At 71.0% G+C, this 55,498-nt stretch carries 51 protein-coding genes and 1 pseudogene (2 of these 52 running past the window's edge); 23 read left to right on the forward strand and 29 right to left on the reverse strand.

Annotated features, from left to right (window positions below; genetic code table 11):
* The 3 genes in view from ACZ5VQ_RS29760 to ACZ5VQ_RS29770 are tightly spaced (at most 13 nt apart) and all read right to left on the reverse strand, a layout consistent with a single transcriptional unit that may run on beyond the window.
* Positions 1-858: the 5' portion of an alpha/beta hydrolase gene (locus tag ACZ5VQ_RS29760; RefSeq protein ID WP_469107573.1), read on the reverse strand. 156 nt of this gene lie to the left of the window's left edge; only the first 858 of its 1,014 coding nucleotides appear in the window; the start codon lies at positions 856-858; its stop codon lies off the left edge, out of view.
* A gap of 13 nt (positions 859-871) precedes the next feature.
* Positions 872-5,038 carry an alpha/beta fold hydrolase gene (locus ACZ5VQ_RS29765; RefSeq protein ID WP_469107574.1) on the reverse strand — a complete coding sequence of 1,389 codons (4,167 nt, stop codon included), beginning with the start codon at positions 5,036-5,038 and terminating at the stop codon, positions 872-874.
* A complete protein-coding gene (locus ACZ5VQ_RS29770; RefSeq protein ID WP_469107575.1) occupies positions 5,035-6,768 on the reverse strand; it encodes a fatty acyl-AMP ligase in 1,734 nt (577 codons plus the stop codon). The genes ACZ5VQ_RS29765 and ACZ5VQ_RS29770 overlap by 4 nt, the downstream gene beginning before the upstream one ends.
* Before the next feature lie 277 nt (positions 6,769-7,045).
* On the opposite strand from ACZ5VQ_RS29770, the gene ACZ5VQ_RS29775 reads away from it, so the two are divergent.
* Both ACZ5VQ_RS29775 and ACZ5VQ_RS29780 read left to right on the forward strand, forming a co-directional pair.
* The gene (locus ACZ5VQ_RS29775; protein ID WP_469107576.1) at positions 7,046-8,482 is read left to right on the forward strand and encodes an MFS transporter; all 1,437 of its coding nucleotides are present in this window, start codon (positions 7,046-7,048) and stop codon (positions 8,480-8,482) included.
* A gap of 102 nt (positions 8,483-8,584) precedes the next feature.
* Positions 8,585-9,838, forward strand: a complete 1,254-nt coding sequence (locus tag ACZ5VQ_RS29780) for a PucR family transcriptional regulator (RefSeq protein ID WP_469107577.1) — start codon at positions 8,585-8,587, stop codon at positions 9,836-9,838.
* A gap of 29 nt (positions 9,839-9,867) precedes the next feature.
* Here ACZ5VQ_RS29780 and ACZ5VQ_RS29785 read toward each other — a convergent pair whose 3' ends face one another.
* Positions 9,868-10,350 (reverse strand): GNAT family N-acetyltransferase, encoded by a 483-nt coding sequence (locus ACZ5VQ_RS29785; protein WP_469107578.1) that lies wholly within the window; start codon positions 10,348-10,350, stop codon positions 9,868-9,870.
* Between the two features lie 144 nt (positions 10,351-10,494).
* Between ACZ5VQ_RS29785 and ACZ5VQ_RS29790 the strand changes: the two genes are divergently transcribed.
* Positions 10,495-10,857: a DUF1304 domain-containing protein gene (locus ACZ5VQ_RS29790; protein ID WP_469107579.1), complete on the forward strand. Its 363-nt coding sequence runs from the start codon at positions 10,495-10,497 to the stop codon at positions 10,855-10,857.
* Positions 10,854-11,417, forward strand: a complete 564-nt coding sequence (locus ACZ5VQ_RS29795; RefSeq protein ID WP_469107580.1) for a TetR/AcrR family transcriptional regulator — start codon at positions 10,854-10,856, stop codon at positions 11,415-11,417. The genes ACZ5VQ_RS29790 and ACZ5VQ_RS29795 overlap by 4 nt, the downstream gene beginning before the upstream one ends.
* A gap of 19 nt (positions 11,418-11,436) precedes the next feature.
* Here the strand turns inward: ACZ5VQ_RS29795 and ACZ5VQ_RS29800 are convergent, their stop codons facing one another.
* Complete coding sequence (locus tag ACZ5VQ_RS29800; RefSeq protein ID WP_469107581.1) at positions 11,437-12,315, reverse strand: hypothetical protein; 879 nt, start codon at positions 12,313-12,315, stop codon at positions 11,437-11,439.
* 80 nt (positions 12,316-12,395) lie between these two features.
* Positions 12,396-13,412: a GlxA family transcriptional regulator gene (locus tag ACZ5VQ_RS29805; protein ID WP_469107582.1), complete on the reverse strand. Its 1,017-nt coding sequence runs from the start codon at positions 13,410-13,412 to the stop codon at positions 12,396-12,398.
* Positions 13,413-13,482: 70 nt separating this feature from the next.
* Between ACZ5VQ_RS29805 and ACZ5VQ_RS29810 the strand changes: the two genes are divergently transcribed.
* Positions 13,483-14,433, forward strand: a complete 951-nt coding sequence (locus ACZ5VQ_RS29810) for an NADP-dependent oxidoreductase (protein ID WP_469107583.1) — start codon at positions 13,483-13,485, stop codon at positions 14,431-14,433.
* Positions 14,434-14,563: 130 nt separating this feature from the next.
* On the opposite strand, the gene ACZ5VQ_RS29815 is transcribed toward ACZ5VQ_RS29810, so the two are convergent.
* Together ACZ5VQ_RS29815 and ACZ5VQ_RS29820 are read right to left on the reverse strand one after the other, a co-directional pair.
* Complete coding sequence (locus ACZ5VQ_RS29815) at positions 14,564-15,673, reverse strand: NAD(P)-dependent alcohol dehydrogenase (protein ID WP_469107584.1); 1,110 nt, start codon at positions 15,671-15,673, stop codon at positions 14,564-14,566.
* A gap of 45 nt (positions 15,674-15,718) precedes the next feature.
* Positions 15,719-17,176, reverse strand: a complete 1,458-nt coding sequence (locus ACZ5VQ_RS29820) for an aldehyde dehydrogenase family protein (RefSeq protein WP_469107585.1) — start codon at positions 17,174-17,176, stop codon at positions 15,719-15,721.
* A gap of 105 nt (positions 17,177-17,281) precedes the next feature.
* Here ACZ5VQ_RS29820 and ACZ5VQ_RS29825 point away from each other — a divergent pair, with 105 nt between their 5' ends.
* On the forward strand, positions 17,282-17,710 hold the full coding sequence (locus ACZ5VQ_RS29825) for a MarR family winged helix-turn-helix transcriptional regulator (protein ID WP_469107586.1): 429 nt from the start codon (positions 17,282-17,284) through the stop codon (positions 17,708-17,710).
* Positions 17,711-17,897: 187 nt separating this feature from the next.
* The gene (locus ACZ5VQ_RS29830; RefSeq protein ID WP_469107587.1) at positions 17,898-18,278 is read left to right on the forward strand and encodes an anti-sigma factor antagonist; all 381 of its coding nucleotides are present in this window, start codon (positions 17,898-17,900) and stop codon (positions 18,276-18,278) included.
* A 33-nt stretch (positions 18,279-18,311) separates the two neighbouring features.
* On the opposite strand, the gene ACZ5VQ_RS29835 is transcribed toward ACZ5VQ_RS29830, so the two are convergent.
* Positions 18,312-18,560: a DALR anticodon-binding domain-containing protein gene (locus ACZ5VQ_RS29835; protein ID WP_469107588.1), complete on the reverse strand. Its 249-nt coding sequence runs from the start codon at positions 18,558-18,560 to the stop codon at positions 18,312-18,314.
* 484 nt (positions 18,561-19,044) lie between these two features.
* Between ACZ5VQ_RS29835 and ACZ5VQ_RS29840 the strand changes: the two genes are divergently transcribed.
* The 3 genes from ACZ5VQ_RS29840 to ACZ5VQ_RS29850 all read left to right on the forward strand — a co-directional run bounded on the left by ACZ5VQ_RS29840 (position 19,045) and on the right by ACZ5VQ_RS29850 (position 21,977).
* A complete protein-coding gene (locus ACZ5VQ_RS29840) occupies positions 19,045-19,695 on the forward strand; it encodes a DUF4230 domain-containing protein (protein WP_266758159.1) in 651 nt (216 codons plus the stop codon).
* Between the two features lie 215 nt (positions 19,696-19,910).
* Complete coding sequence (locus tag ACZ5VQ_RS29845) at positions 19,911-20,534, forward strand: VanZ family protein (protein ID WP_469107589.1); 624 nt, start codon at positions 19,911-19,913, stop codon at positions 20,532-20,534.
* Positions 20,535-20,705: 171 nt separating this feature from the next.
* Entirely contained in the window at positions 20,706-21,977 is a 1,272-nt protein-coding gene (locus tag ACZ5VQ_RS29850; protein WP_469107590.1) for a ricin-type beta-trefoil lectin domain protein, read from the forward strand.
* 775 nt (positions 21,978-22,752) lie between these two features.
* Here the strand turns inward: ACZ5VQ_RS29850 and ACZ5VQ_RS29855 are convergent.
* From ACZ5VQ_RS29855 to ACZ5VQ_RS29870, 4 genes are all read right to left on the reverse strand, one after another.
* Positions 22,753-23,124 carry a peptidase inhibitor family I36 protein gene (locus ACZ5VQ_RS29855; protein WP_469107738.1) on the reverse strand — a complete coding sequence of 124 codons (372 nt, stop codon included), beginning with the start codon at positions 23,122-23,124 and terminating at the stop codon, positions 22,753-22,755.
* Between the two features lie 2 nt (positions 23,125-23,126).
* Entirely contained in the window at positions 23,127-23,870 is a 744-nt protein-coding gene (locus tag ACZ5VQ_RS29860; RefSeq protein ID WP_469107591.1) for a hypothetical protein, read from the reverse strand.
* A 3-nt stretch (positions 23,871-23,873) separates the two neighbouring features.
* Positions 23,874-24,239 (reverse strand): hypothetical protein, encoded by a 366-nt coding sequence (locus ACZ5VQ_RS29865; protein ID WP_469107592.1) that lies wholly within the window; start codon positions 24,237-24,239, stop codon positions 23,874-23,876.
* Positions 24,240-24,581: 342 nt separating this feature from the next.
* A complete protein-coding gene (locus ACZ5VQ_RS29870; protein ID WP_269648370.1) occupies positions 24,582-24,818 on the reverse strand; it encodes a hypothetical protein in 237 nt (78 codons plus the stop codon).
* Positions 24,819-24,997: 179 nt separating this feature from the next.
* Here ACZ5VQ_RS29870 and ACZ5VQ_RS29875 point away from each other — a divergent pair, with 179 nt between their 5' ends.
* Positions 24,998-26,041 carry a PHP domain-containing protein gene (locus ACZ5VQ_RS29875; protein WP_469107739.1) on the forward strand — a complete coding sequence of 348 codons (1,044 nt, stop codon included), beginning with the start codon at positions 24,998-25,000 and terminating at the stop codon, positions 26,039-26,041.
* Positions 26,042-26,490: 449 nt separating this feature from the next.
* Positions 26,491-27,450 carry an SDR family NAD(P)-dependent oxidoreductase gene (locus ACZ5VQ_RS29880; protein WP_469107593.1) on the forward strand — a complete coding sequence of 320 codons (960 nt, stop codon included), beginning with the start codon at positions 26,491-26,493 and terminating at the stop codon, positions 27,448-27,450.
* 24 nt (positions 27,451-27,474) lie between these two features.
* Here ACZ5VQ_RS29880 and ACZ5VQ_RS29885 read toward each other — a convergent pair whose 3' ends face one another.
* Entirely contained in the window at positions 27,475-27,741 is a 267-nt protein-coding gene (locus ACZ5VQ_RS29885; protein WP_469107594.1) for a hypothetical protein, read from the reverse strand.
* 150 nt (positions 27,742-27,891) lie between these two features.
* Positions 27,892-29,184 (reverse strand): ROK family transcriptional regulator, encoded by a 1,293-nt coding sequence (locus ACZ5VQ_RS29890; protein WP_469107595.1) that lies wholly within the window; start codon positions 29,182-29,184, stop codon positions 27,892-27,894.
* A gap of 166 nt (positions 29,185-29,350) precedes the next feature.
* On the opposite strand from ACZ5VQ_RS29890, the gene ACZ5VQ_RS29895 reads away from it, so the two are divergent.
* The 4 genes from ACZ5VQ_RS29895 (at position 29,351) to ACZ5VQ_RS29910 (ending at position 33,998) form a co-directional block, all read left to right on the forward strand.
* On the forward strand, positions 29,351-30,667 hold the full coding sequence (locus ACZ5VQ_RS29895; protein WP_362075993.1) for an ABC transporter substrate-binding protein: 1,317 nt from the start codon (positions 29,351-29,353) through the stop codon (positions 30,665-30,667).
* Between the two features lie 7 nt (positions 30,668-30,674).
* Positions 30,675-31,664 carry a carbohydrate ABC transporter permease gene (locus tag ACZ5VQ_RS29900; RefSeq protein ID WP_469107596.1) on the forward strand — a complete coding sequence of 330 codons (990 nt, stop codon included), beginning with the start codon at positions 30,675-30,677 and terminating at the stop codon, positions 31,662-31,664.
* 88 nt (positions 31,665-31,752) lie between these two features.
* Positions 31,753-32,592 carry a carbohydrate ABC transporter permease gene (locus tag ACZ5VQ_RS29905; RefSeq protein ID WP_469107740.1) on the forward strand — a complete coding sequence of 280 codons (840 nt, stop codon included), beginning with the start codon at positions 31,753-31,755 and terminating at the stop codon, positions 32,590-32,592.
* A gap of 47 nt (positions 32,593-32,639) precedes the next feature.
* Positions 32,640-33,998, forward strand: coding sequence for a GH1 family beta-glucosidase (locus ACZ5VQ_RS29910; protein ID WP_469107597.1), 1,359 nt, complete (start codon positions 32,640-32,642; stop codon positions 33,996-33,998).
* A gap of 71 nt (positions 33,999-34,069) precedes the next feature.
* Here ACZ5VQ_RS29910 and ACZ5VQ_RS29915 read toward each other — a convergent pair whose 3' ends face one another.
* On the reverse strand, positions 34,070-35,038 hold the full coding sequence (locus tag ACZ5VQ_RS29915; protein ID WP_469107598.1) for a phosphotransferase family protein: 969 nt from the start codon (positions 35,036-35,038) through the stop codon (positions 34,070-34,072).
* 60 nt (positions 35,039-35,098) lie between these two features.
* Positions 35,099-38,272 (reverse strand): bifunctional cytochrome P450/NADPH--P450 reductase, encoded by a 3,174-nt coding sequence (locus tag ACZ5VQ_RS29920; protein ID WP_469107599.1) that lies wholly within the window; start codon positions 38,270-38,272, stop codon positions 35,099-35,101.
* Positions 38,273-38,555: 283 nt separating this feature from the next.
* Here ACZ5VQ_RS29920 and ACZ5VQ_RS29925 point away from each other — a divergent pair, with 283 nt between their 5' ends.
* Together ACZ5VQ_RS29925 and ACZ5VQ_RS29930 are read left to right on the forward strand one after the other, a co-directional pair.
* Entirely contained in the window at positions 38,556-38,939 is a 384-nt protein-coding gene (locus ACZ5VQ_RS29925) for a hypothetical protein (RefSeq protein ID WP_469107600.1), read from the forward strand.
* 2 nt (positions 38,940-38,941) lie between these two features.
* Entirely contained in the window at positions 38,942-39,592 is a 651-nt protein-coding gene (locus ACZ5VQ_RS29930; RefSeq protein WP_469107601.1) for a PAS domain S-box protein, read from the forward strand.
* Here the strand turns inward: ACZ5VQ_RS29930 and ACZ5VQ_RS29935 are convergent.
* On the reverse strand, positions 39,589-40,473 hold the full coding sequence (locus tag ACZ5VQ_RS29935) for a DUF3626 domain-containing protein (protein WP_469107602.1): 885 nt from the start codon (positions 40,471-40,473) through the stop codon (positions 39,589-39,591). The two genes, ACZ5VQ_RS29930 and ACZ5VQ_RS29935, sit on opposite strands and share 4 nt — an antisense overlap.
* 97 nt (positions 40,474-40,570) lie before the next feature.
* Here ACZ5VQ_RS29935 and ACZ5VQ_RS29940 point away from each other — a divergent pair.
* From ACZ5VQ_RS29940 to ACZ5VQ_RS29950, 3 genes and pseudogenes are all read left to right on the forward strand, one after another.
* Positions 40,571-41,064 (forward strand): annotated as a pseudogene (locus ACZ5VQ_RS29940) (FBP domain-containing protein).
* 197 nt (positions 41,065-41,261) lie between these two features.
* On the forward strand, positions 41,262-42,509 hold the full coding sequence (locus tag ACZ5VQ_RS29945; protein WP_469107603.1) for an FUSC family protein: 1,248 nt from the start codon (positions 41,262-41,264) through the stop codon (positions 42,507-42,509).
* Positions 42,510-42,605: 96 nt separating this feature from the next.
* A complete protein-coding gene (locus ACZ5VQ_RS29950) occupies positions 42,606-43,670 on the forward strand; it encodes a hypothetical protein (protein ID WP_469107604.1) in 1,065 nt (354 codons plus the stop codon).
* A 33-nt stretch (positions 43,671-43,703) separates the two neighbouring features.
* Here the strand turns inward: ACZ5VQ_RS29950 and ACZ5VQ_RS29955 are convergent, their stop codons facing one another.
* The gene (locus ACZ5VQ_RS29955) at positions 43,704-44,429 is read right to left on the reverse strand and encodes a DUF2470 domain-containing protein (protein ID WP_469107605.1); all 726 of its coding nucleotides are present in this window, start codon (positions 44,427-44,429) and stop codon (positions 43,704-43,706) included.
* A 97-nt stretch (positions 44,430-44,526) separates the two neighbouring features.
* On the reverse strand, positions 44,527-45,135 hold the full coding sequence (locus ACZ5VQ_RS29960; protein ID WP_362075957.1) for a TetR/AcrR family transcriptional regulator: 609 nt from the start codon (positions 45,133-45,135) through the stop codon (positions 44,527-44,529).
* Between the two features lie 108 nt (positions 45,136-45,243).
* Between ACZ5VQ_RS29960 and ACZ5VQ_RS29965 the strand changes: the two genes are divergently transcribed.
* Positions 45,244-46,767 carry a cytochrome P450 gene (locus tag ACZ5VQ_RS29965; RefSeq protein WP_469107606.1) on the forward strand — a complete coding sequence of 508 codons (1,524 nt, stop codon included), beginning with the start codon at positions 45,244-45,246 and terminating at the stop codon, positions 46,765-46,767.
* Here ACZ5VQ_RS29965 and ACZ5VQ_RS29970 read toward each other — a convergent pair.
* Entirely contained in the window at positions 46,735-47,574 is an 840-nt protein-coding gene (locus tag ACZ5VQ_RS29970; RefSeq protein WP_469107607.1) for a pentapeptide repeat-containing protein, read from the reverse strand. The genes ACZ5VQ_RS29965 and ACZ5VQ_RS29970 overlap by 33 nt on opposite strands.
* A gap of 217 nt (positions 47,575-47,791) precedes the next feature.
* Between ACZ5VQ_RS29970 and ACZ5VQ_RS29975 the strand changes: the two genes are divergently transcribed.
* Entirely contained in the window at positions 47,792-47,989 is a 198-nt protein-coding gene (locus ACZ5VQ_RS29975) for a DUF5999 family protein (RefSeq protein ID WP_143634823.1), read from the forward strand.
* Positions 47,990-48,062: 73 nt separating this feature from the next.
* Here ACZ5VQ_RS29975 and ACZ5VQ_RS29980 read toward each other — a convergent pair whose 3' ends face one another.
* The 8 genes from ACZ5VQ_RS29980 to ACZ5VQ_RS30015 form a co-directional block, all read right to left on the reverse strand.
* A complete protein-coding gene (locus tag ACZ5VQ_RS29980) occupies positions 48,063-48,797 on the reverse strand; it encodes a PIG-L deacetylase family protein (RefSeq protein WP_469107608.1) in 735 nt (244 codons plus the stop codon).
* Positions 48,798-48,928: 131 nt separating this feature from the next.
* Positions 48,929-50,230, reverse strand: coding sequence for an alpha/beta fold hydrolase (locus tag ACZ5VQ_RS29985; protein WP_469107609.1), 1,302 nt, complete (start codon positions 50,228-50,230; stop codon positions 48,929-48,931).
* 138 nt (positions 50,231-50,368) lie between these two features.
* Positions 50,369-51,394, reverse strand: a complete 1,026-nt coding sequence (locus ACZ5VQ_RS29990) for a LacI family DNA-binding transcriptional regulator (protein ID WP_362075938.1) — start codon at positions 51,392-51,394, stop codon at positions 50,369-50,371.
* A 78-nt stretch (positions 51,395-51,472) separates the two neighbouring features.
* On the reverse strand, positions 51,473-52,894 hold the full coding sequence (locus tag ACZ5VQ_RS29995; protein ID WP_469107610.1) for a BNR repeat-containing protein: 1,422 nt from the start codon (positions 52,892-52,894) through the stop codon (positions 51,473-51,475).
* Between the two features lie 79 nt (positions 52,895-52,973).
* Positions 52,974-53,294 (reverse strand): L-rhamnose mutarotase, encoded by a 321-nt coding sequence (locus ACZ5VQ_RS30000; protein ID WP_189844217.1) that lies wholly within the window; start codon positions 53,292-53,294, stop codon positions 52,974-52,976.
* A 27-nt stretch (positions 53,295-53,321) separates the two neighbouring features.
* The gene (gene rhaS / locus ACZ5VQ_RS30005) at positions 53,322-54,407 is read right to left on the reverse strand and encodes a rhamnose ABC transporter substrate-binding protein (protein ID WP_469107611.1); all 1,086 of its coding nucleotides are present in this window, start codon (positions 54,405-54,407) and stop codon (positions 53,322-53,324) included.
* 25 nt (positions 54,408-54,432) lie between these two features.
* Positions 54,433-55,458, reverse strand: a complete 1,026-nt coding sequence (locus ACZ5VQ_RS30010) for an ABC transporter permease (RefSeq protein WP_469107612.1) — start codon at positions 55,456-55,458, stop codon at positions 54,433-54,435.
* Positions 55,451-55,498: the end of an ABC transporter permease gene (locus tag ACZ5VQ_RS30015; protein ID WP_055616551.1), read on the reverse strand. 993 nt of this gene lie beyond the right edge of the window; the window shows 48 of its 1,041 coding nt (coding positions 994-1,041); its start codon lies off the right edge, out of view; its stop codon occupies positions 55,451-55,453. Before ACZ5VQ_RS30015 ends, ACZ5VQ_RS30010 begins: the two co-directional genes overlap by 8 nt.

Here is a 55,498-nt window from a genome sequence, read left to right on the forward strand (position 1 = left end):
GAGGGCGCCTTCGAGCACCGCGCCTTCGAGGTTGTCGAAGTCGCCGCTCGCCAGGCCGCTGCCCTGGGAGATGTACAGGCTGGTGCCCTTGAGGCCCGCGGCCTGCGCGGAGGGGTTGTGCCGGTTCCAGTTGTCCCGGTTGAGCAGCGGGCTGCCCCAGAGCGTCAGCGGCAGCAGTTGTTCCCGGGCGACGATCGCGTTGAGCACGGTCGGCATGCCGAAGGCCGTGGTGTCGAGGATCCCGCTGTACGAGGCGGCCGCGGCGAAGGTTCCGGGGTGCCGGGCGGCGAAGGCCAGGGCGCCGTAGCCGCCCGTGGAGACACCGGCGACGGCACGTTTCGTCCCCGCCCGGTACTTCTGCTGCAGCAGCCCCATCAACTCGTCGACCTGGAACGTCTCGTAGTCCGGCGCGCCGGCGCTGCCGTAGTTCCACCAGTCGGTGGGGATGCCGGTGGGGCCGGACGACGGCATCACGGTGATGACGTCCTGGCCGGCGAGGAAGTCGACGACGTCCGTCTCCCTCGTCCAGGACGTGTAGTCGTCGTGCGCGCCCTGGAGGAGATAGAGCACGGGCCAGGTGCGGTCGGGCTGTGCGGCGTAGCCGGTCGGCAGGACCACCCGTACCGGCAGGGACGCACCCACCGCCGGGGAGGCGACCGTGAGGTCGACGGTTCTGGCGTCGAGCCACTTCTCGGCGACGACCGTGGCACCCGCGGCCACCGCGGCCGCGGGAGAGGCCGTGGCGGGTGAGGCCGTAGCGGGTGGGGCCGTGAGCACCGCTCCCGTGCCGAGCAGCGCCGTCGTCACCGCGAGCGCGGCACATCTCCGCCTGCGAGCCATACGAGTCGTACGAGTCATGGGGCAAGTCCCTTCAGGAGTCCCGCAGATCGCGTGTCAGCAGTGCGGCCAGCGTGTCGACGACCGGTGGGTCGAGCAGCGACAGATGGTGGCCGGGCAGCGGGACGACGGTCAGGTCGGCGCAGTGCGCCTCCCAGCCGAGCGTCGCGTCGCCGCGTTCGTAACGTGGGTCGTGGACGGTGTGCGGGGCGGGCTCGCTCGCCCGGTAGAGCAGGGTGCGGCCCGCGTAGCCGCCGGGCCGGTGGCGCTCGCCGCTGCGCAGGTCCACATAGGAGGTCCGCTGGTGTTCGAGGACCGCCTCCGGCAGTTCGACGGCGTCCTGCAGCACCTTGATGACGAGGTCGATCCGTCCCGCGTCGTCGAGCCCGGCGAGTTCGTCGTACGGCAGGTCGAGCGCGGTGCCGTAGGTGCGTGCCACGTACGCGGCGAAGTCCCGGAAGTGACGCAGGGCCAGGTCGGTCGTGGTGAGGCGGGTGGGCAGGGGCAGTACCGAGTCGAGCAGGACGAGGGCGGGGACTCTGCCGTGCGGGGCGAGAAGCCGGACCGCCTCCTGGGCGACCAGACCGCCGTACGACCAACCACCAAGGACCCAGGGGCCTTTGGGCAGCCGCTCTCGTATCCTCCGGACGAACTCCGCGGCCCGGCCCGGCACATCGTCGGGGTCGGGCTGACGGTCGAAGCCGTACACCGGGCGGTCGCCGTCCAGGCACTGGGCCAGCCGGGCGTACACATCGGCGGAGCCGCCTGCGGCGTGGGCCAGGAAGAGGGGGATACCGGGACCGGTTCCCGGGAACGCGCGGAGAGGGGTCGGGGCGTCGGGCCGCGTCGCGGTCCCTTCTCGTACGAGCATGTCGGCTCCTCCTCGTACAAGCGGGTCGGCGGCCGAACTCACCGCCGTCCCCCGCTCTTTCGGATCTCCGGGCGTCGTCTGCCGTCCCGGGTAACCGGCCCTCTCCGCTTCTCCTCCGGTCTCCAGCAGCCCGGCCACGGCCCTCAGCGTCCCGCGTCTGAGCAGCACCCCCGGCTCCACCTCGATGCCGAACTCCCGCTCCACCGCGGCCCGTATGCGCACGGCCGTGAGGGAGTCCAGCCCGAGGTCGGTCAACGGGGTGTCGGGGTCGAGGCGTTCGGGGCTGTAGCCCATGACTGCGGCCACGCACAGCCGGAGCCGTTCGAGAGGACCGGCGGCCGGGTCGAGAGGCGCCGCCCAGGGCGGTTCCTCGGACGGCTCCTCCCCCGCCCAGAAGCGGCGACGGCGCCAGCGGGGCGGCGGGACGTCCACGATGCGGCCCTCGGGATGCAGTCCCTCCCTCGGCCGGGCCACCCGTACGCCGTGGACGAGCAGCGTGGCCAGCGAGGTACGGAAGGTGAGCGCGTCGTCGGTGTCGCGGCGCAGCGTGGGCACGATCAGCGCGTCGTCGGCGCCGGCATCGCGCAGGGTGTCGGTCAGCGGGTGCAACTGGGTTGCGTGCGGGGCGACTTCGACGAAGACGCGGTGGCCGTCCTCGGCGGCGGCGCGCACCGCCTGCGCGAAGCGGACGGGGTTGCGCAGATTGGCCGCCCAGTACTCCGTGTCACAGGGCACGGTCTCGCGGGGATCACCGAGCGCGGTGGAGTACCGGCGACAGCGGGGCGCGGACTGCCGGACCTCGCCCAGCTCCCACGCGAACTCCGGTAGCAGCGGCTCGACTTCGGGTGAGTGGCCCGCTCCCGACACGCCCAGCGAACGGGCGAAGCCGCCGCTCTCGGTCACCCGGGCGACCAGTCCGGCCACGTCCTCGGCCGAGCCCGTGACCACGCTCTGCGCGGGTGAGGAGTGCACGGCCACTTCCAGGGTTGTGAACTCCTTCGCCAGCAGCGGGATTTCGGCCGCCGGTAGCTCCACGACCGCCATGGCTCCGCCGGTCATCCGGGCCAGCAGCCGGGAGCGTACGGCGACGATCCGGGCGCCGGTGGCCTCGTCCAGCGCGCCCGACACGACCGCCGCCGCGATCTCGCCCAGCGAGTGGCCGATGACGGCGTCGGGTTCCAGGCCGTACGAGCGCCACAGTTCGGCGAGGGCGACCTGGACGCCGTAGAGCACGGGCATGACGGTTGCGGGGGTCGAAAGGTCTGCGTCGGGTTGGAGGCCGGCGCGCAGGGAGAGCCCCGCGTGGTAGCGCACGATGGCTTCCAGCCGGTCGACGGAGGCCGCGAACGCCGGTTCCGTCGCGAGGAGTTGACGGCCCATGCCGGGCCACTGCGAGCCGTAGCCGGAGAAGACCCACACCATGGGTCCGGGTCCGCCCGGCCGCCCTTCCCCCGTGACCAGCCGCGGGGAGGGGTGGCCCGCCACGAGGCGGCCGAGTGCGGTGCGGGTCTCGGTGCGGTCGCGGGTGACGAGAGCGGCGCGATGGCGGCCACGGCCGGTGCGCCCCGCGAGCGTGCGGGCCAGGTCGGCGTCGCGTACGCGCCGGCTGTCGGGGGTGTCCAGCCAGGCGGCCAGCTCACCGGCGTAGGCACGTACGCGCTCCTTGGTCGGCCCGTCGAGCAGGAGCAGCGCGGGGCGTTCGGCGGGCCCTTTCGCCCGGGCGGCCGGGCGGTGTTCGGCGAGGACGACGTGGGCGTTCGTACCGCCGAAGCCGAAGGCCGAGACGCCCGCGGTGGCCGTGCCCGAGTAGCGGGGCCAGGGTTCGGGCGAGCCGACCACGCGCAGGCCGAGCGCGTCGAGGTCGGCATGCGGACCCGGGCGGGTGAAGTGCAGGTGGGCGGGGATCTCGCCGTGGTGCAGGGCGAGCACGGTCTTGATCAGGCCCGCGATACCGGCGGCCGCTTCCAGGTGGCCGAGGTTCGTCTTGGCGGAGCCGATCAGAAGGGGCTGGTCCAGGGCGCGGTCGCGGCCGAGCACGGCGCCGAGGGCGCTCGCCTCGATGGGGTCGCCGAGTGCGGTGCCCGTGCCGTGCGCCTCCACGTAGTCCACGGTCCTCGGGGCGGTGTGCGCCTCGGCGAGGAGGGCGCACTGGGCCTCGGAGTTGGGGGCGGTCAGGCCGTTGGAGCGGCCGTCGGAGTTGACGGCCGTCGCATGGACCACCGCCAGGACCCGGTCACCGTCTCGTTCGGCGTCCGCGAGCCGTTTCAGTACGACGACTCCGCAGCCCTCGCCGCGTACGATCCCGTCGGCCGCGGCGTCGAAGGCCTTGCAGCGGCCGTCCGGGGCGAGGGCGCCCGCGCGCTGGAAACCGAGGGTGACGGCGGGGGTCAGAAGCAGGTTCACCCCGGCGGCGAGCGCCGTGTCGCTCTCGCCCGTCACCAGGCTGCGTACGGCGTGGTGCACCGCGACCAGCGACGACGAACACGCCGTGTCCACGGACAGGCTGGGGCCGCGCAGGTCGAGGGCGTACGACAGGCGGCCCGCGGCGATGCTCATGGACGCGCCGGTGGCCGTCCAGGCGTCCACGGCGTGGAGGTCGGCGGTCGTGAGGTGCGCGTACTCGTTGCCACCGATACCCACGAAGACACCGGTGCGGGTGCCCGCGAGCGCGGGCGCGCGGACGGCCGCGTGGTCGAGGGCCTCCCGGGTGACTTCGAGGAGCATGCGGTGCTGGGGGTCCATGGCGGTCGCCTCGTGGGCGGGGATGCCGAAGAACTCGGCGTCGAAGCCGGCGATGTCGTCGAGGCCCCCGAGGAACGCGCCGTGCCGGTTCACGTCGTCCGGCAGCCGTTCCGGGTCTCGGAGGAAGGGGTCCCAGCGGCCGGGCGGAAGTGTGCCGACGGCGTCGCGGCCCTCGGTGAGGAGCCGCCAGTAGGCGTCGGGGGACGTGACACCGCCGGGGAGGCGGCAGCCGACGCCGATGACGGCGACGGGGGTCGGTTCGGTTCGGAAGGTGCCGGTCGACTGTGGCTGGTCGCGCCCACCCGGCGGAGCCACGTATGTCACAGCCCCGAGCCCCTTCGAGGGCGGCGCGGTCGCCCCCAGTCGTCTCACCAGTGCGTCGATCGTCGGTGCCTCCCACAGCAGCGTGTCCGGCAGCAGCCTCCCGGCCAGTGCGCTCAGGTCGGCCGTCAGCGCCACCGCGTCCCGGGAGGTGAGTCCGGCCTCCGCCAGGGGCCTGTCGTCGGGGAGTTGGCCCGAGCTGACGCCGTACCAGTCCTGGAGCCGCCCCGCGACCAGCTCGCGGATCTCCCTGCGCGACACGCTCATCGCGGCCCGAACTCGCCGTCGAGGAAGCGCGCCCGGGCAGCATCGCGGGACACCTTGCCGCTGCTCGTGCGGGGAACGGAGCCCGGTGGCACGAGCCGCAGTGAGCCGAGGCGCAGTCCGTGACGGGCGGAGATCGCGGCGCGCACGACGCGTTCGGCGTTCCGGGTGTCCTTCGGCGTCGGATCGGTGTCGCGCCGGTGCTCCGCGACCACGACGAGATCCTCGCCCACGTCGTCCGCCCGGATCACTCCGAACGCGGCGAGGTGGTCCCGGCGGATCAGGGCCACGGCTGTCTGTACCGTCTCCTCGATGTCCTGGGGGTAGTGGTTGCGCCCGTCCACGATGAGTACGTCCTTGAGGCGGCCGGTGACGAGCAGCCGCCCGTCGTGCAGGGCGCCGAGGTCGCCGGTGCGCAGCCAGTCCCCGGCCGCGCCGAAGCCGAAGGTCTCGGCCGTGAGTCCGGCGCGCTTCCAGTAGCCGCGCCCGATGTTGGGGCCGCGCAACTGGATCTCGCCGACCAGCCCCTGCGGCAGCTCGGCACCGTCCCGGCCGACGATCCGCAGCTCCTGCCCGACGGGCGCCCCGCACGGGACGAGCACGGCCGCCGTCTCGTCCGACGTCTCCTCGATCCGCCCCTCCGTGAGCGCGTCGGGGTCACAGGCGACGGATGAGGACGGCTCGTCCCGGGAGCTCGCGGTCACGAACACGGTGGCCTCCGCCAGGCCGTACGCCGGACAGTGCGCGGCCGGGTCGAGCCCGGCGGGCGCGAACGTCGTGTGGAAGCGGTCCACCGTCGCGGCGCGCACCGGTTCGCTGCCGTTGATGAGCACCCGTACGCGGTCCAGGCGGAGTTCGTCGACGAGCGCGGGGTCGGTGCGGGCCACGCAGTAGTCGTACGCGAAGTTCGGGGCGGCGCTGACGGTGCCCTCGTACGAGCCGAGGAGGCGCAGCCAGCGGGCGGGGTCCCGGAGGAACGCCGAGGGGTCCATGAGGACGGACGGGAAGCCGCCCACGACGGGCGCGGCGATGCTGAGGACGAGGCCCATGTCGTGGAAGAGGGGCAGCCAGCCGACCGTGGTGGCGGCGTCCGGATCGGCGATGAACGCGTCAATGGCCTGGCGGGCGTTGGCGACGACGTTGGCGTGGCTGATCATCACGCCGGCCGGGCTGCGGGTGGAGCCGGAGGTGTACTGGAGGTACGCGACGTCGTCCGGCTCGGGGGCGCCCGACGGTTCGCCCGAATCGATGAACCCGCCGCGCTGGAGCGGGAGTTGGTCCACGGGTACGACGGGGACCTCCGGCAGGCCCCGTTCGCGGATGAACTCGCCCGTCGCGCGGGCCGTTTCGGAGTCGCTGAGCAGACAGGCCGGTTCGCAGTCGGCCAGGACTGCCGCCAGTCTCCCTTCGTGGCCGGGGAGTTGGGGGCCGAAGAGAGGTACGGCGATGACGCGGGCGTACAGGCAGCCGAGGAAGCCGGCCGCGTAGTCGAGCCCCTGGGGCAGCACGAGGGCGGCGCGTTCGCCGGGCGAGGCGACCTGGACGAGCCGGTCGGCGACGGCCCTGGCCCGGGCGTCGAGGGCACGCCACCCGAGGGCGCGGTGCACTCCGGTGGGTGCGCTGTCGGGGAAGTCGACGTGGCTGAAGGCGCGTTGCTGCGGCCGATGTCTGGCCCAGTGCCTCAGGTGGTCCGTGAGTGAGGCGGATGCGGCGGCGGGCCGGACGGAGGTCATGGGGGCTCCAACTGGGTCGGCGGCGGCGCGAGTTGAGCGAGAGCGAGGGAAGCGAGTTGAGCGAGAGCGAGGGAAGCGAGGGGGACGTGCGTCCGCTTGGGGCGGTGCCCCAGGTTCCGCCTCCGGGCGAGGGGCGGGTTAGACGACGTGCTGACAGTTCGTCTTCCGCCTTCTGTCAGTTCGCTGACAAAGGCGTGCCGTCGATTCCATGCCGTGGGCCAGAGCCCGGGCGGCGCTCGCGCGCCGACAATCCGTGCGACGGCGGAAGGAGCGTCTTGTGGGACGTGCACGGCTGTTCGCGCTGTTCTCCCTGCTCACACTGACCGGGTTCATCACGACGCTCGACAACACGGTCATCAATGTGGCCCTGCCGACCGTGCAGCGCGAACTGGGCCTGACGGTGCCCGACTTGGAATGGGTGGCCGCCAGTTATGTACTCAGTTTCGGCGCGCTGCTGCTGCCCGGCGGGCGGCTGACCGATCTGCTCGGGCGCAGACCTGTGTTGGCCGCCGGTGTCGTGGTCTTCACGGCGGCGTCGGCGGCGGCCGCCCTCGCCGACAGCGGGGGCACGCTGATCGCGGCCCGTACGGTGCAGGGGATCGGGGCCGCGCTGGTCATCCCGGCCTCGCTCGCCGTCATCGCGGTCGACCTGCCCGCGCGACTGCGCGCCACGGCGGTCGGCCTGTGGACGGCCGCGCTGGCCGTGGCGCTGGCGCTGGGACCCGTGGTGGGCGGCTTCGTCACCCAACGGTGGGGCTGGGGCTGGGTGTTCGCGCTCAACGTCCCGTTCGGGCTGATCGCGCTGCTGCTGATGCCGGCCGTCCCCGACCGGTCCGCACCTCGGCGCGGTGGCCTCGATCTGCCCGGTGTGCTGCTGTCCGTGCTCGCGCTCTATCTGCTCACCTACGGACTCGTGCGCGGCCAGGAGCACGGGTTCGGCACCGCGCCCGTACCGCTGTGCCTGGGTGTTTCGGCGGCCGCCGCCTGCGTGTTCGTCGTCGTGGAGGCACGGACCTCGCGGCCCCTCGTCGAACTGCGGCTGCTGCGCGACCGGTTCCTCACCGGCGGAATCGTCGCGCAGGTGCTGTGGGGCATCGGCGTCAACGGGGTGTTCTTCTTCACCGCCCTCTATCTCCAGCGGGTGCTCGGCTTCTCGCCGACCGGGGCGGGGCTCGCGTTTCTGCCGCTGGCGGGCGCGCTGCTGCTGGGGACGCCGGTGGCCGAGCGGGCGGCCCGTGCACTGGGCGCGCATGTGTCGATCGCGGGTGGCCTCTGCATGGTGGCGGTCGGTCTGCTGTACGTCTCGGGAGCGGGTGCGCGGGCCGGTTTCTGGGATCTGCAGCCGGGGCTGCTGCTGATCGGCTGGGGTTCCGCGTTCACCACTCCCCTGACCGTGCGCAGTCTCGACCGGGTTCCGGAGTCGGGGATGGGGATGGCGACCGGTCTGGTGAGCGCGGCGCGCGAGGTCTCCGGTGTGTTCGGGGTGGTCCTGGTGGGCGTGGTCCTCACCCGGCGTGAGAGCGCCGAGCTGCGTTCCGGCGCCGATCCGCGCGGCGCGTTCCTGGAGGGCTACGACCTCGGTCTCCGGCTCGCGGCGTGCTGCGTACTCGCGGGTGCGTTCGTGACGCTGGTGACGCTGCGCCGTCGTGGGCGTCATCGGCGGGTGGTGGCGCGGAGCAGGATCCGGAGCAGGATTCCCCTTGTCATGAAGTGACAAGCCCCCGGTGCATGTCTGTCAGTCGCCGATGAAGCTGGGCAGAATTCTTGCGGGTATCGTCACCGTGCCCCACTTCCCGTGCGCAGAAGGAGCCGCTGCGTGACCGGATTCCGCATGCTGGAGAAGATCGAGGCCACGAACGCCACGGCGAGGGCCGAGGAGGCCCAGGGCCCGTTCAAGGCGTTCCCTTCGGGTCTGCACGACCATCTCAGACCCTTCTTCGACGACATCACCGAAGAGGTCGTACGGGCGATCAGAACCGAGATACCGGAGTACGCGCGGCCTACGGACGACACGTACATGCAGGTCGTGCACCAGGGCGTGGAGCACGCGCTGCAGGGGTTCCTGGAGCGCATGGCGAAGCCGGACACCGACTGGGAGCCGGTGACGGCGACCTATCAGCGCATCGGCCGCGGCGAGGCGGACGAGGGGCGCAGCCTCGACGCGTTCCAGTCGGCGCTGCGGCTCGGTGCGCGCGTGACATGGCGTCGGATCAACGCGCTGGTCGACGCCGATCTGCTGCCGCGTCATGTGCTGGCCGCGTTCGGTGAGGCGCTGTTCCTTCACCTGGACGAGATGGCGGCCGCGACGACGGCCGGGTACACGGAGGCGCGGCTGCACGCGGCCGGTGAGCTGCAGCAGCGGCGTACGCGGCTGATCGATCTGCTGATCGTGGACCCGCCCGCGTCGGTCGCGGCCATCACGGATCTCGCACACACCGCGCAGTGGCCCGTGCCCCGTTCGCTGGCCGTGGCCGTCATCGATCAGGGGGCGCAGGCCGGGGCGGCGCAAGCGCCCATCGTGCCGCCGGAGTTCCTGGCGCGGTTCGACGTACGCCCGGCCGTGCTGGTGGTGCCCGATCCGGAGGGCCCGGGAAGGGCACGTGCCGTCGCCGGTGCGCTCCAGGGCCTACGGGCCGTCATGGGGCCGAGCGTCGCGCTCCAGGAGGGGGCGAGGTCGCTGCGGTGGGCTGCCGAGGCACTCGATCTGGCCCGGCGGGGTGTGCTGCCGGACACGGAGATGGTGCGCTGCCGGGACCATCTGGCCACGCTGATGCTGTTCCGCGACGAGGCGCTGGTGGAGGCGATGGCCGACCGGCATCTGCGCCCCCTGGACACCATCCGGCTGCCCCAGCGCGAGCGCCTCGCGGAGACACTTCTCAGCTGGCTGGAGTGCGGCCACAACGCGAGCGAGGTGGCCGCCCGTCTCGCCGTCCATCCGCAGACGGTCCGCTATCGCATGCGCCAGCTCGACGAGTTGTTCGGCGACCGACTCCATGACCCCACAACGCAGTTCGAGATGCAGCTGGCGCTGCGGGCGTTCAAGCTCCGGAGGGCGGCCCGGGCACGGTGAGCCTCACAGCGGCCGGCCGAGGGTGACGGTCACAGCGTCTGGCCGAGGGTGAGCGTGTGCGGGCCGAAGCCGTTGCGCTCGTAGAACCGGATCGCGTCCGCGTTGGCCGCGTACGTGGTCACCTCCGCGAGCTGGGCGCCCTGTTCCCGCGCCCAGCCCAGGAAGGCCGCCACGAGTCGCGCTCCCGTCAGGGTGCCGCGGTGGGCCGGGCGCACGTACAGGCTGTGCAGGGTGGCGATCTTCGCCGGGCGCATGGCCGAGCCCTCCGCGACCGTGCCCACCAGGTGTCCTACGACCTCCCCGTCCCGCTCGGCCACGAGCGACAGCCGGGCCGGATCGTCGATGCCCGAGGCGAATCTCTCCGCACCCTGCGCGAGAGGCCAGTCGATGTCGACGGTCGTGTCCCTGGTGCCCGCGTCCTCGGCGAACAGGGCCGCGCTGGAGGCGACGAGTGCCGGGATGTCCTCGGGGCGGGCCCGGCGGACGAGTGGCTGGTCGTGGTGGTCACTCATGGGACAGGACGGTAGCGGCCGGGTCTGACAGTGCCACCGGGCAGCGCTCCTCGACGCGTGAGATTTCCTGGACAGATGTCCATGTATAGTGGACACCTGTCCAGGAAACCCCAGGAAATTCCGCCTTGAAGGAGCCCACCCCCCATGCAGACACTCGCGAACGTGCTGGTCGGCCTCGTCGCCGCCCTGCACGCGTACATCCTGGTTCTGGAGATGTTCCTGTGGGAGAAGAAGCCGGGGCGCGGGCTGCACGGGTTCGACCCCGAGATGGCGAAGGCCACCGCCGCGCTCGCCGCCAACCAGGGGCTCTACAACGGCTTTCTCGCGGCCGGCCTCGTCTGGGGGCTGATCGCCGACGACCCCACGGGCTTCCGCGTACAGATCTTCTTCCTGGCGTGCGTGATCGTCGCGGGTGTGTACGGCACGGTCACCGCGAACCGTCGCATCCTCTTCGCGCAGGCCCTGCCCGGCGCGCTCGCCCTGACCGCCGTCCTCGTCGCCCGGTGACCTCCGACCCCAGGGCCGATCCCAGGGCCGAGCGCACCCGGGCCAAGCTGCGCCGGGCCCTCCTAGACGAGTGCGCCCGACGGCCGCTCGCGGAGGTCAGTGTCGCCGCACTGGTGCGCGCGGCCGGGGTCGGCCGGGCCACGTTCTATCTGCACTACGCCGACCTGGAAGCGCTGGCCGTCGACGCCTGCGCCGATGTCGTACGGGACGCCGTGGACGCCCTGCACGCCTGGCGCGGCAGGCCCGACCCCAGGTCGGCGCCGGACGCCCTGCTCACGTTCTTCGCGGGTCTGCCTCCTCATGCCCCGCTCTACCGCGCCCTGTTGAGCCCGGGCGGCGGCGGACCGCTGGGCCGCGTACTCCACCAGGACCTGCGGGCCCGCAGCCTCGCCGAGCGTGAACTCGTCGGCGCGCCGGAGGCCGCCCTCATCGCCTCCGCCGTCGCCGCGACCTTCGCGGGCGTCCTCGCCGACTGGCTGCACGGGCTCGTCGAGGCCGCCCCCGAGGAGATCGCCCACAAGGTGTGGCGCCTGCTCGTGGCGCTGCACGCGAGCCGGTAGGCCGCCGCCGGACGGGACGTCAGTCGCAGCCCACCCCCTTCTTCACCGCCGGCCACGCCTCCACCCCGTCCGGCGTGCGGACGTACGCCTTCTTCTTGTCCGCCGTCAGCCACAGCTCCCGCTCTCCGTGGCGGTAGCCGGTGTCGCGGGCGCCGTCGGGCAGGGAGACATCGCCGTCGTACGGGGCGGTGAGCAGCCCGGACAGCACGCCCTCGGGGTCACGGGCGTACAGCACGCGCTTGGCGCCGTGCCCGAGTTCGAGGAAGTGGGCCGACTGCCAGTCGCAGTGCTCCGCACCCCGGGAACCGCTGATGGTGGTGACCGGAAGGCGACGGCCGCGTGCGTCGGTCCAGACCTCGTACCCCTGGTCGTCGGTGAAACCGTCGGGGAACTCCGCCGGGTCGCACGAGGCCGTCGTCTCCGGGCCCCAACCGGGCCGGTTCGGTTGGTCCTTGGCGACGATGACAGCCACCTTTGTCTCGCCGCCGACGTCGTACGAGAACAGCACCCGGTCCCCGTCGTCGCGCTCCACGCGGTAGCCGGACCTCGGAACATCCGGCTGCTCGATGTCGAAGTACGCCTCAAGCCCTTCCGCCGGGGTCGAACCGCCGTCGCCCTTGCTCCAGTTGCCCCCGAACCCGCCCGAGTGGATGTCCCCCTCGCACTCCAGAGCCAGCCCCGCCGCGCCCGACTCCGCCTCGGTCGCCCGTTGGCTGTCCTCGTCGTACTCCTTGTGCGGCACGCGCAGCGGTCCGCTGTAGGGCGTGGTCGACACGGGTCCACCGTCGAGGAGCCCTCCGTCGGTGTGCCCCTTCTCGCTCTCCACCAGCACCGTCACAAGTGTCGCGACCGTCGCGATGCCCGCCACCGCCAGTCCGCCCGCCTTGATCCCCCGCATAGCGCCGTCCCCTGCCTGCCGTGTCGCCGTGTCCCTCCTCCGACGCACGGACCCCTCAGGACGTTCGGACGGAGTTCGCTTCAGCCCTGCCGGGCCGTCTGGAACGTACGCCGGTAGGCCTGCGGTGAGACGCCGATCGCCGCGTGCAGATGCTGCCGGAGCGAGGTGCCGGTCGCGAAGCCGACCTCGCCCGCGATCTGGTCCACCGGCAGATCGCTGGCTTCGAGCAACTGCCGTGCGCGGACGACGCGTTGCTGGATGAGCCAGCGGCCGGGACTCATCCCGACCTCGTCGTTGAACCGGCGGGCGAACGTACGCAGGCTCATCCGGGCGTGCGCGGCGAGATCGCCCAGGGTCAGCGGTTCGCCGAGGCGTTCCAGGGCCCACTGCCGGGTGGCCGCGGTGCCCGCGTTCGAGGGTTCGGGCACGGGCTGCTCGATGTACTGGGCCTGGCCGCCGTCCCGCCACGGCGGCACCACGCAGGACCGGGCCACGCGGTTGGCCAGCTCGCTGCCGTGGTCCTTGCGCACGAGGTGCAGGCAGACGTCCACACCGGACGCGGCTCCCGCCGAGGTGAGGAGGGAGTCCTCGTCGACGAACAGCACATCGGCGTCCAGGTCCACGTCCGGGAACATCTTCCGGAACAGCGGGGCCAGCTGCCAGTGCGTGGTCGCCCGGCGTCCGGCGAGCATCCCCGCCGCCGCCAGGACGAAGGCGCCCGTGCAGATGGACACGATCCGGGCGTCCGGCCGGATGGCCCTCAGCGCGCTGGTCACCGCCTCGGGGAGATCATCAGTGAGCTGCGACAGGGCGAACGGCGGGATGACGACGGTGTCGGCCGTACGCAGCGCTTCGGGGCCGTGTTCGACGGTGATCGAGAAGTCCGAGCTGCTGCGCACCGGCTGCCCGTCGACCGTGCAGGTCAGGATCTCGTACCGGCCCTCGGCCGAGCCGAAGACCCGGTTCGGGATGCCGAGTTCGAAGGGGTAGACCCCGTCCAGGGCCAGGACGACGACCCGCTCGACGGGTCCGTCGTACTCCCCGCGCCGGGAGGTCTCGGTGGGGTCGGGGCGCTCCCCGCATTGCGTCTGCAGCATGGCACGATCCTATCGAACAATGGCAATCATGCCATTTCCTCGGCTGTCGTGGCCCGGCAGGCTGGAGCGCATGAGCACTGAGAACACGATGCGCGCGATCAGTCAGGACGTCCTCGGCGGTCCCGAGGTCCTCAAGGAAGTGGAGCTGGAGATCCCGAGGCCCGGGCCGAGCGAAGTACTGATCCGGGTGCACGCGGCGGGCCTCAACCCGACCGACTGGAAGCACCGGGCGAACGGCAACTTCCTCGGAAAGCCGCCGTTCGTCCTCGGCTGGGACGTGTCCGGCGTCGTCGAGGCGGTCGGCCTCGGCGTCACCCTCCACAAGCCGGGCGACGAGGTCTTCGGCATGCTGCCGTACCCGTACGGCGTAGGGGCGCACGCCGAGTACGTCACCGGCCCCGCGCGGGCCTTCGCACACAAGCCGGCCGAGGTCGACCACACGCAGGCGGGCGCGATCCCGCTAGCCGCGCTGACCGCCTGGCAGGCGCTGGTCGACACGGCGGACGTCCAGCCGGGGCAGCGGGTGCTGATCCACGCGGCGGCCGGCGGAGTGGGGCATCTCGCCGTGCAGATCGCCAAGGAGCGCGGGGCGTACGTGATCGGTACGGCCAGCGCGGGCAAGCACGAGTTCCTGCGGGGCCTGGGCGTCGACGAGACCGTCGACTATCGGGAGACCGACTTCGCCGAGGTCGTGCGGGATGTCGATGTCGTGCTGGACACCGTCGGGGGCGACTATCGGTCGCGGTCGCTCAAGACCCTTCGGCCGGGCGGGCTGCTGGTGTCGATCCTGCCGTCCGGATCACCGGCCCTCGCCGAGGAGGCGCAGGGGCTCGGTGTGCGGGCGATCGAGCTGCTCGTGGAGGCCGATCAGGCCGGGATGCGGGCGATTGCCGAGCTGGTCGCTGCGGGGCGGCTGCGCGCCGCGGTTGCCGAGGTGTTTCCGTTGGCCGAGGCATCGAAGGCGCATGCGCTCGGGGACACCGGGCGGACCGTGGGGAAGCTTGTTCTTCAGGTTCGGTAGGACCCTGTGGGGCGCGGGTACCACAGGTGGTGTTGAGCTGCGGGCCGGTTGTGGCTGGTCGCGCAGTTCCCCGCGCCCCTTTCAGGGCGCTCAGGTGAACGTCGGTACCTGAGCGCCGCCTACGGGGTGCTCAGCTGAACGTCAGTACCGGCTTGATCGTCTTGCCCGCGGCCATGTCCTGGACCGCCTGGCCGATGTCCTCGAACGCGTAGGTGCTGATCAGCCGGTCCAGCGGCAGGCGGCCCTCGCGGACCAGTTTGACCAGGGCCGGGATCGCGGTCTGTGTCTCCTGGTCTCCGAGGGTGAGACCCACCAGCCGCTTGCCGCCGAGCATTCCGTTGACGTCCAGGGCGACCTCGGAACCGAAGGGCGGGGCGCCGACGATCACCGCCGTACCGCGGGCGGCGAGCGCGTCCACGCCCTTGCGCAGGACGATGACGTTGCCGGTGGTCTCGACGACCCCGTCGGCCCCCGCCCCGCTCGTGATCAGCTGGACCGCCTCGACGATGTCCGCCTCGTTGGCGTTCACAGTGTGCGTGGCGCCCAACTCCCTTGCCAGCTCCAGCCGTTCGACGACCTTGTCGACGGCGATCACCGTGGTCGCGGGCGTCAGCGCCGCGGCCATCACCGCCGACAGACCGACCGCACCGGCGCCCAGGATCACGACCGTGTCGCCCGTACGGGGCTCCAGGACGTTCCAGACCGCGCCCACCCCTGTCTGTACGCCGCAGCCCAGCGGTGCGAGGGACTCCAGCGAGATGTCCCTGTCGACCTTGACGAGGCTGCGCTCGTCCACCAACGCCCGCTCGGCGAAGGAGGACTGGCCGAAGAAGTGGCCGCCGAGCGGGGCCCCGTCGCGGCTGATGGTGGCGGAGCCGTCGGCGCGGCGTCCGCCGAGGAGGTTCAGCGGCAGCCAGGTGGCGCAGTACGCCGGGTGGCCGTCGCGGCAGTTGCGGCAGGAGCCGCATGAGGTGAAGGACAGCACGACGTGGTCGCCGGGCTCGATGCCCGCGACGTCCGGGCCGACGGCCTCGACGATCCCGGCGCCCTCGTGGCCCAGTACGCCGGGCAGCGGGAACGGCAGGCCGCCGCTCGCGACCCCGAGGTCCGTGTGGCACAGGCCCGCGGCCACGATCCGGACCAGGACCTCGTGGGCGCGGGGCTCGTCGAGCTCCACGTCGGCGAGGGTGAAGGGCGCTCCCCCGGACTCGACCACGGCTGCGCGAGTGGTGGTGGACATACTGCGAACTCCCTTGGATGAGGGTGGGTCTGGCTGCGGGGGCGCTCAGTCGAACGAGATGACGACGGACTTGACCTTGGTGTAGGAGGCGAGCGCCTCGGGCCCGTACTCGCGGCCGAAGCCGGAGGCCTTGACCCCTCCGAAGGGCACTGCGGGGTCGAGCATCGCCCAGTCGTTGACCCACACGATGCCCGCCTGGAGCCGGTCGGCGACGCGGTGCGCGCGGGCGAGGTCGGTGGTCTGCAGGCCCGAAGCCAGGCCGTACGGCGTGGAGTTGGCCAGTGCGACGGCCTCGTCCTCGGAGTCGAAGGGCTGCACGGTGAGGACCGGGCCGAAGATCTCCTCCTGGACCACCCGGGAGTCGTTGGACAGGCCCGCGATGACCGTGGGCTTGTAGTAGAAGCCGCCGTTCAGGTCGAGGCGCTCACCGCCGCACACGATGCGGCCGCCCTCCTTGCGGGCCAGTTCGACGTACTCCTCGACCTTCCGCAGGTGCCTCTCCCCCGCCATCGGACCGACGACGGTCTCGGGCTCCCGCGGGTCGCCGACCGGTACGCCGGGGACGGCGTCGGCGAGGATGCCGACCACGGTGTTGTAGAGGGGGCGCGCGACCAGCAGGCGCGGGCCGCCCATGCAGAACTGGCCGGTGTTGAAGACGAAGCCCTTGATGACCGCGCCGATGGCCTTCTCGACGTCGGCGTCCTCGAAGACGATGTGCGCCGCGTTGCCGCCGAGCTCCATGGTGACCGACTTCAGGCCCTCTCCGGCGACGCTCGCCGCGTGGCGGCCGACCGCGGTGGACCCGGTGAAGGCGATCTTGTCGACGCCGGGGTTGCGCAGGAGCGCCTCGCCCGCGACCGGTCCCGTGCCGGTAACGACGTTGTAGACACCGTCCGGAACGCCCGCCCTCTGGAGCAGACCGGCCATGTAGAGGGCGCTGAGCGGGGTCTCCTCGGCCGGCTTGTGCACGACCGTGTTGCCGGCCGCGAGCGCCGGGGCGATCTTCGAGCCGGCGAGGATCAGCGGGAAGTTGAAGGGCGTGATCGCGGCGACGACACCGATCGGGCCCGGCTTGGTGTAGGCGAGGCCGTTGAGCGGGGTGTCCCTGGTCGCGCCGTCCAGGGTCCAGGCGAGGGAGGCGTAGTACTCGTAATCGTTGGCCGCGTTCGTCACGTCGACCGCGTGGCACAGCGTGATCGGCTTGCCGACGTCCAGGCTCTCCAGGGCCGCGATCTCGTCCGCGTTCTCCCGGATCAGTTCGGCGACGCGGTGCAGCACCCGGCCGCGCTCACGACCGCTCATCGTGGCCCACCGTCCGTCGTCGAACGCCTTCCGCGCGGCGCGTACGGCCGTGTCGACATCGGTGGCGGAGGCCTCCGCGACCGTCGTGATCACCCGGCCGGTGGACGGATCGAACACGTCCGTACGCGCTCCGTCGGCCGCCTCGCGCCACTGTCCACCGATGAACAGCTGCCCGGGCCCGCTCTCGAAGGTGGTCGTCATTGCCCACTCCTCAGCCTCGATCGCCAAGATTTCAACCAACAGGTTTCCTGTTGGTTCGCAGTCTCTTTACAGACAGGTTTCCTGTCAATGCCCTAGGCTGAACACATGGTCGTCACCAAGGCACCCCCATCACTCCTGTACATGGTCAAGCAGGTGGAACTCGTCGTGCGGTCCCGCCTCGACGAGTTGCTGAAGCCCACGGGGATCACAGCACTGCAGTACACCTCGCTCACCGTCCTGGAGCGGCACGACGGCCTGTCCGCGGCACAGCTCGCACGCGACTCGTTCGTGACCGCGCAGTCCGTGGCCGATGTGATCCGGTCCCTGGAGACCCGCGGCCTCGTACGGCGCGAGCGCAATCCCCGCAACCGCCGAGAGCTGCTGATTCTCCTCACCGAGTCTGGCCGCGATCTGCTCACTCGGCACGCCGAGCCCGTGCGGGAGCTGGAGGAGCGCATGGTCCGGGATCTCACGGCACACCAGACGGACCAGTTCCGGCAGGCGCTGTCGAAGGCATGGCAGTCGCTGTCCTGAAACTGACGGGCGACACGTCCGGTAAATCGAAGACATATGTCAATCGAACATGCTGAAATTCACCCCATCGAGGGTAACTTGCTGAGTGGGGAACGGTTGGGTGGCCTCCAGCCGCACACGGCCGCGTCTGCGCTCACAGAACGACGTCATCCTGGCCCCCGGTGACCCTGTTGGAGGTGATGTCGTCGTGCGCAACGAGTCCGCGCCGTTCACTCCTCATCTGCGTGTCCACCAGGACCGCGGGCACACCGTGCTGGAGTTCCACGGAGAGATCGACATCATCGCGGCGCTGGACATCGTCCCGGCCCTGGACGCGGCCACGGGACACCCGGCCGCGCGGGTCGTGCTCGACCTGCGGCACATCGACTTCTTCGACTGCTCGGGCCTGCGCCTGCTCTACCGCGCCCGGCGCCGGGTCCTCGCCCGGGGCGGGCAGCTGCACCTGGTCTGCACCCACCCGCTGACCCTGCGCATCCTGAACGTGACCGGGCTCGACGACGTGCTGCCTCCGCTGTCGAGCATGGACGAGGTCCTCGGCCGGCCCGAGGCCGCCTCGGAGTCCTTATGACAGCGCGCCGCCACCAACGATCCGACGCATGACTCACATTCGTTCCGGTGCCGAGACACCGAGCAGTTGCAGCCCGTTGCGCAGCACCAGCCTGCTGGCGTCCGTCAGCCACAGCCGGGCCCGGGTGCGGTCGTCCGGGTTCTCGCCGGCGCGTGGCAGGACCCGGCAGGCGTCGTAGAAGCGGTGGTACGTGCCGGCCAGCTGTTCCAGGTAGTGCGCGACGCGGTGCGGCTCGCGCAGGGTGGCGGCGGTGGCCACGACCTGCGGGAACTCGGCCAGCATGCCCAGCAGGTCGGCCCCCGTCCTTGACCAGGTTGACCAGCTGGCCGATCAGGATCTCCAGGTGCGTTTCCGGGTCATCGCCGAAGCAGGCTGCCATGGCCCGCATCCGGCCGACATGTCCGGCGTGGTCGGCGCCGAGCATGATGACGACCCGGTCGAAGCCCCGGGACCGCTTGTTGAGGTAGTACGCGCGGCCCACAGCACCTCGGAGCCACACACGAGCCGAAGATCCTCTCCCCTTGGATGCTCTGCGACTCCACTGGCGGGCCACCGTGCAGGAGTCGCCGTTGAAGTCTCACGTGACGTCTGAGGGCAGAGGAGCGGAAGACCCCTTGTGCGGCCGTCCGTTGCTCGTGGTGCGTCCCGGGTATCAGCCCTCGCACCAGGCAGTCACCGAGGTCCTTACGCAGTCAACCATTCGGTCAACACGCCTGTCTGGCCGGGGATTTGAGGGGCACTAGGAAGGAGGAAGGAGGACGGCCACATGACGACGTCCCTGAAGCGCATGCCCGGATGGGCCAAGATCCTGAGCGCGGTCGTGCTGGTTCTGGTGATACTCGGTGCCGGACTGCAGCTGAGCCTGCTGCCCGGGCTGCGTGACGTTTTCCGCGAGGAGACCCACGACCGGACAGGACCCACGCTCCTCAAGTCCATTCAGGACATGAGCCGTTACGACGCCGCCTCGGGCAACTTCCAGGTGGTGGTGGATCTGGAGAAGGACACCAAGTACCTCCCGGACGCGGTCCGTGGCACCCGCACCCTGTACGTGGGCGCGGGCACCGTGGACGCCTATGTCGACCTCGGAAAGATCCGCGACGAAGACGTGAAGGTCAACAAGGACCGCACGTCGGCCACGCTCAGGCTCCCCCACGCCGCCCTGGGCAAGCCCGCACTCGACCCCGACCAGTCCTACGCCGTCTCCAAGCAGCGCGGCCTCCTCGACCGGCTCGGCGACGTCTTCTCGGACAACCCGAACGACGAGCGGGCCGTCCAGCGGCTCGCCGCCCGGCACATCGGCGACGCCGCGAAGAAGACCGAGCTGACCGCCCGCGCCGAGGAGAACACCACCGGCATGCTCAAGGGGCTGCTGGGCTCCCTGGGCTTCAAGGAGGTGAAGGTGACCTACGGGTCATGAGCCTCGCTCCGTGACTCCGGCCCGTAACCTCGGCCCGCGCACGCTCGTCGACGCCGCCGTCGCCTCTCCGGACCGAACACACCGATCGCCCCGGCAGCACGAAGGAAGGCCGGGGCGATCGGCGACTCAGGCCCGGCACACATGTCCTCGGCATCCTCGACCCCTTTGGGGGTAATCGCCTGTCATCGGACGGCAGTTGAAAACTGGAGGGTTGAATGGCCCGCGCAGTGTCTCGCCCACGCACCGCACTACGCCTCCGCTCCACGTCTCATTCCGGCGCCAAGAAGCCCAGCCCTCGTACCAAGAAGTCGCGCTCTCCCGACAGCAAGTCCGCCCCCCGCTCGTCGACGGCTCCGGGCGAACGACGGCCACTCCCCTTTGTCGTACGGATCCTGGTCATGCTCGTCGCCTTCGCGGCCATGGTGGCTTTCGCCGCCGCGCTGGCGCGCATCACGTTGCAGCCGTCGCCGGCCTCCGAGGCCCTGACACACAGCAACCTGCATCCGGGCCGTTCCCTGCGCGCATATCTGGACCAGCCCGAACTGCGCGACGCGTTCAGGCAGATCGGCGGCAACCTTCTCCTCGGCATCCCCTTCGGGGTGCTGCTGCCCGTCCTGGTCCCCAAGGTGCGCGGGATCCTGCGAGTGCTCCTCCTCACGGCGATCGTGATGACGATGGTCGAGCTGGTGCAGGGGGCGGTGATCACCGGGCGCGCCTTCGACGTCGACGACGTCATCCTCAACACCAGCGGGGCGCTCGTCGGTTACCTGCTCCTCGGCCGTCGGCTGAACCGAGCGGTGCACCCGCGCAAGCGCCGCCGCAAGAAGTCGGAGGCGTGAACGTCCGAAGGCTCGAAGGCGTGGGGGCCGGCGTCAAGTGGTGAAGGAATGGTACGGACCAAAGTCTTGACGCCCCCTTAGCTCACCTCTTAAATCAAGAGTCGAAGCTTGCACCCCCCACCTCAGTCGGCACCCATCCCCCACAGGGATCGCCGTACGGAAGGGAGAGTCGTGGACTCCCCACGCCTGCTCCGCAGATGCCTCCTCGCCACCCTGTCCGCCGTGCTCCTCGCATCCGCCGCGGTTCTGCCCGCACAGGCGGACACCGGGCAGGCCGCCACCGGGCAGGCGGCTCCCGAGCCGAAGGCCGCCGCGGCCGTGACGTTCTCGGACACCTTCGACGGTCCCGCCGGTTCGGCCGTCAACTCCTCGAAATGGCAGATAGAAACCGGCGACAACGTCAACAACCACGAGCGGCAGTACTACACCTCCGGCGCCAACAACGCGGCCCTGGACGGCCAGGGCCACCTGGTGATCACGGCCCGCCGCGAGAACCCGAACAACTACCAGTGCTGGTACGGGCGTTGTGAGTACACCTCGGCCCGCCTCAACACGGCGGGCAAGTTCACGACGACGTACGGCCGGGTCGAGGCCCGGCTGAAGGTGCCGCGCGGGCAGGGCATGTGGCCCGCCTTCTGGATGCTCGGCAACGACATCGGCCAGGTCGGCTGGCCCAACTCGGGCGAGATCGACATCATGGAGAACGTCGGCTTCGAGCCCTCGACGGTCCACGGCACCCTGCACGGCCCCGGCTACTCCGGCTCGGGCGGCATCGGCGGCGCCTACTCCCTGCCCGGCGGACAGGCCTTCGCGGACGCCTTCCACACCTTCGCCATCGACTGGAGCCCCGACGCGGTCACCTGGTCCGTGGACGGCAATGTCTACCAGCGGCGCACCCCCGCCGATCTGGGCGGCAGGCAGTGGGTGTTCAACAAGCCGTTCTTCCTGATCCTCAACCTCGCGGTGGGCGGCTACTGGCCGGGCGACCCGGACGGCTCGACCTCGTTCCCGCAGCAACTCGTCGTGGACGAGGTGAAGGTGACGACGAGCGACGGCTCCGGTGGCGGTGCGCCCATCAGGGGGCTCGCGGGCAAGTGTGTCGATGTGGCGGGCGCGAGTTCCGCCAACGGCACGCCCGTTCAGCTCTACGACTGCAACAGCTCCGCCGCCCAGCAGTGGACCGTGGCCTCCGACGGCTCGATCCGGGCGCTGGGCAAGTGCCTGGACGTCACGGGCAACGGCACGGCGGACGGCTCGACCGTGCAGCTCTGGGACTGCGGGGGCGGGGCCAATCAACGCTGGGTGGTCAGCGCGGCGGGCGACATCGTGAATCCACAGGCCAACAAGTGCCTGGACGTGACGGGCAACAACTCCGCCAACGGCACACGACTCCAGATCTGGACGTGCTCCGGCGGAGCCAACCAGAAGTGGACCGTCGGCTGACCGGACGGCACAACTGACCGGCGCGGGAGCATCACGGGCCGGTGCGGGCGCACGGCCGACTGACCCGGAGGGTCGGCCGTTCACCCGCACCGGCCCGAACGACCGAGCCCGGCCGGGACCACCCGGCCGGGCTCAGGTTGTTCGGGCACAGTCGTTCGGGCACAGGCCGTTTGCACACGGCCCGTTCGGGCCCCCGGGTGCACGCCCGGGGCTCCTCCTCAGTCGGTCGCCAGGCAGTCCGTGTCCTGCAACTGGATCGGCCGCGTGGCGTCCAGGCCGACGTACGCCGTGAAAGTCGCCGTGTCCTGACCCTGCTCGCCCCAGTGCGTGGTCACCGTGGCGTAGCCGACACCCGCGGACTGTGCCGTGCTGACCGGGCCGATGTCGATGGACCGCGGCTCGTTCTGCGCGCAGAGCAGGACGTCGACGCCCTCGCTCTGCGCGACCTTCTCCTTCAGGTGCTCGGAGATGCCGTACTTCCGGGCAAAGTCACCGGGCCCGTGCTCGCCGTAGAAGTCCCCGAGGAAGGTGTGGATCTCCTCGGCGGTGTAGCGGTCGTTACCTTGCTGTGCCCATGAGTTGGGCTGGTCAAAGGAGCAGACCCGCCTCTCCCGGCGGGCGTTGTGCTCTCCTCCGTCGCTGTTTCCGTTCCCGGACGTTTACCGCACATTCGTCACGCACTGCGTCGTGCGACCTGTTCGTCGCGGCACGCCCGATCCCCCGGGCGTGCCACTCCCCTCCTGAGGTCACCCGCCGGGCGCGCGGCCGACGGCTGTCAGCAGTTCATGGCCCACGTGTGCGAGTCGCCGCGGTCGTTGGCCACGCCGTTGTAACCGACCTCCTGTCCTGGCGTGAGGCAGATCGTCATGTCGCCGCCCTGCCCGGAGTTCTCGTACACCCGGACGTGGTCCTTGATGCCGGGGCCGGAGATGCCGTGGTTGGCCCAGGAGGAGTCTGTGTCGGCGATCCAGCTCTCCCACCAGCCGTCGTCGCCCGACCAGTTGGCCCGCTGACCGGCGAAGTTCGCGTTCTCCCAGACGCAGAACTCGCCGCTCGGACAGCCGGCGGCGCCGGCGGGCGAGGCCAGGGCCAGACCGCCGCTCAGGGCGAGGACGGCCGCGGCGGCGGAGACGGCAAAGCGCTTGATGATCACGAAGGGGTACTGCCTTTCTCTCGGTTCTCCGGAACGGTCCGCCCGGCGTACAGATCGGCCGCGCGGTGCAGTGCGCGGGTGCGCAGCTGCCGGTAGGTGGTCAACTGGTCGCGCCGCTCGGCGCGGACCTGGTCCAGCAGGGTCGGTTCCAGCCGGGCGCGCACCTCGTCGAGGCCGCTCTCGCGTGCGCAGCGCGCGGCGACGGCGGGGGCGGGGCGCTCGGGCCCGGGCCCAGGGTCCGGTGTGGCGCAGTGGGCCCAACGGCCCTGCGCCGCCCGGTAGTCGGGGTCGCCCTTCAGCCGCAGCCCCACCTCCGCGCGGAGGTTGTTCACCACGACCTGGGCGCGGAACCAGCGCCGTTCGTCCCCGTACAGCTCGCGCTGCGCGGCGGCCAGGCAGCCGTCGGTGTGCGCCCTGACGGTGTATCCGGTGGCAAGGGTGATGGACAGCTCGGGACGGCCGCGGCCGAAGAGGGCGCCCTGCAGCCGCCGATCCGCGGCGTCGTCCTTTCCGTCCGCCCGCCGTTCGCCGGAGGCTCCTTTCGATGACAGCCCGCGCCCGGCCAGGCACCGTTCGACAAGCACCTGCTGAGCGGCCTTGACGAGGTCGTCACGCTCTCGCTCGGTCCTGGGCAGCGCAGGCGCGTCCCGTCCCGCGCCGGTCGGCGTGCCGCACCCGCCCAGTGCCACCAGCGCCAGTACGGCCAGGGCGGCGGCGCCGAGCGCCCGCAGCAGTCGCACGGCTCAGCCGACCTCGCAGCCCATCGTGGTGTCGGACACCCCGTCGAGCCGGGCGCCCCAGGGCCAGTTGTCGGCCAGGTCGTGCGCCCTGATCAGCCGGTGGTAGCAGGTGCCGCGGGCCCAGTCGATGGCGTACACGGCGGTGTCCGCGTCCGAGCGGAACGAGGCCGCCTTGTCGTGCAGGGGCTCCGGTACGTCCGTATAGCCCGGTGGTGTGTAGCACCAGGACGTGCCGTGCTGCCCTGCCCCGGTCCAGAAGCACACGGAGCCCACTGCGCGTGCCGTCGGCGCGGCCGTCGTGGCGGGAGCGGCGCCCAGGACGGCGACGGCGGCGAGCAGGGCCGCGGGCAGGGCGAGGCGACGGAACATGACGACTCCAGTCGTACGAGGGAGGGATACGCGCAGGGCAACCGGGCCGGATCGTGATCACGGTGACCGCCAAGATCAAAGTGCCCTCGTGGGAGCGGGCCCATGCGCGACCGCACTCGCCTCCCGATACCTGCCGATGCACGAGGCCATCCCGTCCGCGACGGCTCACCACGGCGCGAAAACCCCAGGTCCGCGCGCTCCCCCGAGCACGTTCACCCGAACAGCGGGCGAGAACCGGAGCGCGCCCCACAGGGGCGCGGGGCTGTGGCGTCAGGCGGCTCCGCGCACGGGGGCGACAAGCCCTCACCGGCCCGCGGTCTGCCCACGCTCCCCGGTGGAGCGCTAGCGCAGGTGCCAGGTCAGCTTGTCTCCGCCGACCCACCGCACCACCGCGGGGTCGTCGGCGTCATGCACCGGAATGCCGTACGCCGCGGCGGCCATCAGGACGTCCGTGAAGCTCTTGGCCTCGCCGATGACAGCGCCGTCGATCTCCACGATGCGGAAGGGCGGATCGCCGGGCTGGACGCCCAGGACCGTGATCCGCGGGTGCGAGATGTGGGGGCTTGCGATTTCAGTCATGATCCCACCGGTTCCACACGCGTGCCGCCGATAAGCCTGCCCGGGCGGCGCTGTCGGTCGTCGTGGCACTCGGCGGCGCCGACCTGGCCGGCGTCCGTACGAGGTCGCAGTTCATGGTGGCACAAGGAGGCCGTGTCGGCTGCCGTGCGGGCGGCGGCGGGCTGCGCCAGGCTGGAGGCATGGACCCGGCCGAGGCCCTGGACCGGATCGCGTTCCTGCTGGAGCGGTCCCTGGCCCCCACCTACCGCGTACAGGCGTTCCGCACGGCGGAGGGCGTGGTCACGGGGCTGCCCGCCGACGAGGTGGCCCGGCGGTCCGCCGAGGGGTCGCTGGAGTCGCTGAAGGGCATCGGGCCGAAGACCGCGCAGGTGGTGCGCGAGGCGCTGGCCGGACAGACGCCGGGCTATCTGGCGAAGCTGGAACAGGAACAGGAGGCCGCGGGCCCTCTCGTCCAGGGCGGTGAGGAACTGCGGGCGCTGCTGCGCGGCGACTGCCATCTGCACTCGGACTGGTCCGACGGCGGCAGCCCCGTCGAGGAGATGGGCCGTGCGGCGGCGCGGCTCGGGCACGAGTGGGCGGTGCTCACCGACCACTCCCCGCGGCTCACGGTGGCGCGCGGGCTGTCCCCCGAGCGGCTGCGGGAACAGCTCGCCCTCGTCGCGGAGCTCAACGAGCACTGGTCCCCCTTCCGGCTGCTCACCGGTATCGAGTGCGACATCCTCGACGACGGGTCTCTCGACCAGGAGCCCGAGTTGCTGGACCGGCTCGATCTCGTGGTCGTGTCCGTGCACTCCAAGCTGCGGATGAACGCGGGCGCGATGACGCGCCGGATGGTCGCCGCCGTACGCGATCCGCACTCCGACGTGCTGGGGCACTGCACGGGGCGGCTGGTCACCGGACGCGGGCGGCCCGAGTCGGAGTTCGACGCGGACGAGGTCTTCGCCGCCTGTGCCGAGACGGGCACGGCGGTCGAGATCAACAGCCGCCCGGAGCGGCTCGACCCACCGCGCCGGCTGCTGCGCCGGGCGGTCGAGGCGGGGGTGCTGTTCTCCGTGGACACCGACGCCCACGCGCCCGGACAGCTCGACTGGCAGGTGTACGGATGCGCGCGGGCCGAGGAGTGCGGCGTACCTCCGGAGCGCGTGGTCAATACCTGGACCGAGGAGCAGCTGCTGGCGTGGACAGGACGTCGTGAGACACCGTCGGGAGTGCCCGGCCTCTGACCACCGCCCGCCGACCGGGCGCCACGACGGCTCATCGACTCGACGGCTCGTCGGCTCGTCGGCTCGTCGGCTCGTCGGCTCGTCGGCCGCGACCGTTCCGCCTCCTCGTCCCGCTCCGCCTCTCGCGCGCTTCCGCGGTCGTGACACACGTCACGGGAAACGCCGTGCGGACCTGGGAACACTCGCCGGTAGTCTCCCGTTAAACCAGCTGTGGGTGCGGATGGGACAGTGTCCCCGGGCCTCACCTTCCGCCCACAGGGAAGATCGTTCGGCTGAAGCCCTGTGGAGCATTCCGCCGAGAGGCGACCGCCATCCGTGGCCACCCACAGACGGCCCCGACCGTGATTCCCCCGTCCGGTCGGGGCCTTTCCCGTTCTTCACGCACTTCCCATGCGCCACGCCGGGCCCGGCTTGACTTCGAGGGCGCTTCAATTCGTAGCGTCGGCCGTATGACCACTGCACAGCACAAGATCGGTTCGGGATTCGACCTCCGGAGCAGCGCGGACGACGTGCTCGACGGCATCGACCTCACGGGGAAGCTGGCGATCGTGACCGGCGGCTACTCGGGGCTCGGCCTGGAGACGACGCGCGCGCTCACCAAGGCGGGTGCCCGGGTCGTCGTCCCGGCGCGGCGCAGGCCGGTCGCCGAGGAGGCGGTCGCCGCCCTCGACGGTGTCGAGGTGGACGAGCTCGACCTCGGCGACCTGGACAGCGTCCGCGCCTTCGCCGAGCGGTTCCTGGCCTCGGACCGCACCATCGACATCCTCATCGACAACGCCGGGATCATGGCCTGCCCGGAGACCCGCGTCGGCCCCGGCTGGGAGGCCCAGTTCGCGACCAACCACCTGGGCCACTTCGCGCTCGTCAACCGGCTCTGGCCGGCGCTCGCACCGGGCGGTGCCCGCGTCGTCTCCGTCTCCTCGGCGGGTCACCACAACTCCGACATCCGCTGGGACGACCCGCACTGGCGGCAGGGCTACGACAAGTGGCAGGCGTACGGGCAGGCGAAGACCGCCAACGTCCTGTTCGCCGTACAGCTCGACGCCCTCGGCAAGGACTCCGGCGTACGGGCCTTCTCGCTGCACCCTGGCGGCATCCTCACCCCGCTCCAGCGGCACCTCGCCAAGGAGGAGATGGTCGAGCGCGGCTGGATCGACGAGAACGGCACCCCGCTGAACCCGGAGGGCTTCAAGACCCCCGAACAGGGTGCGGCCACCCAGGTGTGGGCGGCGACCTCGCCCCAGCTGTCCGGCATGGGCGGCGTCTACTGCGAGGACTGCGACATCTCCGAGCCCGCCCCGGCCGACGGCGAACGCGTCGGCGTACGCGACTACGCCGTCGACCCGGCGTCCGCGGCCCGCCTGTGGGCCCTCTCCGCGGAGCTCACCGGCGTGAACGCCTTCGCCTGAGCACCTCGGCACGACCGCGTCGGCTCAGGCCGGGGACTCCTCCGGCCCGGGGTGTTCGGGGTGCACGGTGCTGCTGGAGTGCTCGTCACCCCGTCGTCGCGTCCCCGCCTCGTCCGTGTCGGGAACGTCGGTGTCCGACTCCGGCGTGTCCTCGTCGGAGCCCTCGCTCCGCGCGGGGTCGGCGGGCGTGACGTCCCAGCGGTCCCCGCCCTCCTGGGCCTGCTGGTCGGGCATGTCCCGGGGGACGGGACCCGCGTCCTCCTCGGGCCTCTTCGTCCGGTCGTCGCCCACGGCGCGCTCCCCTCCTCGTCGGTGTACTTCCCGGCCGTCCCGGAACCCCTTGTCGTACGGAATTCCTCGTCGGACAGAACTCCGCCGGACCTCCGCGTCGGCCCTGGTGCGGGTACCTGCCGACGCGACCGGTGAAACCCCTGGAAGGCGTCAATGCGGAGCGCGTTCCTCCATGGCCGCGCGCCATGCCGGGAGCTGACTGTCGCCCGGTTCGGGGCCCGGGCGTCGTCCGCCGCGCGCGAAGAAGTCGGCGAGCGGGAGGATCGCGGCGCCGACCGTGACCGCGTCGGGGCCCAGGGCGCCGAGCTCGATGGTGACCCGCTCGGCGGGATGGCGCAGTGCGTACGAGACGGCGTGTTCGCGGACGGCGGGCAGGAAGCGGGAGCCCAGCTGGAGTCCGGCCCAGCCGCCGATCAGGATGCGCTCGGGCTGGAAGAGGTTGATCAGGTCCGAGAGGCCCGCGCCCAGGTACTCGGCCGTCTCCTCCAGCACGGCGAGCGCCATCGGGTCGGCCGCCGAGCCGTCGGCCGGGTAGGCGGCGGCGAGCATCGCGGTGAGGGCGGTCTCCTCGTCGACCCGCTCGGGTGGCCGTCCGCCCGCCTCCTCCCAGCGCTCCAGGAGGGCTTCGGCGCCCGCGTAGGCCTCCAGGCAGCCGAGCGCACCGCACCGGCAGCGGCGCCCCCTGACCCGTACGGTCAGATGCCCCCACTCCACGGCCCGGCCACGCTCCACGTCGTCCGTGACGAGGCTGGCGCCGACGCCGGAGCCGAAGAGGACCACTACCGCGTTGTCCGCGCCGCGTCCGGCGCCGAACCACATCTCGGCCTGGCCGAGCGTCTTGGCGCCGTTGTCGGTGAAGTACGGGACGGAGTCCGGAAGCCCGCAGGCGGTGCGGAGCAGGGACTCCAGCGGGACGGCCGGCCAGCCGATGGTCTGGCCGTGCACCACGGCGCCCTCGGCCGGGGTGCGCTCCACGATGCCGGGCACTCCGATGCCGACGCCCAGCAGCCGCTCGGGGGCGATCCCGGCGGCGGCGAGGACCTCCGTGATGCCGTCACGGATGTGGCCGACGATGACGTCGACGTCGTAGCCCTGATGCTCCAAGGGCCGTTCCGTGCGGGCGAGTTCGGTGAGGGTGAGGTCGAAGAGCTCGACGCGGACGCGGGTCTCGCCGACGTCCACGCCGATCATGTGGCCGCTGGCGGGGGCCACCCGCAGCAGGGTGCGCGGGCGGCCGCCGTCGGAGTCGACGCTGCCGGCCTCCTCCACCAGACCTTCGCCGACGAGCTCGGCGACGACGTTGCTGATGGAACCGGAACTCAGTCCGGTGGCCGGGCCGAGTTCGAAACGGCTCATCGGCCCTTCGAAGTAGAGCCGCCGCAGCACGGCTGTGCGATTGCCCCGCCGCAGGTCACGCACCGTGCGACCGTTCCGCCCCGCCATGTGGTTCCTTCCCGCCGACCCCCGACCTGCAAGATACCGCTGCGTCATCCCTTGACGCGAGTTTCTTCCGGGTCTTAACTCACGTTCTAAATTAAGCCGTGAGGGCGTTCGGGAAGTGAACGCGGCGCCCTTGCGCATCTCCCTCCGGGAAGGGACGCCAGACGTCATGCGCAGAACCCGAGCCGCGGCCGCGAGCGCGGTCACCGTCTCACTGCTGGCCGCCGTGACCGCCTGCGGCGGTGGCTCGTCGACGGACGGCGGGTCCAACGACTCGCCGAAGACGCTCACCTACTGGGCCTCCAACCAGGGGCCGAGCATCGAGGCCGACAAGAAGATCCTCACGCCCGAGCTGAAGAAGTTCGAGAAGGACACCGGCATCAAGGTCAAGTTGGAGGTCATCCCCTGGTCCGACCTCCTCAACCGCATTCTCGCCGCGACCACTTCGGGCCAGGGCCCGGACGTCCTCAACATCGGCAACACCTGGTCGGCCTCGCTCCAGGCGACCGGCGCGCTGCTGCCCTGGGACGCCAAGAACTTCGGCAAGATCGGCGGCAAGGACCGGTTCGTCGAGTCGGCGCTCGGCTCGGCGGGGGCGACCGGCTCGGATCCGGCGGCGGTGCCGCTGTACTCGATGGCGTACGCGCTCTACTACAACAAGAAGATGTTCGCGGACGCGGGGATATCCGGACCGCCCGCCACCTGGGACGACCTGGTCGCCGACGGGAAGAAGATCTCCAAGAACGGCAAGTGGGCGCTGGCCGCCGAGGGTTCGAACCCGTCGGAGAACATCCACCACGTCTTCGTCCTCGCCAAGCAGCACGGCGCCGACTTCTTCGACGCCGACGGGAAGCCCGACTTCACCTCCGACGGGGCCGTCGCGGCGGTCAAGCAGTACGTCGACCTGATGGGCAAGGACAAGGTCGTCGCGCCCGGAAACGCCGAGTACGCGCAGAACCAGTCACTGCAGGACTTCGCCAAGGACAAGACGGCGATGGTGATGTGGCAGACCGCCGCGACCACGCTCAAGGCGCACGGCATGAGCGACGACGAGTGGGGCGTCGCGCCGGTGCCGGTCCAGTCCGGCAGCCCGGGGGCGGACACCGCCGTGAACTCGATGGTGGCGGGCATCAACCTGGCCGTCTTCAAGAACACCGACAACATCGACGGCGCCCTGAAGTTCGTGAAGTTCATGACGAGCGACGCCGAACAGAAGACGCTCAACAAGACGTACGGGTCCATCCCTCCGGTCACGGCGGCTCAGGAGGATCCCGCGTTCAACACGCCCGCGCTCAAGGTGATCAGGGACACGCTCGCCAAGAGCGCGGCCCCACTGCCGCAGGTACCCAACGAGTCTCAGTTCGAGACGGCGGTCGGCACGGCCGTGAAGGAGCTGTTCGCGGAGGCGGCTGCCGGACGGCCGGTGACGACCGCCTCGGTCAAGGAGAAGCTCTCCGAGGCTCAGCAGCAGATGCCGAAGAAGTGAGCGTTCGATGACCGTGACCGCTCAACCCGCGGTCGGGGAAAAGGCGTTGCCCGGTGCGACGGGGCCCACCCCGCGCCGCCGCACCGGGCGCGTACGCCGTATCGCCCTGCCGTATCTGCTCCTCCTGCCCGCCCTGCTGCTCGAACTCCTCGTCCATCTGGTGCCGATGGTCATCGGCATCGTGATGAGCTTCAAGGAGCTCACGCAGTTCTACATCCGTGACTGGGGCGCCGCGCCCTGGGCGGGGTTCGACAACTACAGCCTGTCCGTGGACTTCGACGCGCCAGTCGGCGAGGCGCTGCTCGACTCCTTCTTCGTCACCTGCGCCTTCACCGTGCTGTCCGTCGGCCTGTGCTGGCTGCTCGGCACGACGGCCGCGGTCTACATGCAGGAGACGTTCCGCGGCCGCGGCTTCCTGCGGGCGGTCTTCCTCATCCCGTACGCGCTTCCGGTGTACGCGGCCGTCATCACCTGGGCGTTCATGTTCCAGCGCGACAACGGCCTGGTGAACCACGTACTCCACGACCAACTGGGCCTCACCGACAGCCCGTCCTTCTGGCTGATCGGCGACAACAGCTTTGTCGCGCTGCTCGTCGTGTCGGTGTGGAAGGGCTGGCCGTTCGCCTTCCTCATCGTGATGGCGGGCCTGCAGAACATCCCCAGGGAGTTGTACGAGGCGGCGGCGATCGACGGGGCCGGCATGGTCCAGCAGATCCGCCGCATCACGCTGCCCTCGCTGCGCCCGGTCAACCAGGTGCTGGTCCTGGTGCTCTTCCTGTGGACCTTCAACGACTTCAACACGCCGTACGTGCTGTTCGGCCAGGCGGCTCCGGAGGCGGCGGACCTGATCTCGATCCACATCTACCAGTCGTCGTTCGTGACATGGAACTTCGGGACGGGGTCGGCGATGTCCGTGATGCTGTTGCTGTTCCTGCTGGTCGTGACAGGCATCTACCTCGTCCTGACCTCGCGCGGACGGAGGGCCGCCGATGTCTAGCCAGCCGCTGTCCAAGCAGCCGGTGTCCAAGCAGTCCCGGCCCCAACCGTCGCTGTCCAGGCGGTCGCTGTCGGCGCGGCGCTCACCGATGGCCGCGCCGCGCTCCTTCCTCTGGTCGCGCCGGATCTTCCTCACCCTGCTGACCGGCTTCGTCCTGCTGCCGGTGTACGTGATGGTGTCCAGCTCGCTGAAACCGCTGCAGGACGTGTCGGGAGAGTTCCGCTGGGTGCCCAGCGGGCTGACGATCCGCCCGTACATCGACATCTGGTCGACCGTTCCGCTGGCGAAGTACTTCGTCAACTCGCTCATCGTGGCGGGCGCGGCGACGGTCTGCTCGGTGGTGATCGCGATCTTCGCCGCGTACGGGGTGAGCCGCTACCGCTTCCGCGGGAAACGCCTGTTCACCGTGACCGTGCTGTCCACCCAGATGTTCCCCGGGATCCTCTTCCTGCTCCCGCTGTTCCTGATCTACGTGAACATCGGCAACGCCACCGGCATCGCGCTCTTCGGCTCGCGGATCGGCCTGATCCTCACCTATCTGACGTTCTCGCTGCCGTTCTCGATCTGGATGCTGATCGGCTACTTCGAGTCGGTGCCGCGGGACTTGGACGAGGCGGCGATGGTGGACGGCTGCGGGCCGCTCGGCGCGCTCTTCCGGGTCGTCGTGCCCGCCGCGGTCCCCGGAATCGTCGCGGTCGCGGTGTACGCGTTCATGACCGCGTGGGGCGAAGTGCTGTTCGCGTCGGTGATGACCAACGACACCACCCGCACGCTCGCCGTCGGCCTCAAGGGCTATGCCACGCAGAACGACGTGTACTGGAACCAGGTCATGGCCGCCTCGCTCGTCGTGAGCGTCCCCGTGGTCGCCGGGTTCCTGCTGCTCCAGCGTTATCTGGTCGCCGGACTCACCGCCGGGGCCGTGAAGTGACCGACTCCTCCCCGCGCTCCAACTCCCCTTCCTCCGAAAGGACTTCTGTGACCATCGACCTCGCCGCGCTCCCCCAGGACTTCGTGTGGGGGACGGCCACGTCGGCGTACCAGATCGAGGGTGCCGTCGCCGAGGACGGCCGCTCGCCCTCCATCTGGGACACCTTCTCGCACACACCGGGAAAGGTGGACGGCGACGACCACGGGGACGTCGCCTGCGACCACTATCACCGGTGGCGCGAGGACATCGCCCTGATGAAGGAGCTGGGCACCAACGCGTACCGGCTGTCGGTGGCCTGGCCGCGCGTCGTGCCGGGCGGCGACGGTCCGGTGAACGCCAAGGGCCTCGACTTCTACGACGCGCTGGTCGACGGTCTACTGGAGGCGGGGATCACGCCGTCGGTGACGCTCTACCACTGGGACCTGCCGCAGGTGCTCCAGGACCGGGGCGGCTGGCCCGAGCGCGACACGGCGTACCACCTGGCGGCGTACGCGACGGCCGTCGCCGAGCGCCTCGGTGACCGGGTCAAGCACTGGACGACCCTCAACGAGCCGCTGTGCTCCGCGTGGATCGGCCATCTGGAGGGGAAGATGGCCCCGGGCTTCACGGACCTCACGGCGGCCGTCCGAGCCTCCTACCACCTGCTCCTCGGCCACGGCCTCGCCACGCAGGCGATCCGGGCCGCTGCCCCGGGCGCCGAGGTCGGCATCGTCAACAACCTCTCCAGTGTCGAGCCCGCGACGGACCGCCCCGAGGACATCGCGGCGGCCCGGCGCATGGACGGCCACACCACCCGCTGGTGGCTCGACCCGGTGCACGGCCGCGGCTTCCCGGCGGATATGCGCGAGGTGTACGGAGTCGAACTCCCCGAGCGGGCGGGCGACTTGGCGACCATCGCCCAGCCCCTTGACTGGCTGGGCCTCAACTACTACTTCCCGGCGACCGTCACCGACGACCCCGACGGCCCGGCCCCCTTCGCCCAGTCGGTCCGCCGACCGGGCGTCCCACGGACGGGCATGGACTGGGAGGTCGACGCGGCCGGCATCGAGAGCCTGCTGCTGCGCCTCACCGACGACTACGGCGCCCGACGGCTGTACGTCACCGAGAACGGCTCCGCCTACCCGGACGTCGTCCGCGCCGACGGCACGGTCGACGACCCCGAGCGCACCCTGTACCTGGAACAGCATCTGGCGGCCTGCGCGTCGGCCGTCCGCAAGGGGGCTCCCCTGGCGGGCTACTTCGCGTGGTCGCTGCTGGACAACTTCGAGTGGGCGTACGGCTACGACAAGCGTTTCGGGCTCGTGCACGTCGACTACCGCACGCAGCGGCGCACGGTGAAGGGCAGCGGGCGACGGTACGCGGAGATCATCCGGGAGCACGGCGGGAGGGCGCGGAAGGCGGCCTGAGCCTCACTGGCCGAGTCGGTCCGAGGCCCACCGCCCGACTCGGCCCGAGCCTCGCCGACCGAGCCCGACAGTTACTGACCGAGTTCGTCCAGGGCCGCGATGAGTTCCGGGGCGACGCGTTCCCTGACCCAGGCGACCTGTTCGTCCCCCGCGCCACGCGGGACGGTCTCGATGAGCATGATCAGGTAGAGATAGCTGCGGTAGAGGGCGAGGCGCCGGCGGGCCGAGTGGGTGAACTCGGCTCGTCCGCCCGCCTCTTGATAGCCCGTCAGGAAGTCGTGGTCCTTCCTGATGTCACCGAGGAGCGCCAGGGAGACGAAGTCCGCGAGCGGGTCGCCCCAGAACATGCGCTCACCGTCGATCAGCCCGCCGATCCCGGGCTCGCCGCCGCCTTCCGGGCGGTCGACCAGGATGTTCCCCTGCCACAGGTCGAAGTGCACCAGGCGCGGGACCGTGACCTCGTCCAGGGCGTCGTACGCGGTCTTGGCCGCGCGGGCCACCTCGTCCACCGGGCGCGGCAGCCAGGCCTCGTACCGGCGGGCGTCCTCAAGGACGGCGTCGTAGATGGCGATGAAGGCCGTACGCCAGTCGGCGGACAGGGGGCCGAGGGCCCCGGACGGGTAGCCGAAGCCGGGGCCCGTCACCTCGTGGAGGCGGGCCACGTGCCGCCCCAACTCCCGGCGCAGCGCTGCCTGTTCGGCGCCCGGGTAGGTGCCCCATGAGTCGCCTGGGCAAGCCGTCATCAGGAGATGGCAGCCTTCGGACGCGTCCAGGCCGACGTGCACGACTCGCGGCGCGGGCACGTCGACGGTGGCGGCGGCGCGGTAGAACTCCGCCTCCGAGACGAGGAGTTCACGCTCGTGGCTCATACCGGGGACGGCCGGCGGTGGCGGGATCTTCAGCACGTACCGGCTGCCGTCGGTGAGGCGGAGTTCCTCGACGGTGTTGTACGTCCCGCCGCTCATCGGACGGCAGCCGACGAGGCTGCCTGGCGGAAACCCCGCCGCCTCCAGGATCCGTCCGGCCCGCTCCTCCGACATCCCGCCCCACCCCGTTCTCGTCGTTGCGCCCGCCCGGTCGGCGATCCGCCGCCTCGCGGCTCACCCGGCCGCGTAGACGTCCTCCACATAGCGGCCCGCCGCGATCAGCTCGCCGAGCCACCGCTCGCAGGCCGCGTCGTCGGCGTCCTGTGTACGGTCCCGGTACAGGGTACGGAAGGCGTCGCGCACCCCGGGTGCCATTCGTGATCCGTCGCCGCAGACATGGACGCGGGCACCGGAGTTCAGCAGGTCCCACACCTCGTCCGCCTCGGCGGCGATCCGGTGCTGGACGAAGGTCACGCCGTCGACGGGAGCCGCGCTGAAGGCGGGGCGCAGGGAGACGGCTCCGGCGGTCTCGGCGGCGCGGAGTTCCTCGGCGTGCAGGAAGTCGGCGTCCGGGGCGTCGCAGCCGAAGTAGCAGAGAGCGGGCGCCAGTTGGGTGCCGGTCGCGGCGCGGTCCGCGATGGCCCCGCGGAAGGGGGCGAGGCCCGTTCCCGCGGCCACCATGACGACAGGTGCCGAGTGGTCGATGCGGAAGGCCTCCCGGCACGGCTGGACCCGGGCCAGCACGGTGTCGCCCGGCTTGACCGCGCTCAGGTGGCCGGAGCCGGTCCCCGTGTAGATGCCGTTCCCCGAGCGGGCCGGCGCCTCCAGCAACGAGACCATCAGGTCGGCGTGAGAGGGGTCGGTGGCGGGCGAGGACGAGATCGAGTAGGTGCGGGGGCGCAGCGGCGTGAGGATCTCTTCGAGCAGCAGCGGCCAGTCCAGTGCTCCGCGCAGCGCGGGGTACGCCTCGACGAGCTCGATCAGGGTCCGCGGATCGGAGTCCTGGACCTTGGCGAGGGCGGCCTGTTCGGGCGGGCACGGGTTGGCCGCGGCAAGCACGGCCAACCGCTCGGCGGTGGGGCGCTCCTGCAACTCCACGTGATGCGAGAGCAGTTGACGTACCGTCAACGGCCGGTCCACTGCGATGCCGTCGCGGCGCGGACGGCTCGCCCGGATGTCGAGCACGGCATCGAGGTCCACACCGAGCGCGACCGCTGCCCTCTCGACGAGTTCCGGCGAGTTCACGGGCAGCACGGTGAGGTGGTCGCCGGTTCGGTAGGTGGTGCCGTCGGTCAGCGCGAGCCGCACGAAGCGCTTCGCGCGCGGGTGGCCGGGGGCGGTGAGGTCGTAGGCCTCGGTGACCGTCATCGGGACGAGATCGTGCCGGGTGGCGAGCGCGTCGAGGGGGCCGCCGGTCAGCGTACGGACCTCGTAGGCAGCCGCAGTGCCGTCCGGTGCGGTGTCGTCCGTGGCGTCCGGGTCGCCGTACTTCTCCAGCAGGGCCGTGCGCAGCTCGGCGGTGAAGCCCCGGACGGTCCCGCCGAGGTCGCCCGAGGCGTCGACGGCCGTGCGGTCCAGGAGCCGGGTACCGCCCAGTTCGGCCAGCCGGTCGTCGATGCGGGTCGGGAAGTGCTGGTAGGTGGCTGCCCAGTTGCGGTCGCCGACGCCCAGGACCGCGTACGTCAGGTCGGCGGCGGCCGGGGCCTCGTCGAGCCAGGCGGCGAAGGCGGTGGCGTCGTCGGTGGGCCGGCCGTTGTAGGAAGCCGCGGTGATGACGACAGGGCGGTCCGTGGGCAGCCCGTCGGCGTACGCGTCCAGAGCCGCCACCTCGGTCTCGCACCCCAACGCGTCCGCCGCGTCGCCGAGTTGGGCGGCGAACTCACGACAGGTCCCATAGTTGCTGCCGTGCAGGAAGAGCACTCGGGTGCCGGGACGGACCCGGGCGGGCAGCGTCTTCTCGTCGGCCACGGTGTCCTGTTGCCGCGCGCCGCCCGGAAGTTGGGCGTGCTCCCGGTCGGCCGTCGTGCGCGGGGTGAGCGTGAGCGTGAAGCCGTCGGGCTTGAGCGTCAGCGTCTCCTTGACCGTGAGCCGGTAGTCGGCGTGGTCGTTCAGCCGGTAGCGGTGGACGAGCATCGCCAGCAGCATGGTCGCCTCGTGGAGCGCGAACTGCCGCCCGATACAGGCGCGTTCACCGGTGCCGAACGGCTTGAACGCGTGCGGCGAGCGCGCGGCCTCCGCCTCCGGTGTGAAGCGCGAGGGGTCAAAGAGCTCGGGGTTGTCGCCCCACACCGGCTGCCGGTGCAGCATCGGCGCGAGCACCATGACGCCCTGCCCGGCACTCAGCGGGATGCGCCCGCTGAGCAGCGTGTCCTCCCGTGCGTGCCGGCCGAACACGGCGGCCGTCGGCCACAGCCGCAGCGCCTCGTTGAGCACCTGCCGGGTGTACGCGAGCTGCCCGACCTCGTCGAACGTCGGCTCGGGGTCGGCCGTGTCGCCCCACAGCGCGTCCACCTCGCGCTGTACGAGCTGGAGCACGGCGGGGTGCTTGGCGAGGTGGTAGAGGGCGAACGACATGGCGCCGGACGTGGTCTCGTGGCCCGCGATCAGGAAGGTGATCACCTGGTTGCGGATGTTGGCGGTGTCGAGCGTGGTGCCGTCGACGGGGTGCTCGGCCGAGAGCATGAGTCCGAGCAGGTCCTCGGCAGCGTCCTCTCCTCCGGAGACCCGGGCCTCGATCACGTCGTCGACCACCTGCGCCAGGTAGTCGGCGTCGCCCTGGAAGGCCGCGTCCGCCGCGGAGTGGTCCTGGCCGGGGAGGCGGCCCAGCCTGGTCATGCTCCACTCCAGGCACCTGACCATGGCCTCGACGAACGGATGCGGCTCGTCCCGCTCGAAGGACCCGAAGTCGTAGCCGAACCCGGCAAGGCCGATGGTGTCGAGCGTCATCCGCGTCATGTCGTCGGGAACGTTCACCGGAGCCCGGTCGCGGGCCCCGCGGTCCCACGAGTCGATCAGCCTGCGCGCCACCTTCAGCATCACCGGGTGATACGTCCGCATCGACCCGAGCGCGAAGGCCGGCATCAGGATGTCGTGCGCCTTCGCCCAGTTCGGCTCGTCGTCGTACGCCGTGAAGAGCCCGTCCGCGGCGAACTCCCGCACGTTCTCCAGAGCGGGGCCGACATGCTTGGCGAACCGCGTCTCGTCGGCGAGTTCGGTCACCAGTTCAAGGTCACTTACGAACAGGGTGTCCCGCCCGTGCAGGCGCCGCACGAGCACCGGCCCGTGGGCCCGGCTCAACTCCATGACCTGCTGCAGTGGGGTGCGGCCGGGTCCAACGGCGGAAATATCGACAACAGGAACACCATCAAGGGTCCCGACGACTTGCGGATGCGACACGGTGGGGGTCATGACGCGACAACTGCCTTTCGTGGTACGGAAGTCACGGCCGTCCCAGCTTCAACCAGCCCACGCGGCCGTTCGCACCACAGGGCTACATGATCGTGTAGCGCTTTCTGCCTGGCGGCCCTTGCAACTGGGGCACCCCTTGCAACACCGGTCACCCCTCCCGCCCCCCTTCAGGGGCGCGGGGAACTGCGCGACCAGCCACAACCCACGCACCCGCACCCGCACCCGCATCACAACGCCCAGCACGCTTCCCCGCCGAACAAGCGGAGCGCATAGGCTCCGCCACATGGAACAGAGCGAGATCATCCTGCGTGCCATCGGCGTCCTCACCGAGACCCAGAAGATGGTGCGCAGGCTCAACGAGGAAGTCGAGGTCGACATAGACGCTGGAGAGGCGCAGCTCGGCAGACTGGTGACCGAGGTGTTCCCGTCGGTCGAGGTCCCCGGCGACGCGACCCCGGCCGAGGCGGGTCAGGCCGTCATCGACGCCCTGATGCCCGCGGCGATCTCCCTGGTCGGCGCCTTCGCCTTCCTGTTCTCGGAACTCGCCGAGGTCCACGACACGGGCCGGACCGAGATCAAGAGCACCGAACTCCTGCGCACCCTCGCGCTGCGCCTGTCCAACGCGGACGCGCACCCGGACGACGACGACAGCGACGACGACGCCTGACCATGCCCGACGTACCTCCCGAGTCCGCGGTGGTCTGGCGCAACCGTGCCATGACCCTCTTCGACCGCGTTCCCATGCCCATCGCGGTGTGTGACGTCCACGGGGCGATCATCCTGGCCAACCCGGCGATGGCGGCGGAATGGGGTGCGACTCCGGGCGGCCTCCGCGGCCGGGACGTACTGGATCTCTTCCAGCCCCAGAGGGCGACGCAGGTGGAGCGCATCGCCGAGGCACTGCGCCTGCGTCATCGCTCGCGCTACCAGATCTCGGTCCGCTGGCGGACCCCCGGCGGCACCGAGCGGTACGGCGAGCTGACCGCCGACCCGGTCAGCGACACCGTCGACGCGACCACCAACCTGCTCGTCCTGCTGCGGGTGCTCGGCGAACACGAGCCGGGGACGCCGGCACCGGCTCCCGCCGAACCGCCCGCCACTCCGGCCGAGGCCCGCGTCCTGGCCCTGCTCGCGAGCGGCGCCACCACCGCGCACGCCGCCCGCGAGACCGGCCTCACCGTGGACGGCGTCAACTACCATCTGCGCCGCCTGACCCGCCGCTGGAACGCGGCCAACCGCACGGAACTGGTCGCCCGCGCCTACGCCCTGGGCGTGCTCACCCCCGGCACCTGGCCGCCGACCACCGCTCCCCCCGACTAGCGAGCCGCCCGGCCCGCGGTCTCGCCCGTCGGGGCGGCTCGTCCGGCGGGCGCCCCGAACCTGGCCAGGCAGTGCCACACCTTCTTCAGGTCCTGTGGGTCGTGACGCCCCGTGCGGGCGGCATCGCCGATGACCCGCGGGTCGAGATGCCCGTCCTCGGCGATCCGCGCCCCCAGCTCGACGTACCGCGGACCGCGGAAGTCCGGGTGGCGGCTCAACTCCTCGACCGAGAGCCGGTACCCGGGGTGCCATTCGACCGGGCAGGGCAGCCGCCGGGCCGCGGCCTCTACGGCCGTGCCGCGGTAGCAGGGGTCCAGGACCAGCGCCTCCATGTCCCGGTCCAGGGCGCCCCGTCCGTGCACCTGCGCCTCGATGTAGTCGTCGAGGACGTCCCGGTCGTCCGCCTCGGCCAGGCCGATGAGGGACATCCCGTCGGCGACCCCGAACGCCGTCGGATCGACGGAGCTGTCCGGGTAGCAGAACGTGGCGCGCCACAGCGAGTCCGAGGCCAGCCGGAAGTGCGCGGAGCCGAATCTCGGCGCGGCGCCGATCACTTGGTGCCGGAAGTTCAGCGCGCCGTACACCGGCCGCTCGTGCGGGGCCGCCGCGTCGTATGCCCCGCCGAACATCCGGCTCTCCCAGCGCCATCGGTCGCCGCCGGGATGCGCCGTCAGGCCGCCGTTGCCGGTGCCCGTGACGAACTGCGAGTGGTACGTGCCGTCCTCGGCCAGCGCCTCCAGGATCGGGCGCCCGCGTGCCAGGCGGTCCGGGTGCAGATTCAGGGTCACCCTCAGTGCCGGGTCGAGGGCGGGCCCGGACGACAGCGCCGCGACATGACGCAGGGCGCGCGAATGCGGTGAGTGGGCGTCCCCGAAATTCACTGGATCTCCCTCGGCACGGCTACATACCCTAGGTCAAAACCTAGTACCCCTAGGTTTCCCCCAGCCGGCCACCGATTCGCCAGGAGAACCCTTCACGATGAGACCACTCTCCGAGCAAGACATCCGCAACTCATTTGTCAACTGCTCCAAGGGCGAGGCCAAACGCCTGGCCATACCACGCGATCTGGCGGAACGACCGTGGGACGACCTGGACTTCCTGGGCTGGCGAGATCCCGGAGCACCCGACCGCAGCTGTCTGGTGACCGAGCGGGCCGGCCGGCTCACCGGTGTGACCCTGCGCTTCCCCTCCCGGCAACGGGGCCTCCTGCACCGCAGCATGTGCTCGGTCTGCCTGACGACCCACCCGGGCACGGCGTCTCCCTGATGACGGCCCGCAAGGCGGGCGCGGCCGGCCGCGAGGGCAACTCGGTCGGCATCTACATGTGCGCCGACCTCGCCTGTTCCCTGTACCTACGCGGCAAGAAGCACCTCGACTCCGGGTCCCGCATCGAGGAGAGCCTCACCCTGGAACAGCAGATCTCCCGCGCGACCGGCCATCTGTCGGCCTTCCTGGACAGGCTGTACGCCTGACGGTTCGCCGCACCTAGCCGTCCCGCAGCCGCGAGGCCTCCACTTGGTCAGGGTGGATGAGGATGTCGTGGGACGGGGGTCAAGACGAATCCCCGTGTCAGACTGGCCGCTCGGCCTGGGCCTCCTTGCCGTCGTCTCGGGTGAGCTGCGCCGTCTGGACGAGTTCGGTGCGGCTGTGGAACGGGAAGTGCCCAAGGATGCGAGATGTACGTGAGGCGTGGGTCGCGGGCACTGTTCGGGTCGCGAAGTGGCGCCAAGAGCCAGTGATCGTCCAGACGGTCCGTTCCGCGGCCGCCGCGACGATCGCGTACGTGGTGGCGCTGCGGTTCAGTCCCGAGGCCGCTCCTCTCACCGCTCCCCTGACCGCGCTCCTCGTCGTCCAGGTCACGCTCTACGCCACCCTCACGACCGGCATACGCCGCGTCAACTCCGTGGTGGCGGGCGTCCTCGTCGCCATCGCCTTCAGCGCGCTCGTGGGGCTGACCTGGTGGAGCCTTGGGCTGCTCATCCTCGCCTCGCTGGCCGTCGGGCACCTCGTGCGGGTCAGCGAGTTCGTGCCCGAGGTGGCGATCAGCGCCATGCTGGTCCTCGGCGTCACCCGGGTCGGCGACACGGCCTGGGCGCGGATCCTGGAGACGCTGATCGGCGCTCTGGTGGGGTTCGGCTGCAATCTGCTGTTCGCTCCCCCGGTGTGGGTCGGTGCGGCCGGCCAGTCCATCGAGGATCTGGCGCGCCGGATGCGGCAGTTGCTGCTGCGCGTCGGCGAGGAGGCCGCCGGCCGCACTCCGGTGGCGGTCGCGGCGGCGCGGCTCCACGAGGCACGGGAGCTCGACCACGACATCGTCGAGGTGGACGCGGCCCTCAAGCAGGCCGAGGACAGCCTGCGGCTCAATCCGCGTGTACGGGAGGGACTGCTGCACCGGGTCGTGCTGCGCACCGGCCTCGACACGCTGGAGATCTGCACGGTGGTGCTGCGGGTCCTCGCGCGCACCCTCACGGACCTCGCCAAGGAGCGGGCGCCCGAGCCGTTGTTCGAGGCGGAGATCGGGGCGACCCTGGAGCAGTTGCTGGCGGAGGTCGGTGACGCCGTGGTCAGCTTCGCCGTCCTCGTCACCACCGATGTCAGTCACAACGCCGAGTCGGCGGAGTCCCGGCTCGCCTCCGAGCTCGTCGCCGCCACCGCCACCCGCGACAAGCTGGGCCAGCTCCTCCTGGAGGAGGTCCAGCGGGACGCCCGGCAGTGGCAGTTGCACGGGGCCGTCCTCACCGAGGTCACGCGGATACTCGACGAACTCGACATGGAGCACCGCTCGCGCCGGCTCCTGGAGGAGCTGGACCGCTGCACGCAGGAACAGCGCGAGCGCATGCCCCGCCTCGACCGCCTGCGCCGACGGCTGCGCTCCGCCCGACGGAACCGTACCGCCCCCTCACGTCGTACTACGTGACGTGCTGAGCGCCGTACGACATCCCTCCCGACGAGGGACGTACGCGCACGGCCATCGCAGAACGACATATCCACATGACGACAGAGGGAGATACGGATGGCCGACGGCACCGTGCGGATCGACGGGAACTCACTGCGGCTGGCGGGTGGGGTGCGGGTCCGGTTCATCCGCACCCTGCGCCTGCCCGAGACCGGTACGCATCCCCTGCCCCCGGGGCTCGGCGAGTTCCCGCTGCGGCGTGTGGAGGACTACCCGGAGACGGTGCCCGCCGAGTGGCTGGCGCGCGGCGGGGTGATGCTGCCGGTGTATCTGCGCGAGGCGATGTGGCTGAGCTTCGGCGGTACGTCGGAACCGGCCGCTCTCCAGGTGGGCGTCGGGAAGGTGTGCGCGGTCTCCGGCAAGCCGTGGAGCCCTCGGCCGGCACGGAACCCGCAGAACTACGTCGTACTCCCCCGCCAGCCGTGGCTCGACGGGATCAACTCCGGGAAGGGCACGGTCCGTCAGTTCGTGGCGGTCCCGCTGGGTCTCGGTGCCACGGTCGAGGGCCAGGTCACCGGCGAGGAGGTGTGGGGTGGCGTACAGCTGCAGTCGTTCCCGCTGAACGACACCGCGTTGCACGCCTGGCGTGAGGAGCAGCGCCGGCTGGCGGAGGCGGCGGAGCAGCGCCGCAGGAGCGCCGAGGCGGCCGGCTACGGCGCGGCGATGCCCATGGCACCCGGTTCCGCGCCCCAGTGGGGTGCTCCTGCTCCGGCGCCGGCGGCCAGCCCGCCGCGGGCCGCGGCGGCGATGGGCCTCGGTGTCGGCGGTTCGATGCGCCAGGAGGTCTACAAGGACGACCGTCCGCTGTCGGACTGGGCGACCACGGCGGCCGGCCGTGTCTTCGTCCACCTCGTGACGCCGCCCGAGTGGCGCCGCATCACCGGCGAGGCGCCCCCGCCGTCGCCCGTCGACCGCGCCGCCTACACCAGGGCCGGACTGCCCTGGTTCGACTACTACGACCAGGACGCCGCGGACCTCGATCCCACGGACGCGCTCGGCGAGGTCAAGCCGGTCGGCGACTGGCTCGGCGACGACCACACGCCGTGGCAACCGCCGTCGCCCCAGCAGGTCAAGCCGCTGGGAGACGCGCCGGGCAAGCCCGTCGTGGACGGCGAGTGGTGAAGGCGGCTCCGGCCCGCGGCCGGAGTGTTCACCTCACCCGTCGCCCTCCGTGCGCTGCCGCTGCAGCGCGCGCGGGCAGCTCGCGCTGCTCGCCTGCGTGAGCAGGACGTGCATGCGCTCGGTGAGCTGTCCGACGTCGTCGGCGGGCCGGTGGAAGGGCAGCCGTACGTCGCCGTGGCCGCGCGCACGCTCGATGCGCAGCGTCAGTCCGTGCCGGTCGACGGCGAGCGGCTGTACGCGCACGGCACCGTGCAGGCTGTCCGGTTCGACGAGACGGGTCAGCCGCTCGACCGCGTCCGGGTGGGCGTCGGCGAGGTGCGTGAGCAGCTGCGCCTCCGCGAGGGCCAGCGGGTCGGGTTCGGCGACGGCGAACTCGTCGAGGTCGACGACGACCGCCCCGCAGGGCTCGCGGAGCACGGCGCGTGTGGTGTGGAACGCCAGGTGCCCTTCCTCGGGCGCGAACCAGCCGGCCATCCAGAGCCTGGCGCGGATCCGGTTCCGTACGGGGACGGGCGCCACATCGGCGAACTCCAGGACGGCGGACGGCTCTCCGCTCGGCGCGCAGATCGCGGCCGCGGCGAGCGTACTGTCGTCCGGCAGGTGCAGCAGCACCCGGCCGTCCTCGGCGACGGTGTGCACGCCGATGAACTCCTCCCGACCGCCCTCCGCGGTCACCGCGCAGGACCATGCCGCGGCGAGCACCGACCGGGCACGCTGTGCCGTGGCCGGCGCGGCCGTCCAGCTGTGACGGTCACCCATCCCAAACCTCCCTTAGGTAAGCCTTGCCTAACCTATCGAAGATCGGGGTGTACGCCAACCACGTGGCACCGGTCGTCACACCTTGGTGACGGGGAATTCACGGAGTGATGGCGCCCAACAGCGCCCGTGCGCACAGGTCGCGCACCTGATCCCGGGACAGGCCGGGCTCCTTGAGCCACTCCAGACAGGCCGCCGCCATGAAGGCGAGCCAGCCCCGCACGGCGATCCGCAGTGCCGGCAGGTCCTCCTCGGTCCAGGCGGTCTCCGGGTCCGCCGCGAGCGCCTCCAGGATCTGCCGCTGCTGCGCGGCGAGCGTCTCGCGGTACACCCTGCGCACGGCCTGGTCCCCCGCCGCCTCGGCGCGGTGGAAGGCGCGGAAGCCGTGCGCGTGCGCCTGAACGTACTCCAGGAAGGTGTCGAGTCCGGCGTCGATCTGTTCGCGCACCGGCACACCGGGCACGGCGGCGGTGACCCGCAGCATCCGCCTGCTCTCGCGCTCCACGACGGCCGCGAAGAAGTCCCGCTTGGTCGGGAAGTAGTGGTACAGCAAACCGCGTGAGACGCCCGCGAGTTCGGCGACCTGCTCGATCCAGACGTCCTCGTACGGGCTCTCCGAGAACAGCCGCGCCCCGACCGAGAGCAGCTGCTCACGGCGCTCCTCGGTGCTGAGCCGACGGCGTGTGCGCTCCCCCTCGTTGGCGGCCATGCCCGCACCTTACTTGACGTCGGTTCAACAGCGGGATCACACTGGCAGTCGCTATTGAATCCGCGTACAACAAGCCCAACCGGCAGTCGGCACAAGGGAGATGGCGTGATGGCGGGGACGACGAGGAGCACGCTGCCGAAGGGGTTCCGCAGTGCCGAGCTGGGCTGGCCCGAGCTGCACCGCATCCCGCGCCCGCCGCACCGCGTGCCGTTGGTCGGTGACGTCGTCGGCGTCAACCTCCGCACCCCGTTGCAGGATTCACTGCGCGTCGGGCGACAGCTCGGGCCGATCTTCCGGCGCAAGGGGTTCGGCAAGGAGATCGTCTTCGTGTGGGGCGCGAAGCTCTCGGGTGAGATGGCGGACGAGTCGCGGTTCGCCAAGCACGTGGGGCTGGGGGTCGCCAACCTGCGGCCGGTCGCCGGGGACGGCCTGTTCACCGCGTACAACCACGAGCCCAACTGGCAGCTGGCGCACGACGTGCTGGCGCCCGGCTTCAGCCGCGACGCGATGGAGAGCTACCACGCGATGATGCTGGAGGTGGCGGGCCGGCTGACGGACCGCTGGGACGGTGAGCGGGCGGCGGGGCGGGCCGTCGACGTGCCCGGCGACATGACCAAGCTGACGCTGGAGACGATCGCCCGCACCGGCTTCGGCCACGACTTCGGCTCGTTCGAGCGCACCCGGCCGCACCCCTTCGTCACGGCCATGGTGGGCGCCCTGACGTACGCGCAGCGGCTCAACGTCGTCCCCGTGCCGCTGGCCCCGGTGCTGATGCGCTCCGCGAGCCGCCGCAACGACGCCGACGTGGCGTACCTCAACCGCACGGTCGACGACGTGGTCGAGGCCCGCATCAACGAGCCTGCCGGGGAAGGCGACCTGCTGGACCGGATGCTGGACACGGCCCATCCCGAGACCGGCGAGCGCCTCACGCCGGAGAACATCCGCCGCCAGGTCATCACCTTCCTGATCGCGGGCCACGAGACCACGTCCGGCGCGCTCTCCTTCGCCCTGCACTACCTCGCGCAGCACCCGGACATCGCCGCCCGCGCCCGTGCGGAGATAGACCGCGTCTGGGGCGACACACCTCAGCCCGCCTACGAACAGGTCGCCAGGCTCCGGTACGTACGGCGTGTGCTCGACGAGTCGCTGCGCCTGTGGCCGACGGCGCCGGCGTACGCCCGCGAGGCCAAGGAGGACACGATCCTCGGCGGTGTCCATCCGATGCGCCGGGGGGCGTGGGCCCTGGTCCTGATCCCACTGCTGCACCGCGACCCCGAGGTGTGGGGCGCGGACGCGGAGGGGTTCGATCCCGACCGCTTCGAGCCGGGTGCCGTACGGGCCCGGGCCCCGCACACGTTCAAGCCGTTCGGCACCGGTGCGCGGGCGTGCATCGGGAGGCAGTTCGCGCTGCACGAGGCGACTCTGGTGCTGGGGCTGCTGCTGCGCCGCTACGAGCTGCGGCCGGATCCGGCGTACCGGCTGCGGGTGGCCGAGCGGCTCACGCTGATGCCGGAGGGGCTGACGCTGCACCTCGACCGCCGCGCCCCCGCTGCTCCCGCGCGGTCGGAGATCCCGGCGGCGTCCGAGACGTCCTCGGCTTCACGGTGTCCAGTGACCGGGGCGGGTGACTGACGCCGGAAGTCTGGTGCCGCGGCTGCCCTTCGCGGCGTTGACCTGCGGCTGGGTGAGGAAGAGCGCACCGGTCAGGTCGGCGTCCGCGAGATCGGTGTCGCGCAGGTCGGCGCCGATCAGGTCCGCGCTCCGCAGATCGGCGCCCGTCAGGTCGGCGGCGATGAGGTACGCGCCGCGGAGGTTGGCGCCTCTCAGGTCGGCGCCCTTGAGCCGGGCGCCCATGAGGTCGGCGCCCCGGCGCTCCTTCTTCCTGCCCCGGCCGAGCCCGGCACGCGCCAGCTCACTTGCGCGCAGCAACAGGACGTTGACGTCCTGGCGGACCGACGACACGTCCAGCTCGGCGAGCTCCTCCGGGGCCCGGCGGGTGAGCGCCTCGGTCCTGTCGAGCTCGCGGCGCAGTTCGGGGTGGATCGGGCGGGCCGCGGTCAGTTCCAACGCCTCGGTGAGGTACCGGAGAAGCTCGTGGAGCTGTCGTACGACAGGGAACACGTCGAACATGAGCCGGGCCCGCTCCCCTGAGCCCGAGCGCCAGTCCGCGCCTTGGAAGGTGACCTGCGAGACCTTCTGGCCCGCGCCGAAGCAGTCGTAGACCGTGCAGCCGTTGAAGCCACGCTGCCGCAGTTCCGTGTGGATGCCGCAGCGGTTGTCCGTCCGGAGGTTCCGGCAGGGGCTTCCGGCTGCCTTGTCGATCGCGAAGTCCGCCGAGACGGAGAAGGGCAGCGCCACACAGCACAGCCCGAAGCACTGGGCGCAGTCCGCCTTCAGTTCGGTGGGGACGGGTGCTGCGGTGCCGGTTTCGTCTTGCATGTCCTCCACCCTACGCAGCGCGGGCTCGTACCGATCACCGGAGGCCGGAAGGCCGTTCGGCCTCCCGGACATCCAGCTCCCTCCCTGACATCCAACTCCCTTGCTGGCAACGAACTCACCGATGAGTTTTCGGCGCCGGAGGCGTCTCTAATACAGCTGAAAACAAACTCCGCTATCACGGAGGAAAGAGCCCCTTCACAGACCCCGGAGAGACGTCATGTGCACCCACTGGCCCACGTGCCCCACCGCCGACAGCCCCGACCACCACGACGCGGTCATCGTGTCCGCCCATCCGGAACAGGGCTGGAACCTGCTGTGCAACGGCACCATCGTCTTCGACGACACCGGTGAACTCCTGCCGGACGGACGCATCGTGGGCCCACTGCGCACGATGCGCGAGCCGGTGGCCGCCTGAGCCCGAGAGGGACCTCACGAGAGCAGGGCCAGGTCTGCGCTCCCCACCGGCTTCGTCCGACGGTGGCCGTCACTCATCGGCTGAAGAGCTCGAAGGCGACCGCGGGCTTCCCGCCGAAGCGTTCGCCGGTGGTCTGCGCGTAGCCGGTGAGGAAGGAGCGTACGTACGTCTCGGGGTCCTCACTCGTCAACACCTCGATGTACGTGCGGTGTTCGAGGAGGGAGAGCACCGCGCGCTCCATGCCAGGGGTCGCGTCCACGGCGTGTGTGGGGGTGCTGGAGCCCGCCACGGCGACCCAGCGCACTCCGTTCCAGGGCTCCAGGTCCAGCTCCGGGAAGATCCAGCGGTTGCCGGCGTCCCCGGCCGCGTCCAGGGTGGCCCGGCCCACGGCGACGTGATCGGGTGTGTTCCAGGCGACCCCGCCCCACGTGTCGCGGTGGTTGAGGGTGATCACCAACTCGGGGCGGTGCCTGCGGATCGCCGCGGCGATGTCCCGCCTGAGGGCGGTGCCGTATTCGACCACGCCGTCCTTGTGGTCGAGGAACTCCACCTCGGTGACGCCCACGACGGCGGCACTGGCCCGCTGCTCCTGCTCGCGCAGCGGGCCGCATTTCTCCGGCTCCAGGGTGTCGATCCCCGCCTCGCCCCGCGTTGCGAGGACGTAGGTGATCTCGCGGCCGCCGTCCGTCCACGACGCGATCGCCGCGGAACAGCCGTACTCCAGGTCGTCGGGGTGGGCGACGACGGCAAGCGCGCGCTTCCAGTCCTCGGGCATGGGCTTGAGCTGATCGTTCGTCGAGACGGTCATGGTCGCAGAATAGGCGTTTCGTCGGCCTCGTCATCCGAATTCCGCGGGCCGCATGTGGCTGAGCGCGCAGTTCCCGCGCCCCTGAAAGAAGCAAGAGGCCACGCGCCCTCAAATGGCGAGGCGTGCCAGTGTCACGCCTCGTCTCGCGCCAGTTCGATCAGGCGGTCCAGGACCCGTGGGCCGCCCGCCCGGACGCCGTCGTGTTCGAACTCGTTCGTCACGTAGGTGCGCAGACCGCGGATCGTGCGGGCCGTGCTCAGGGCGTGGTCGGTGTCGACGTACATGTCGTCGTGGTAGACGGCCGCGGCGACGGGGACCTCGTTGGTGGCGAGGCGGTCGGGGTCGTACAGCGAGGGCCAGTCGGTGCGTTCGGCGAGGAGGTCGGCCGTGTCGCGGAGGGGGCGCAGGGCCGGGTCGCAGTCGAAGGTCCAGGGGTGGACGGACTCGCCGGTGAAGAGGACCGGACCGTCGCCCGCGAGGGTCTTGGCGGCGTCGAACTGCGGGAAGTCGGCGCGGACCCGCTCGGCGGACCAGGCGGTGGGGCGGTCGTCCTGGGCGTAGCAGGCCTCGTGGACCAGTGCGTACAGCGGGTGGCCGGCGTACGAGAGGAGGGACTGGACGTCCTCCTGGAAGGCGTCGGAGAGGGCCGGGCCCTGGGCGGTGCGGACGAAGGCGTTCTCCAGGAGGTAGTGCAGGCGGTGGCTGCCCTCGCTGCCGCCGAGGAGGATGCCGAGGGACTGGAAGGCCTCGACGGTGAGGCGGTAGCCGCCGTTCAGGACGGGTTCGTGCCGCAGCAGGTGCTCGGCGATGCGCCGGGCCCGCTCGACGTCCTGGGGGTAACGCGCGTAGTGGGCGGCGACCTTGCGCTCGATGCGCGGGTAGGCGGCCCGGTAGACGTCGTCGGCGTGGCCGTCGAGGGTGGGCAGGCCGCCGGTGATCAGGGCGGTGCTGAGGCCCTCCGGCGCGGTGGAGAGGTAGTGGGTCGCGCAGAATCCGCCGAAGCTCTGGCCGAGGACGGCCCAGGGGGCGCCGCCGGTGACAGCCGGGCGGATCGCCTCGCAGTCACGGACGATGGAGTCGGCGCGGAAGAGCGCGAGGTAGTCGGCCTGTTCGCGGGGGCCGCCGCGCAGCGGGAGGGTCTGCCGGTTGGCGGGCGTGGAGCTGCCGGTGCCGCGCTGGTCGAGCAGCAGGACGCGGTAGTCCTCCAGTGCGCGCCCGAGCCAGGCCTGCTTGCCGACGAAACGATTCGCCCCGAAGCCTGGGCCACCCTGGAGATACACCAGCCAGGGCAGGTCCTGGTCCGCCTTGTCGCTGCCGACCATTTCACGGGCGTACAGCTCGATCGTCTCCCCGGAGGGGTTGTCGTGATCGAGGGGCACGGTGAAGCGGCGGTCACTGAGGACGACACCGGGCTGACGGTAGCTGGCGCTCAAAAGGGGCTCCCGAGACGGACGGATTCCTGACCGCGAACCAGTTCAGCACAAGTTCTCCGGCGAGCCGAGCCCGGGGATCAAGAAAATCGTACTGACCGGCCGATCAGGCCGGGAACCGCCTACGTACTGAACGACCGCTCAGCGCGGCGGAAGGCTGGAGCGCCGCACCACCAGCTCCGGCTGGAGCACCACGCGCTGGTGCTCGTGCGGGGTGGGTGCGGTCTCGGCCTCGGTCTCCTCCAGGAGGAGCGAGGCGGCGAGCGCGCCCATCGTCACGGCCGGCTGCCGTACGGAGGTCAGCGGGACGGCCGCCGCTGCCGCGAACTCGATGTCGTCGTAGCCGACGATCGCGAGGTCGTCCGGGACGCTCACCCCGGCCGCGAACATGGCCTGCAGGACGCCGAGGGCGAGCAGGTCGTTGGCGCAGAACACCGCGGTCGGGCGGTCGCCGAGGCCTAGCAGGCGTGCGCCCGCGTCGCGGCCCGCGGCCACATCGAGCCGCTCGGTGGGCAGCTCGCGCAGGCACTCCGGGCCGAGTCCCGCCTCGCCCAGGGCGTTCAGGGCGCCCGTACGGCGGTCCCTGACCTGGTTCAGGCCGGGCGGGCCGCTCACGTACGCGATGGAGCGGTGGCCCGCGTCGATCAGGTGCCGTACGGCCAGGGCGCCGCCTGCCACGTCGTCGACCGACACCGAGCACTCGGTGGTGCCCTCGGCGACGCGGTCGACGAGCACGAAGGGGATGCCGTGGCGGCGGAATGCCTCTATGTTGCGCCCGGTGGCGTCGGCGGGGGTCAGCAGGACGCCCCGGACGCGCTGCTCGGCGAAGAGGGAGAGATAGTCGGCCTCCTCACCGGCGCTCTGCGCGGTGTTGCAGACCATCACGCCGAGCCCGGCCTCGCGGGCGGCCCGCTCGGCGCCGCGTGCCACGTCCACGAAGAAGGGGTTGCCCATGTCCAGGACGAGGAGGCCCATGATCCGGCTGCGCCCGGCGCGCAGCTGGCGGGCCGACTCGCTGCGGACGTAGCCGAGCCGGTCGATGGCGGAGAGCACGCGGGCCCGGGTCTCGGAGGCGACCGTGTCCGGGCGGTTGATGACGTTCGAGACCGTGCCGACGGAGACTCCGGCGACTCGTGCGACGTCCTTGATACCCACCGACTGGGCCATCAGGCGGTTACCTCCGGGGAACGGGGAGTGGTGGGCACGCAGTCAGATTACCCGCGTGCCCACGTGGAACGGACTCCGTCATGCAGGCAGCTTGAAGTCGACGACATGGAGCGCCGAGGGCGTCGTACCGCTGGACTTCACCTGGTAGAGGACCGACAGCACGCCGTCCTGGGCGATCCGGGTCTCGTCGACCACGACCTCACCGAAGGCGTTGAGGCCGCTGCCGTCGAACAGTGTCGTCCAGTCGGTGTGCCCGGAGGCGGCCGACGCGGCGACGATCCGTCCGAAGGGCAGGACGGCGTACGCGTTGTCGTACTTGTCCAGGACCAGTTTGGTGCGCTGGCTGGAGTTCAGAGGGACCGGTATCTCGGTCTTGCGCCAGGTGCCGGTGGACGTCTTGCGGACATGGAAGGCACGGCCGTTGGCCGTCCGGTCGGCGACGTAGTTGGTGGTGCACTGGCCGAAGCGGCCCGGTACATAGCTGATGATCGCGTGCGGCCGGCCCGCCGAGTCGGTGAACTGGCTCTCCTGGTTCATCAGGGAGTGGTCCGGGTTGATCGCGTCGATCACCAGTCCGCCGTCGGTAACGGCGACCTTGTCGGAGCCGCCGGTGGTGCCGACCACCGTGCCCGCGTTGTTGCGCCAGGTGCGTCCGCGGTCGTCCGAGTAGACGTAGCCGGTGTCGTGGTTGGTGATGCCGCCGCCGTTGCACATCACGGCGCCGTTCTGCTCGCGCCAGGTGAAGAAGGAGTGCAGCCGGCCGTTCCTGTCGTAGTCGATGCCGTGCAGGTACATGTTGCGGACGGTGCTGGACCCGTGCTCGCTGGTGTACGTGCCGGTGGAGCTGGTCCACTCGCCGAGGCTGGTCCAGGACGTGCCGTCGTACTCGGCGAGGGCGTTGCGGCCGTTGCCGGAGACCGCGACCCGGTAGCTCAGCTGGAGCTTTCCGTCGGGTGTGGAGATGAACTGCGGGTACGTGAACTGCGAGGTGAGCGCGAGCCCGTCGAGGGTGGACTGCGGCGCTCCGAAGCGGCTCGCGGTCCAGCTCAGCCCGGCGGGGTTGTCCATGAGCCCGGCCACCGACTTCACGTAGGTGAAGCCGTCGCTGTGGGAGTCCATGTTGAGGTGGAGGCGGCCGTCGACCTTGGAGACGCCCATCGAGATGACGTTGTGGGAGTCGTTGTACCGCAGGGTGTGGCCGACCTTGACGGTGGACCAGGTGCTCCCGCCGAGGACACGGCGGCCGACGACGGCGTTGCGGTCGGCGGTGTACCAGACGGCGTACTGGTAGCCCTTGTAGGTCAGCAGGCCGTTCTTCTGGAACGAGTTGTTGTTGACGAGGCCGTCGTAGGAGACGAAGAAGATGGCCTGGGCGTCGAGCGTGGTGTTGCCCGTCTGAGTGACCGAGGGACCGGGGTCGGCGGCCCGGGCGGTACCGGCGATGCCGGGGGCCGCCACGCTGCCGAGCAGGGCGGTCGCCAGCAGGGTGCGTCTCTTCATGTTCGGGGCTCCTGATCGTGCGGGGAGGAGGAGAACGAGCGAGGGGAAGAGCGGGGCGAGCGGGGAAGAGCACGGTGGATCAGGCGAGGTGGAACACTTCGGTGAGGGGTTTCATGGCCTCGTCGGGCCTGGCGCCGTCCAGCGATTCGAAGAACGGCGCCATCTCGGCCTGCCAACGGGCGTTGACCTCGGCGGCCTCCATGCCTGCCTGCGCGGCCGCGAAGTCCTCGGTCTCCAAGTAGCCGACCAGCAGGCCGTCCTCGCGAAGGAAGAGCGAGTAGTTGTGCCAGCCGGTGGCCGAGAGTGCTTCGAGCATCTCGGGCCACACGGCGGCATGTCTCTCGCGGTACTCGTCGAGCCGGTCCTCGCGGACCTTGAGCAGGAAACAGACGCGCTGCATGAAGGGCAACTCCCGGGTGAGGGGGGATCAGAAGTCGTACTGGTCGATGTTCTTCTTGTCGAAGACGGTCGGCTTGCCGAGGTCGATCACACCGTCCTTGCCGATGGTGAAGCTGCCCATGTCACCGGCCTTGAAGGTCTCGCCCTCCTTGCCCGTGATCTGGCCGGACGACAGCGCGACGGCGGTACGCGCGGCCAGCTCGCCGAGCTTCGCCGGGTCCCACAGCTCGAAGGCCTCGACGGTGCCGTTCTTCACGTACTTGCGCATGTCGTTCGGGGTGCCGAGGCCGGTGAGCTTGACCTTGCCCTTGTACTTCGAGCCCGACAGGTACTGGGCGGCCGCCTTGATGCCGACGGTGGTCGGGGAGATGATCCCGGCCAGCTTCGGGTTCTCCTGGAGCAGGCCCTGCGTCTGCTGGAAGGACTGCTGGGCGTCGTCGTTGCCGTACGCGACCTTGACCAGCTTCATGTCCTTGTACTTGGGGTCCTTGAGCTCGTCCTTCATGAACTCGATCCAGGTGTTCTGGTTCGTCGCGGTCTGTGCGGCGGACAGGATCGCGATCTCGCCCTTGTAGCCGATCTGCTCGGCGAGGAGCTGGACCTCGGTACGGCCCAGGGCCTCGGCGCTGGCCTGCGAGACGAAGGCGTTGCGGCAGTCGGCCTTGGTGTCGGAGTCGTACGTGACGACCTTGACGCCGTTCTTCATGGCCTGCTTGAGCGCGGTGCACAGGGCACCCGGGTCCTGCGCCGAGACGGCCATCGCGTCGACCTGCTGCTGGGTGAGCGTGTTGACGTAGCTCACCTGGCCCGAGGTGTCCGTGGCGCTGCTGGTGCCGACCTCCTTGTACTTCGAGCCCAGCTCGGTCAGGGCCTTCTCGCCGCCCTTGTCCGCGGTGGTGAAGTACGGGTTGTTGACCGCCTTCGGCAGGAAGCCGACGGTCAGGCCCTTCTTGGTGGCCGCGTTCGGGTCGGCCTTGCCGGCCGCGGCGTTCGAGGCGCCCTCTTCCTTGACATCGTCCTTGGAGGTACCGCCACCGCAGGCGGTCGCTGCCAGGGCGAGGGAGGTGACGGCGGCCAGGGCCGCGCAGGCCCGGCGGAGTTTGGTGGAGGACATGGTGGTGGGAGCCTTTCGACAGGAGTTACGAGGTGGTGGGTGCAGAGGTGGGTGCGGAGGCGGCTCTGCGACCCGCCCTCGCTACGGAGATCTGCCGTGCGACCCGGGGGCCGAGCACGGAGAGGACGAGCAGAACGCCGGTGACGACGATCTGCGACTGGGCGGAGACGTCCTGGAGGCTCATCACGTTCTGCAGCGCGCCGAGCAGGAAGACTCCCGCGATCGCGCCGCCGAGCGTGCCCTTGCCGCCGTCGAAGTCGATGCCGCCGAGCAGCACGGCCGCCACGACGGAGAGTTCGAGGCCGGTGGCGTTGTCGTAGCGGGCGCTGGCGTAGTGCAGTGCCCAGAAGATGCCGGTCAGCGAGGCCATGAGCCCGGTCAGGGTGAACAGGATCAGCTTCTGCCGCTTGACGCGGATGCCGGCGAACCGCGCGGCCTCCTCACTGGCACCGATCGCGAACAGCGAGCGCCCGAACGGCGTGGCGTGCAGCGCGACCACGGCGATGGCGAGCAGCACGAGGAAGGGCAGGAACGCGTACGGGACGAAGGTGTCGCCGATGCGTCCGGACGCGAAGTCCAGGTACTGGGTGGGGAAGTCGGTCACCGCGTCCGAGCCGAGGACGATCTGCGCGATGCCCCGGTAGGCGGCGAGGGTACCGATGGTGACGGCGAGGGACGGCAGTCCGAGCCGTGTCACCAGCAGACCGTTGATCAGTCCGCACACCACGCCGAGGAGCAGGCAGATCGGGATGATCGTCTCGATCGTCATGCCCTGGTTCCACAGGGCGCCCATCACCGCGCCGGACAGACCGGCCGTGGAGGCGACCGAGAGGTCGATCTCGCCGGACACCACGAGCAGCGTCATCGGCAGGGCGATCAACGCGATGGGCAGCGTGTTGCCGATCAGGAACGACAGGTTGAGGGCGTTGCCGAAGCCGTCCACGGTGGTGAAGGACAGCAGCAGAACGACGATCAGGAGGGCGCCGACAGCTGAATCCCACCTTTTCAAGGAGGACCAGCGGACGGCGCGCGCGAGAGCGGAGTCAGCCATGGCGGGCGTTCCTCTTCTTCAGGGCGGTCGCCACGCGCAG

It is taken from the genome of Streptomyces sp. NPDC033178 (genome assembly GCF_055577685.1).

What these genes read in the sequence shown, in the direction of transcription:
- ACZ5VQ_RS29815 (WP_469107584.1), bottom strand. Translation starts at nt 15,673, where the DNA reads ATGTCCACCACCACTCGCGCAGCCGTGGTCGAGTCCGGGGGAGCGCCC.
- ACZ5VQ_RS29820 (WP_469107585.1), bottom strand. Translation starts at nt 17,176, where the DNA reads ATGACGACCACCTTCGAGAGCGGGCCCGGGCAGCTGTTCATCGGTGGA.
- ACZ5VQ_RS29840 (WP_266758159.1), top strand. Translation starts at nt 19,045, where the DNA reads ATGACGACGTCCCTGAAGCGCATGCCCGGATGGGCCAAGATCCTGAGC.
- ACZ5VQ_RS29915 (WP_469107598.1), bottom strand. Translation starts at nt 35,038, where the DNA reads ATGTCGGAGGAGCGGGCCGGACGGATCCTGGAGGCGGCGGGGTTTCCG.
- ACZ5VQ_RS29955 (WP_469107605.1), bottom strand. Translation starts at nt 44,429, where the DNA reads ATGGGTGACCGTCACAGCTGGACGGCCGCGCCGGCCACGGCACAGCGT.
- ACZ5VQ_RS29870 (WP_269648370.1), bottom strand. Translation starts at nt 24,818, where the DNA reads ATGACTGAAATCGCAAGCCCCCACATCTCGCACCCGCGGATCACGGTC.
- ACZ5VQ_RS29880 (WP_469107593.1), top strand. Translation starts at nt 26,491, where the DNA reads ATGACCACTGCACAGCACAAGATCGGTTCGGGATTCGACCTCCGGAGC.
- ACZ5VQ_RS29765 (WP_469107574.1), bottom strand. Translation starts at nt 5,038, where the DNA reads ATGAGCGTGTCGCGCAGGGAGATCCGCGAGCTGGTCGCGGGGCGGCTC.
- ACZ5VQ_RS29930 (WP_469107601.1), top strand. Translation starts at nt 38,942, where the DNA reads ATGCCCGACGTACCTCCCGAGTCCGCGGTGGTCTGGCGCAACCGTGCC.
- ACZ5VQ_RS29970 (WP_469107607.1), bottom strand. Translation starts at nt 47,574, where the DNA reads ATGCAAGACGAAACCGGCACCGCAGCACCCGTCCCCACCGAACTGAAG.
- ACZ5VQ_RS29905 (WP_469107740.1), top strand. Translation starts at nt 31,753, where the DNA reads ATGGCCGCGCCGCGCTCCTTCCTCTGGTCGCGCCGGATCTTCCTCACC.
- ACZ5VQ_RS29950 (WP_469107604.1), top strand. Translation starts at nt 42,606, where the DNA reads ATGGCCGACGGCACCGTGCGGATCGACGGGAACTCACTGCGGCTGGCG.
- ACZ5VQ_RS29965 (WP_469107606.1), top strand. Translation starts at nt 45,244, where the DNA reads ATGGCGGGGACGACGAGGAGCACGCTGCCGAAGGGGTTCCGCAGTGCC.
- ACZ5VQ_RS29980 (WP_469107608.1), bottom strand. Translation starts at nt 48,797, where the DNA reads ATGACCGTCTCGACGAACGATCAGCTCAAGCCCATGCCCGAGGACTGG.
- ACZ5VQ_RS29895 (WP_362075993.1), top strand. Translation starts at nt 29,351, where the DNA reads ATGCGCAGAACCCGAGCCGCGGCCGCGAGCGCGGTCACCGTCTCACTG.
- ACZ5VQ_RS29825 (WP_469107586.1), top strand. Translation starts at nt 17,282, where the DNA reads ATGGTCGTCACCAAGGCACCCCCATCACTCCTGTACATGGTCAAGCAG.
- ACZ5VQ_RS29920 (WP_469107599.1), bottom strand. Translation starts at nt 38,272, where the DNA reads ATGACCCCCACCGTGTCGCATCCGCAAGTCGTCGGGACCCTTGATGGT.
- ACZ5VQ_RS29925 (WP_469107600.1), top strand. Translation starts at nt 38,556, where the DNA reads ATGGAACAGAGCGAGATCATCCTGCGTGCCATCGGCGTCCTCACCGAG.
- ACZ5VQ_RS29805 (WP_469107582.1), bottom strand. Translation starts at nt 13,412, where the DNA reads ATGCTGCAGACGCAATGCGGGGAGCGCCCCGACCCCACCGAGACCTCC.
- ACZ5VQ_RS29790 (WP_469107579.1), top strand. Translation starts at nt 10,495, where the DNA reads ATGCAGACACTCGCGAACGTGCTGGTCGGCCTCGTCGCCGCCCTGCAC.
- ACZ5VQ_RS29960 (WP_362075957.1), bottom strand. Translation starts at nt 45,135, where the DNA reads ATGGCCGCCAACGAGGGGGAGCGCACACGCCGTCGGCTCAGCACCGAG.
- ACZ5VQ_RS30010 (WP_469107612.1), bottom strand. Translation starts at nt 55,458, where the DNA reads ATGGCTGACTCCGCTCTCGCGCGCGCCGTCCGCTGGTCCTCCTTGAAA.
- ACZ5VQ_RS29810 (WP_469107583.1), top strand. Translation starts at nt 13,483, where the DNA reads ATGAGCACTGAGAACACGATGCGCGCGATCAGTCAGGACGTCCTCGGC.
- ACZ5VQ_RS29990 (WP_362075938.1), bottom strand. Translation starts at nt 51,394, where the DNA reads ATGGCCCAGTCGGTGGGTATCAAGGACGTCGCACGAGTCGCCGGAGTC.
- ACZ5VQ_RS29865 (WP_469107592.1), bottom strand. Translation starts at nt 24,239, where the DNA reads ATGTTCCGTCGCCTCGCCCTGCCCGCGGCCCTGCTCGCCGCCGTCGCC.
- ACZ5VQ_RS29945 (WP_469107603.1), top strand. Translation starts at nt 41,262, where the DNA reads ATGCGAGATGTACGTGAGGCGTGGGTCGCGGGCACTGTTCGGGTCGCG.
- ACZ5VQ_RS29835 (WP_469107588.1), bottom strand. Translation starts at nt 18,560, where the DNA reads ATGCTGGCCGAGTTCCCGCAGGTCGTGGCCACCGCCGCCACCCTGCGC.
- ACZ5VQ_RS29800 (WP_469107581.1), bottom strand. Translation starts at nt 12,315, where the DNA reads ATGCGGGGGATCAAGGCGGGCGGACTGGCGGTGGCGGGCATCGCGACG.
- ACZ5VQ_RS29890 (WP_469107595.1), bottom strand. Translation starts at nt 29,184, where the DNA reads ATGGCGGGGCGGAACGGTCGCACGGTGCGTGACCTGCGGCGGGGCAAT.
- ACZ5VQ_RS29975 (WP_143634823.1), top strand. Translation starts at nt 47,792, where the DNA reads ATGTGCACCCACTGGCCCACGTGCCCCACCGCCGACAGCCCCGACCAC.
- rhaS (WP_469107611.1), bottom strand. Translation starts at nt 54,407, where the DNA reads ATGTCCTCCACCAAACTCCGCCGGGCCTGCGCGGCCCTGGCCGCCGTC.
- ACZ5VQ_RS29785 (WP_469107578.1), bottom strand. Translation starts at nt 10,350, where the DNA reads ATGAGTGACCACCACGACCAGCCACTCGTCCGCCGGGCCCGCCCCGAG.
- ACZ5VQ_RS29875 (WP_469107739.1), top strand. Translation starts at nt 24,998, where the DNA reads ATGGACCCGGCCGAGGCCCTGGACCGGATCGCGTTCCTGCTGGAGCGG.
- ACZ5VQ_RS29900 (WP_469107596.1), top strand. Translation starts at nt 30,675, where the DNA reads ATGACCGTGACCGCTCAACCCGCGGTCGGGGAAAAGGCGTTGCCCGGT.
- ACZ5VQ_RS30000 (WP_189844217.1), bottom strand. Translation starts at nt 53,294, where the DNA reads ATGCAGCGCGTCTGTTTCCTGCTCAAGGTCCGCGAGGACCGGCTCGAC.
- ACZ5VQ_RS29995 (WP_469107610.1), bottom strand. Translation starts at nt 52,894, where the DNA reads ATGAAGAGACGCACCCTGCTGGCGACCGCCCTGCTCGGCAGCGTGGCG.
- ACZ5VQ_RS29770 (WP_469107575.1), bottom strand. Translation starts at nt 6,768, where the DNA reads ATGACCTCCGTCCGGCCCGCCGCCGCATCCGCCTCACTCACGGACCAC.
- ACZ5VQ_RS29845 (WP_469107589.1), top strand. Translation starts at nt 19,911, where the DNA reads ATGGCCCGCGCAGTGTCTCGCCCACGCACCGCACTACGCCTCCGCTCC.